This window comes from Pseudorhizobium endolithicum, assembly GCF_902153245.2.
Classification (GTDB): domain Bacteria; phylum Pseudomonadota; class Alphaproteobacteria; order Rhizobiales; family Rhizobiaceae; genus Neorhizobium; species Neorhizobium endolithicum.
On record NZ_CABFWF030000011.1, the window covers coordinates 297,497 to 353,789 of the forward strand.

53 protein-coding genes and 4 pseudogenes are annotated in these 56,293 nt (G+C 58.3%); 20 read left to right on the plus strand and 37 right to left on the minus strand.

Features of this window, described 5'->3' with window-relative positions:
• The 5 genes and pseudogenes from RTCK_RS09530 to RTCK_RS09550 all read right to left on the minus strand — a co-directional run.
• Positions 1–328 (minus strand): annotated as a pseudogene (locus RTCK_RS09530) (sulfite exporter TauE/SafE family protein); the annotation flags it as partial.
• Positions 329–401: 73 nt separating this feature from the next.
• Positions 402–1,904 carry a tripartite tricarboxylate transporter permease gene (locus tag RTCK_RS09535; protein ID WP_142592613.1) on the minus strand — a complete coding sequence of 501 codons (1,503 nt, stop codon included), beginning with the start codon at positions 1,902–1,904 and terminating at the stop codon, positions 402–404.
• Between the two features lies 1 nt (position 1,905).
• Positions 1,906–2,358, minus strand: coding sequence for a tripartite tricarboxylate transporter TctB family protein (locus RTCK_RS09540; protein ID WP_142592614.1), 453 nt, complete (start codon positions 2,356–2,358; stop codon positions 1,906–1,908).
• A 40-nt stretch (positions 2,359–2,398) separates the two neighbouring features.
• Positions 2,399–3,910 carry a sulfatase-like hydrolase/transferase gene (locus RTCK_RS09545; protein ID WP_142592615.1) on the minus strand — a complete coding sequence of 504 codons (1,512 nt, stop codon included), beginning with the start codon at positions 3,908–3,910 and terminating at the stop codon, positions 2,399–2,401.
• A 20-nt stretch (positions 3,911–3,930) separates the two neighbouring features.
• Positions 3,931–4,902 carry a Bug family tripartite tricarboxylate transporter substrate binding protein gene (locus tag RTCK_RS09550; protein WP_142592616.1) on the minus strand — a complete coding sequence of 324 codons (972 nt, stop codon included), beginning with the start codon at positions 4,900–4,902 and terminating at the stop codon, positions 3,931–3,933.
• Between the two features lie 106 nt (positions 4,903–5,008).
• On the opposite strand from RTCK_RS09550, the gene RTCK_RS09555 reads away from it, so the two are divergent.
• Complete coding sequence (locus RTCK_RS09555) at positions 5,009–5,923, plus strand: LysR family transcriptional regulator (RefSeq protein ID WP_142592617.1); 915 nt, start codon at positions 5,009–5,011, stop codon at positions 5,921–5,923.
• Here the strand turns inward: RTCK_RS09555 and RTCK_RS09560 are convergent.
• The gene (locus RTCK_RS09560) at positions 5,920–6,933 is read right to left on the minus strand and encodes a formylglycine-generating enzyme family protein (RefSeq protein WP_328803938.1); all 1,014 of its coding nucleotides are present in this window, start codon (positions 6,931–6,933) and stop codon (positions 5,920–5,922) included. The genes RTCK_RS09555 and RTCK_RS09560 overlap by 4 nt on opposite strands.
• A gap of 324 nt (positions 6,934–7,257) precedes the next feature.
• Positions 7,258–8,142, minus strand: coding sequence for a class A beta-lactamase (bla, locus tag RTCK_RS09565; RefSeq protein WP_142592618.1), 885 nt, complete (start codon positions 8,140–8,142; stop codon positions 7,258–7,260).
• Between the two features lie 379 nt (positions 8,143–8,521).
• Here bla and ampC point away from each other — a divergent pair, with 379 nt between their 5' ends.
• The 3 genes from ampC to RTCK_RS09580 all read left to right on the plus strand — a co-directional run bounded on the left by ampC (position 8,522) and on the right by RTCK_RS09580 (position 12,057).
• Positions 8,522–9,679: a class C beta-lactamase gene (gene ampC, locus RTCK_RS09570; RefSeq protein WP_142592619.1), complete on the plus strand. Its 1,158-nt coding sequence runs from the start codon at positions 8,522–8,524 to the stop codon at positions 9,677–9,679.
• A 320-nt stretch (positions 9,680–9,999) separates the two neighbouring features.
• Positions 10,000–11,193 (plus strand): CmlA/FloR family chloramphenicol efflux MFS transporter, encoded by a 1,194-nt coding sequence (cml, locus tag RTCK_RS09575; protein ID WP_142592620.1) that lies wholly within the window; start codon positions 10,000–10,002, stop codon positions 11,191–11,193.
• 72 nt (positions 11,194–11,265) lie between these two features.
• Positions 11,266–12,057 (plus strand): aminoglycoside adenylyltransferase domain-containing protein, encoded by a 792-nt coding sequence (locus tag RTCK_RS09580; RefSeq protein WP_142592621.1) that lies wholly within the window; start codon positions 11,266–11,268, stop codon positions 12,055–12,057.
• 186 nt (positions 12,058–12,243) lie between these two features.
• Here RTCK_RS09580 and RTCK_RS09585 read toward each other — a convergent pair whose 3' ends face one another.
• Both RTCK_RS09585 and RTCK_RS21110 read right to left on the minus strand, forming a co-directional pair.
• Positions 12,244–12,783 carry a GNAT family N-acetyltransferase gene (locus tag RTCK_RS09585; protein WP_142592622.1) on the minus strand — a complete coding sequence of 180 codons (540 nt, stop codon included), beginning with the start codon at positions 12,781–12,783 and terminating at the stop codon, positions 12,244–12,246.
• Between the two features lie 751 nt (positions 12,784–13,534).
• Entirely contained in the window at positions 13,535–14,170 is a 636-nt protein-coding gene (locus RTCK_RS21110) for a ZinT family metal-binding protein (RefSeq protein WP_408004522.1), read from the minus strand.
• Positions 14,171–15,637: 1,467 nt separating this feature from the next.
• On the opposite strand from RTCK_RS21110, the pseudogene RTCK_RS09595 reads away from it, so the two are divergent.
• Positions 15,638–16,193 (plus strand): annotated as a pseudogene (locus tag RTCK_RS09595) (RraA family protein); the annotation flags it as partial.
• A gap of 92 nt (positions 16,194–16,285) precedes the next feature.
• On the opposite strand, the gene RTCK_RS09600 reads toward RTCK_RS09595, so the two are convergent.
• Positions 16,286–17,206 carry a HEPN domain-containing protein gene (locus RTCK_RS09600; RefSeq protein WP_142592624.1) on the minus strand — a complete coding sequence of 307 codons (921 nt, stop codon included), beginning with the start codon at positions 17,204–17,206 and terminating at the stop codon, positions 16,286–16,288.
• Positions 17,207–17,437: 231 nt separating this feature from the next.
• Here RTCK_RS09600 and RTCK_RS09605 point away from each other — a divergent pair, with 231 nt between their 5' ends.
• The 4 genes and pseudogenes from RTCK_RS09605 to RTCK_RS20870 form a co-directional block, all read left to right on the plus strand.
• Positions 17,438–17,773, plus strand: a complete 336-nt coding sequence (locus tag RTCK_RS09605; RefSeq protein ID WP_235988641.1) for a hypothetical protein — start codon at positions 17,438–17,440, stop codon at positions 17,771–17,773.
• Between the two features lie 56 nt (positions 17,774–17,829).
• Entirely contained in the window at positions 17,830–18,198 is a 369-nt protein-coding gene (locus RTCK_RS20865; protein WP_235988642.1) for a hypothetical protein, read from the plus strand.
• Between the two features lie 17 nt (positions 18,199–18,215).
• Entirely contained in the window at positions 18,216–18,509 is a 294-nt protein-coding gene (locus RTCK_RS09615) for a helix-turn-helix transcriptional regulator (protein WP_142592625.1), read from the plus strand.
• A gap of 95 nt (positions 18,510–18,604) precedes the next feature.
• Positions 18,605–18,828: pseudogene (locus RTCK_RS20870) on the plus strand (hypothetical protein); the annotation flags it as partial.
• 681 nt (positions 18,829–19,509) lie between these two features.
• Here RTCK_RS20870 and RTCK_RS09620 read toward each other — a convergent pair.
• The 16 genes from RTCK_RS09620 to RTCK_RS09695 all read right to left on the minus strand — a co-directional run bounded on the left by RTCK_RS09620 (position 19,510) and on the right by RTCK_RS09695 (position 38,743).
• A complete protein-coding gene (locus RTCK_RS09620; RefSeq protein ID WP_185927974.1) occupies positions 19,510–20,265 on the minus strand; it encodes a GntR family transcriptional regulator in 756 nt (251 codons plus the stop codon).
• 93 nt (positions 20,266–20,358) lie between these two features.
• Entirely contained in the window at positions 20,359–21,462 is a 1,104-nt protein-coding gene (locus RTCK_RS09625) for an ABC transporter ATP-binding protein (protein WP_142592627.1), read from the minus strand.
• A gap of 4 nt (positions 21,463–21,466) precedes the next feature.
• Complete coding sequence (locus tag RTCK_RS09630; protein ID WP_142592628.1) at positions 21,467–22,243, minus strand: SDR family NAD(P)-dependent oxidoreductase; 777 nt, start codon at positions 22,241–22,243, stop codon at positions 21,467–21,469.
• Between the two features lie 11 nt (positions 22,244–22,254).
• Positions 22,255–23,883 (minus strand): class I adenylate-forming enzyme family protein, encoded by a 1,629-nt coding sequence (locus RTCK_RS09635; RefSeq protein ID WP_185927975.1) that lies wholly within the window; start codon positions 23,881–23,883, stop codon positions 22,255–22,257.
• Positions 23,877–24,944, minus strand: coding sequence for a hypothetical protein (locus RTCK_RS09640; protein ID WP_142592630.1), 1,068 nt, complete (start codon positions 24,942–24,944; stop codon positions 23,877–23,879). The genes RTCK_RS09635 and RTCK_RS09640 overlap by 7 nt, the downstream gene beginning before the upstream one ends.
• Positions 24,945–24,976: 32 nt before the next feature.
• Positions 24,977–25,792: an ABC transporter permease gene (locus tag RTCK_RS09645; protein WP_142592631.1), complete on the minus strand. Its 816-nt coding sequence runs from the start codon at positions 25,790–25,792 to the stop codon at positions 24,977–24,979.
• Between the two features lie 7 nt (positions 25,793–25,799).
• On the minus strand, positions 25,800–26,624 hold the full coding sequence (locus RTCK_RS09650) for an ABC transporter permease (protein WP_211181449.1): 825 nt from the start codon (positions 26,622–26,624) through the stop codon (positions 25,800–25,802).
• A gap of 65 nt (positions 26,625–26,689) precedes the next feature.
• Positions 26,690–27,745 (minus strand): ABC transporter substrate-binding protein, encoded by a 1,056-nt coding sequence (locus RTCK_RS09655; RefSeq protein WP_142592632.1) that lies wholly within the window; start codon positions 27,743–27,745, stop codon positions 26,690–26,692.
• A gap of 72 nt (positions 27,746–27,817) precedes the next feature.
• Positions 27,818–29,503: a hydantoinase B/oxoprolinase family protein gene (locus RTCK_RS09660; protein ID WP_142592633.1), complete on the minus strand. Its 1,686-nt coding sequence runs from the start codon at positions 29,501–29,503 to the stop codon at positions 27,818–27,820.
• On the minus strand, positions 29,496–31,547 hold the full coding sequence (locus RTCK_RS09665) for a hydantoinase/oxoprolinase family protein (protein WP_142592634.1): 2,052 nt from the start codon (positions 31,545–31,547) through the stop codon (positions 29,496–29,498). The genes RTCK_RS09660 and RTCK_RS09665 overlap by 8 nt, the downstream gene beginning before the upstream one ends.
• Positions 31,548–31,890: 343 nt before the next feature.
• Complete coding sequence (gene purU / locus RTCK_RS09670; RefSeq protein WP_142592635.1) at positions 31,891–32,775, minus strand: formyltetrahydrofolate deformylase; 885 nt, start codon at positions 32,773–32,775, stop codon at positions 31,891–31,893.
• Between the two features lie 44 nt (positions 32,776–32,819).
• A complete protein-coding gene (gene folD / locus RTCK_RS09675) occupies positions 32,820–33,710 on the minus strand; it encodes a bifunctional methylenetetrahydrofolate dehydrogenase/methenyltetrahydrofolate cyclohydrolase FolD (RefSeq protein WP_142592636.1) in 891 nt (296 codons plus the stop codon).
• The gene (locus tag RTCK_RS09680; protein ID WP_235988643.1) at positions 33,707–34,297 is read right to left on the minus strand and encodes a sarcosine oxidase subunit gamma; all 591 of its coding nucleotides are present in this window, start codon (positions 34,295–34,297) and stop codon (positions 33,707–33,709) included. The genes folD and RTCK_RS09680 overlap by 4 nt, the downstream gene beginning before the upstream one ends.
• Complete coding sequence (locus tag RTCK_RS09685; protein ID WP_142592637.1) at positions 34,266–37,196, minus strand: sarcosine oxidase subunit alpha family protein; 2,931 nt, start codon at positions 37,194–37,196, stop codon at positions 34,266–34,268. Before RTCK_RS09685 ends, RTCK_RS09680 begins: the two co-directional genes overlap by 32 nt.
• Positions 37,193–37,483, minus strand: coding sequence for a sarcosine oxidase subunit delta (locus RTCK_RS09690; protein ID WP_142592638.1), 291 nt, complete (start codon positions 37,481–37,483; stop codon positions 37,193–37,195). Before RTCK_RS09690 ends, RTCK_RS09685 begins: the two co-directional genes overlap by 4 nt.
• 9 nt (positions 37,484–37,492) lie before the next feature.
• Entirely contained in the window at positions 37,493–38,743 is a 1,251-nt protein-coding gene (locus RTCK_RS09695) for a sarcosine oxidase subunit beta family protein (protein WP_142592639.1), read from the minus strand.
• A gap of 86 nt (positions 38,744–38,829) precedes the next feature.
• Between RTCK_RS09695 and RTCK_RS09700 the strand changes: the two genes are divergently transcribed.
• Positions 38,830–39,888 (plus strand): GlxA family transcriptional regulator, encoded by a 1,059-nt coding sequence (locus RTCK_RS09700; protein WP_235988644.1) that lies wholly within the window; start codon positions 38,830–38,832, stop codon positions 39,886–39,888.
• 21 nt (positions 39,889–39,909) lie between these two features.
• On the opposite strand, the gene RTCK_RS09705 is transcribed toward RTCK_RS09700, so the two are convergent.
• The 4 genes from RTCK_RS09705 to RTCK_RS09720 form a co-directional block, all read right to left on the minus strand.
• Positions 39,910–41,424, minus strand: a complete 1,515-nt coding sequence (locus RTCK_RS09705) for an FAD-dependent oxidoreductase (protein WP_142592640.1) — start codon at positions 41,422–41,424, stop codon at positions 39,910–39,912.
• Entirely contained in the window at positions 41,421–42,353 is a 933-nt protein-coding gene (locus tag RTCK_RS09710) for an ornithine cyclodeaminase family protein (protein WP_142592641.1), read from the minus strand. The genes RTCK_RS09705 and RTCK_RS09710 overlap by 4 nt, the downstream gene beginning before the upstream one ends.
• A 567-nt stretch (positions 42,354–42,920) precedes the next feature.
• A complete protein-coding gene (locus RTCK_RS09715; protein WP_142592642.1) occupies positions 42,921–43,343 on the minus strand; it encodes a type II toxin-antitoxin system VapC family toxin in 423 nt (140 codons plus the stop codon).
• Positions 43,340–43,594 carry a type II toxin-antitoxin system Phd/YefM family antitoxin gene (locus RTCK_RS09720; RefSeq protein ID WP_142523101.1) on the minus strand — a complete coding sequence of 85 codons (255 nt, stop codon included), beginning with the start codon at positions 43,592–43,594 and terminating at the stop codon, positions 43,340–43,342. Before RTCK_RS09720 ends, RTCK_RS09715 begins: the two co-directional genes overlap by 4 nt.
• Before the next feature lie 179 nt (positions 43,595–43,773).
• Between RTCK_RS09720 and RTCK_RS09725 the strand changes: the two genes are divergently transcribed.
• Complete coding sequence (locus RTCK_RS09725) at positions 43,774–44,124, plus strand: MbcA/ParS/Xre antitoxin family protein (protein WP_142592643.1); 351 nt, start codon at positions 43,774–43,776, stop codon at positions 44,122–44,124.
• A 7-nt stretch (positions 44,125–44,131) separates the two neighbouring features.
• Complete coding sequence (locus tag RTCK_RS09730) at positions 44,132–44,629, plus strand: RES family NAD+ phosphorylase (protein ID WP_142592680.1); 498 nt, start codon at positions 44,132–44,134, stop codon at positions 44,627–44,629.
• A gap of 514 nt (positions 44,630–45,143) precedes the next feature.
• Here RTCK_RS09730 and RTCK_RS09735 read toward each other — a convergent pair.
• Positions 45,144–45,617, minus strand: a complete 474-nt coding sequence (locus RTCK_RS09735) for an MgtC/SapB family protein (protein ID WP_235988645.1) — start codon at positions 45,615–45,617, stop codon at positions 45,144–45,146.
• 295 nt (positions 45,618–45,912) lie between these two features.
• Here RTCK_RS09735 and RTCK_RS09740 point away from each other — a divergent pair, with 295 nt between their 5' ends.
• Positions 45,913–47,262: a cytochrome P450 gene (locus RTCK_RS09740; protein ID WP_142592681.1), complete on the plus strand. Its 1,350-nt coding sequence runs from the start codon at positions 45,913–45,915 to the stop codon at positions 47,260–47,262.
• Between the two features lie 131 nt (positions 47,263–47,393).
• Here the strand turns inward: RTCK_RS09740 and vapC are convergent.
• From vapC to RTCK_RS09755, 3 genes and pseudogenes are all read right to left on the minus strand, one after another.
• Positions 47,394–47,792, minus strand: a pseudogene (gene vapC / locus RTCK_RS09745) (tRNA(fMet)-specific endonuclease VapC).
• Positions 47,792–48,022 (minus strand): type II toxin-antitoxin system VapB family antitoxin, encoded by a 231-nt coding sequence (gene vapB / locus RTCK_RS09750; protein ID WP_142592682.1) that lies wholly within the window; start codon positions 48,020–48,022, stop codon positions 47,792–47,794. The pseudogene vapC and the gene vapB overlap by 1 nt, the downstream one beginning before the upstream one ends.
• Before the next feature lie 780 nt (positions 48,023–48,802).
• Positions 48,803–49,534 carry an SDR family oxidoreductase gene (locus tag RTCK_RS09755; RefSeq protein ID WP_142592645.1) on the minus strand — a complete coding sequence of 244 codons (732 nt, stop codon included), beginning with the start codon at positions 49,532–49,534 and terminating at the stop codon, positions 48,803–48,805.
• Positions 49,535–49,605: 71 nt separating this feature from the next.
• Between RTCK_RS09755 and RTCK_RS09760 the strand changes: the two genes are divergently transcribed.
• From RTCK_RS09760 to RTCK_RS09775, 4 genes are all read left to right on the plus strand, one after another.
• Complete coding sequence (locus RTCK_RS09760) at positions 49,606–50,262, plus strand: TetR/AcrR family transcriptional regulator (protein WP_142592646.1); 657 nt, start codon at positions 49,606–49,608, stop codon at positions 50,260–50,262.
• Between the two features lie 12 nt (positions 50,263–50,274).
• Complete coding sequence (locus RTCK_RS09765) at positions 50,275–50,697, plus strand: LysR family transcriptional regulator (RefSeq protein WP_235988646.1); 423 nt, start codon at positions 50,275–50,277, stop codon at positions 50,695–50,697.
• A gap of 361 nt (positions 50,698–51,058) precedes the next feature.
• Positions 51,059–51,259, plus strand: coding sequence for a type II toxin-antitoxin system VapB family antitoxin (locus RTCK_RS09770; protein ID WP_142523087.1), 201 nt, complete (start codon positions 51,059–51,061; stop codon positions 51,257–51,259).
• Complete coding sequence (locus tag RTCK_RS09775; protein WP_142592647.1) at positions 51,256–51,639, plus strand: type II toxin-antitoxin system VapC family toxin; 384 nt, start codon at positions 51,256–51,258, stop codon at positions 51,637–51,639. Before RTCK_RS09770 ends, RTCK_RS09775 begins: the two co-directional genes overlap by 4 nt.
• Before the next feature lie 307 nt (positions 51,640–51,946).
• On the opposite strand, the gene RTCK_RS09780 is transcribed toward RTCK_RS09775, so the two are convergent.
• The gene (locus RTCK_RS09780) at positions 51,947–52,306 is read right to left on the minus strand and encodes a hypothetical protein (protein WP_142592648.1); all 360 of its coding nucleotides are present in this window, start codon (positions 52,304–52,306) and stop codon (positions 51,947–51,949) included.
• A gap of 191 nt (positions 52,307–52,497) precedes the next feature.
• On the opposite strand from RTCK_RS09780, the gene RTCK_RS09785 reads away from it, so the two are divergent.
• Together RTCK_RS09785 and RTCK_RS09790 are read left to right on the plus strand one after the other, a co-directional pair.
• Positions 52,498–52,737, plus strand: a complete 240-nt coding sequence (locus RTCK_RS09785) for a hypothetical protein (RefSeq protein ID WP_142592649.1) — start codon at positions 52,498–52,500, stop codon at positions 52,735–52,737.
• Positions 52,738–52,912: 175 nt separating this feature from the next.
• The gene (locus RTCK_RS09790) at positions 52,913–53,308 is read left to right on the plus strand and encodes a 2'-5' RNA ligase family protein (RefSeq protein WP_235988658.1); all 396 of its coding nucleotides are present in this window, start codon (positions 52,913–52,915) and stop codon (positions 53,306–53,308) included.
• A gap of 96 nt (positions 53,309–53,404) precedes the next feature.
• On the opposite strand, the gene RTCK_RS09795 is transcribed toward RTCK_RS09790, so the two are convergent.
• A complete protein-coding gene (locus tag RTCK_RS09795; protein WP_142592650.1) occupies positions 53,405–54,583 on the minus strand; it encodes an ATP-binding protein in 1,179 nt (392 codons plus the stop codon).
• A 465-nt stretch (positions 54,584–55,048) separates the two neighbouring features.
• Between RTCK_RS09795 and RTCK_RS09800 the strand changes: the two genes are divergently transcribed.
• On the plus strand, positions 55,049–55,495 hold the full coding sequence (locus RTCK_RS09800; RefSeq protein ID WP_142592651.1) for a MerR family transcriptional regulator: 447 nt from the start codon (positions 55,049–55,051) through the stop codon (positions 55,493–55,495).
• Between the two features lie 170 nt (positions 55,496–55,665).
• On the opposite strand, the gene RTCK_RS21115 is transcribed toward RTCK_RS09800, so the two are convergent.
• On the minus strand, positions 55,666–55,827 hold the full coding sequence (locus RTCK_RS21115) for a hypothetical protein (protein WP_185927977.1): 162 nt from the start codon (positions 55,825–55,827) through the stop codon (positions 55,666–55,668).
• Between the last annotated feature and the right edge of the window lie 466 nt (positions 55,828–56,293).

Here is a 56,293-nt window from a genome sequence, read left to right on the forward strand (position 1 = left end):
GCTGGCCGAGCCGTCTCAGCCAGGAAAAGATCCAGATGCCGACCGTGGCGCCGACCAGGCCGCCGGCCAGCAGGACCGTACCGAGCTTCATGTCCAGCGTGCCGCGGCGGAAATGCGTGATGGCGCCGGAGATGGAGGAAGCGACCACCTGGTTGGCGCCCGTGGCCACGGCGACCACCGGAGGGATGTTGTAGAAGATCAGGAGCGGCGTGATCAGGAAGCCGCCACCGACGCCGAACATGCCCGAAAGAAAGCCGACGGCCGCACCCATCCCGAGAATGATGAAGATGTTGACCGAAAGCTCTGCGATCGGCAGGTAAATATGCACGCAAGTGACCTGAGCGGAAGCGCCGACACGTATACGTCGGCAGGATGGTAATGTTAAACCCGGCGGTAAGGCCTCAATCTTCGACGAAGATCTCATCTCGCCGGCGGCGAATGACCGACAAAGCCGGAGCAACGATCAATACGCCTGCAACCAACAACATCAGGGCACTGAGGGGGCGCTCGACAAACACGGTAGGATTGCCCCGCGATAGTAGGAGCGCCCTACGCAAATGCTCCTCCATCATCGGTCCGAGGATGAAGCCCAGTAGCAAGGGGGCCGGCTCACATCGCAAACGGATCAGTATGTAGCCAACGACACTGATGAGGATCAGCATCCAGACGTCGAACATTGAGTTGGAGAAGCTGAAGACGCCGATGCAGGTAATCACCACGATCGTGGGAAAAAGCAGATGATAGGGGAAAGTAAGCAGCCGCACCCAAAGCCCGACAAGCGGCAGATTGAGGACCACCAGCATCACGTTGCCTATCCACATGGAGGCAATCAGACCCCAGAAGAGTGCGGGCTGCTCCGTGATCACGTTCGGTCCAGGCTGAATGCCGTGGATCATAAGCGCTCCGATCATCAAAGCCATGACGGGGTTGGACGGGAGGCCAAGCGTCAACATCGGGATGAAGGACGTTTGAGCTCCTGCGTTGTTCGCAGACTCTGGACCTGCAAGACCTTCTACGACACCACTGCCGAACCGAGAGGGTTCTTTTGAAAGTCTCTTCTCTACGGCATACGATGCGAACGAAGATAGTGTGGCGCCACCGCCTGGCAGGATCCCCAGAAGCGATCCAATTGCCGTCCCGCGCAATATGGATCCCATCGCACGATGCAGACTTTTCAGCCCCGCTGCAAGGCCACTGATCTGTGCGACAGTTGCGTGCCCTTCTTCTGAATCATCGAGGTTACGCAGCACCTCCGCCACAGCAAAGAGCCCCATGGCAAGCGCGACAATGGCAATACCGTCGAAGAGGTCCAGAACGCCGAACGTGTACCGCTGAACACCAGAGGTGACATCAGTTCCCACAAGCCCTAGCAGGAGGCCGACAACGGCCATGGCAACCGCTTTGAGAACAGAGCCGCTGGCAAGCGCGATTGCTGCAATTAAGCCTAGCACCATCAACGAAAAGTACTCGGCCGGCCCGAACAGGAGAGCAGCCTTGGCCAAAGGCGGAGCAAGCAAGGCAATGATGAGGGTGGCAATCGTCCCGGCGATGAAAGACCCTACAGCCGCCATGGCGAGTGCCTCGCCGGCACGACCTTGCCGTGCCATCTGATATCCCTCTAAAGCGGTCACGACTGCCGATGATTCACCAGGTGTATTGATCAGGATTGCCGTCGTCGAGCCGCCGTATTGCGCGCCGTAGAAGATGCCTGACAGCATGATAAAGCCGGAAACAGGAGGTAGCCCGAAGGACAGAGGCAGCAACATAGCCACAGTCGGCGCAGGTCCGAGGCCCGGCAAGACTCCAATCAGGGTTCCAATCAACACGCCGGCGAAGCAATAGAAGAGGTTTAGCGGTGTGAGCGCAGTCTCAAACCCAAGCGCCAGATGCTGAAGCAGATCCATCTCAACCTCCAATCCACGGTCCGATGCCATGTAGAGGCAAGCCCAGCGCTATGCGGAAGATCAGATCGCAGGCGATCGTCAAGAAGACCGCCAGAGCTATCGCGGAGCGCCACCTGAATGCAGGGCTGGCAGAAGCAGCCATCACCACGACCACCGGCATTGTGAGATAGCTGCCCAAGGGCTGCATCAAGCCTGCAAATGCAATCATCGCCAAAATCACTCGCGCATGGGGACCGATCTTCGGCCACTGCAGCGTCTCGTGATTGGCTAGTCCCCGCGCCACAACCGCCAGCCCAATGACGATCAGCAACGATGACAAGACAATGGGAAAGAAACCGGGACCCATGCGCAGCAACGAACCAAATCCGAAATCCAGCGCAAGAACTAGAAAGCTGCCTCCCAGGATGATGAAGAGGCCGCCTGCCAAGACGTCAGCCCCCATGATGTTACGCATTATTTCCCTCCCGTGACTGCACGCTGCCTCGGCCGATTACTCAAACGCCGCCCACTACCACCGAGGGATCCTGTAGAGGCGGAGCCGGATAATGCAATCCACGCTGCCCTGACAGACCACGATTGGGTTGCACCACGCTCGAGGGTACATCGACACCGACGAACCCGTCCGGGTTGACTGCCTCCAGATCCTCTCCGTAAAGCTCGTCCCGAAGCAGCTCTTGCAGTCGCTTCAGGACATGCTCGTGATCTGGCGAGGCGGAGAGATCATGCATTTCATGAGGATCATTGAGGATGTCGAAGAGCTGAAATATAGATCCGGCAGGATACCAAATAAGCTTGAATCGCTCGTCTCGGATCATTCGCATCGCCTTGGCTCCAGACAAGGCCTCGGCATAAAAAGTCGCGCGTTGGTCTGCCGACACCATTGATCGACCTTCACAGCTCTCGGGTACAGCGATGCCGCAGAGCTGAAGAAGCGTTGGCATGATGTCACGTAGACCCACTAGGCGATCGTCGATCACCCCACAGCCGACCTGTTGGTCATCTGCTGTGCCGACTAGGATCATGGGAACCTTGGCAGAGCCCTCATACATCAGGCGCTTGGCGTACAAGCCGTGGTTTCCGAGCATGTCGCCATGATCACTGGTGATCAATATGATCGTATTGTCCAGGATCTGCTCCTCGCGTAGCGTTCCTATGAGTACACGCAATTGATGGTCGATATGTGTGCAGAGCGCATAAAAGGCTCTCCGCATGTCCGCAAGCTGAGCCGCTGGCAGCTTTGTCCAGTAATCTCTTGCTAGTCTCAACGGATATGGAAGGCGCTTGTCATCCAGAGCCCAATCCGCAACGTAAGCCTCGTCGATATCTCTCGCACGGTAGCGCTCAAGATAGCTGGCAAGCGGAATCAAGGGGGGGTGCGGCGGCGTATACGAAACATGCCACAGTGCAGGCCGCGTCGGGTCGCGACGTTTCATCGAACGCGCCGCTGCCCAAGTGGTCCAATTGGTAACATGGAGCTCCTCAGGAAGGTGCCATGTCCTCCAGCTATATTCGTTGTTGCTCATGCCGTGCAGGAATTGCTGACCCGCATACCCTTTGTCGGCAAGGAACATCTCATAGTCATCTGTACCGCCAAGAGCCCCGCGCCCCTCTTCTGCCAAGAGAGCATCGTCGAAGCCGATACGGTCACGTTGCGGATAGACATGTAGCTTGCCAATCGCCTGCGTTTGATAACCAGCCTGTCCGAAAGTGTACGCCAATGTCGGCAGGTCCGCCGGCATTCGAAGCGAAGGCTGGAATGTCCGGTCCCCATGCCGTCGCGGACTTGTACCCGTCATGATTGATCGACGGGCTGGAATGCAGACAGGACATTCGGAATAGGCATTAGAGAATCTTGTGCCTATCGAGGCGAGATGATCGATCGTCGGAGTTTCGATAACCGGATGACCTGCACAACCCAGAAGACTCCCTGGCCATTGATCAACCGTTACAAACAGCACATTAGGTTGCAGCTTGGCGCTATTGTCACCGCGGCTTCTATTCAACATCGTCATCTCGCCGTTAAAGCTTAGTCTTTGGTCACGCCCGCAGCGGCGATCAGGCTCTTCATCTTTGTGTTCTCGGCCGCGATGAACTCGCCGAATTTTTCTGAAGAGCCTCCCGCGAGATCGATGTTCAGCTCCGCAAAGCGATCTTTGATCTCCTGCTCCTTGAGAATCTCGTCAACTGCAGAATTGACCTTATCGACGATCTTGGACGGCACTCCCGCAGGATACATGATCCCGTGCCAGGAGGTGAAGGCGAAGTCCTTGACGCCGGCTTCCTGCATCGTTGGAACGTCCGGGAGCGCCTGAGAGCGTTCAGTACCTGTTACGGCCAACGCCCTGAGAGCACCACTTTTCACATGCGGGACCGCCGTACCGTCGATCATCATCGGCACGTGTCCCGCAATAACATCCGTCAACGCTGGGGCGGAGCCGTTATAGGGGATATGAACGGGATCGATACCAGCCAGACTTTTGAAGTATTCGAACGCCAGATGCTGCGGTGACCCATTTCCGGACGATGCGTAAGAAAGACTCTCGGGATCTGCCTTTGCGAGATCGATCAGCTCTTGGACCGTGTTTGCCTGAACAGTCGGATTGACCACCATGAGCAGGGAAACGGACGTCACCTGAATTACCGGATCAAAGTCCTTGATCGGATCATAGGTCAAGCTCTTGTAGACGTGTGGGCTGATTGCGTGAGTGCTTATGTCCCCGATCTGCATCGTGTACCCATCCGCGGCCGCGGTGGATAGTTCCGTTGTCGCGATCGTTCCCCCCGCTCCGGGCCGGTTCTCAACGATGACCGATTGGCCCAGCTTCTCTCCTAATTTAGGTGCGATTGTCCTGGCAATGAGATCGGTGTTGCCGCCGGGCGCGAACGGCACGATCAGGGTGATCGGCTTTGTCGGCCAGCCCTCTTGAGCAGATGCAGTTGAGATCGACAGAACCGCAGCACCCATCACGGCGGCGGTCAACGCAGCTATCTTTTTCACGAGGTTCCTCCCTTTGCACTGCAGGCTTCCTCAAGCCTGCCTTTGATAAAAGACAATTAGAAGGTATACTTATGAATTCTGATATGGAAATTAGAAAGTCTAATAGATGATGGACCAGAAGCTGCTCATCTCGTTCGTTACCCTTGCCGAAGAGCTGAATTTCGTCCGGGCCGCAGAGCGGCTTCGGATCACACAGTCGGGGCTCAGCCAGCAGATCGCGAAGCTTGAGCAAGTGCTCGGCTTCGCTCTTTTCGACAGAACGCGTCGCCGGGTTGCTTTGACCGACCCTGGGCGGAGCCTTTTGGAAGAGGGAAGGATAGCTCTACGGCAACTTGATCTGGCGGTGGAGATGGCAAGACGCGCGTCTGAAGGTCGATCGGGGCGTTTGACGATTGGCTTTGCGGATGCGGCTGCTTTGAACATATTGCCGAAGCTAACCTCGGAATTTTCCCGTCGTTTTTCCGGTGTGAACATCATCCTCCACGAGATGATTTCTAGTGAGCAGGTTGAAGCCTTGCGGGCCGGGCGGATCCAAATTGGGCTCCTCAGGCCGGTCTTCGACAGCGACGAAGAGTTCGAGACGCACCTCCTTCTGCGGGAGCGGTACGTGGTCGCCGTGGCCACAAACCACCGGTTAGCCGATCAACATGTGGTGCGCATTCGCGATTTGGCCACCGAAGGGCTAATCATGACTCGCCGCGTCAAGGCGCTCTATCTTGAACGAAATTTCCAACTGGCATTCAGAAAGGCCGGCATTCAACCAAAGGTCGTCCAGGAAGTAAACGAACTCCACGCGATCTTGGGACTTGTTGCAGGCGGCCTCGGTGTCGCGCTTTTTCCGAAGTCTATCACAAAACTGAACCTCGACGGGGTCGCTTATCGTCCCTTGCACGCGCAGGAGTCGCCAGTTGCGGAGCTTCTCATCGCCAGCAGATCCGACGAGCGCAGCATTGCAGCACGCAACTTCGTGAGGATGGCCATCAACACTTTAAAGCCGCTAACCGGCGGCGAGGACAACTAAGCGTCATAGGCTACGCGGAAGCCGGTATTGCCGGCAGACGTATCGGCTGGACGTCCGGAACGTGCTGCTATCCGATAACGGTAGCAGTAGCTTATGTGGCACAGGTATGAGCCGCCTTTCATTACCTTCTCCGAGAAGCGCAGAGCCTCCAGGTTTCGACGGCGAGAGGACTTGGAAACAGACCGGACTTTGAACGGATCGGAGCACCACTCCCAGACGTTGCCAACCATGTTGAACAGACCATAGCCGTTGGGCGAGAAGCTTTCGACCGGGGCGGTTCCCACATAGCCATCGACCGCGGAGTTGGTATGGGGAAAGTTGCCTTGCCAAATGTTGCAGAATACCCGCTGATCTGTCGGCTCCTCATCTCCCCACGGGTATCTGGGATGATCCAAGCCTCCGCGGGCGGCATGTTCCCATTCCGCCTCCGTTGGGAGCCTTCCACCACACCACCTCGCATATGCGTTAGCATCAGCCCACGAAATATGGACAACCGGGTGGTCCTCCCTGCCCTCTAGGTCAGAGCCCGGTCCTTCAGGATGGCGCCAGCACGCACCATCGACCTTTCGCCACCATGGCGTTTCAGGCGGGACTTCGTGTTGAGACGGATTACGAAGCAGAAGGTGAAAAACAAAGCTCCACCCAAACCGCTCAGCTTCCGTGACGTATCCCGTACCGTTCACAAAAGCTCGAAACTGAGTGCCGCTTACCGCGTGTCTGGCTATTGAGAAGGGAGCAACCTGAACGCGGCGCTTTGGCCCCTCCCCATCCAGCGCAATCACTGGGTCAGAGCTACCGACAAAGGACCTGGCGCCAGGGATTAAGACGACATCACCCCTGCTCCCGTCCTGTTTGATCTTCGGTGATTGCAATCCGCGCTCATCGCTCCGGCAAAGATAACCTCGTTTTAGCGCACTACAGCAGGCAGTGGAGCCATGCTGGTTTTCCGGATCGGTCGCGGCAGCTGTGACCCCGTGCTTGCTTTTAGTGTTCATTTCAAAGTCGCTCATTCTCACCACGACATGGTATCTTTGTCTGCCCCGTAGACTATGGCAGCAGCGAGGATGAGATCAATAACCGTATCATGGCGGTTATGGGACGTCTGACGAGAACGATCTGTTGTACCTCCTGCAAAAGAGGCAAGCCCTTTCGATCGTGGTGGACCGCGACGGTATCGGCAGATCCTTTTGGCTCGCGCGTTGCTGAGCCTCGTTATCTGCCGCAGAGCATCAACGGGAGCTGACGTCGCTTCCTGCTCTGCGGCGTAACCGGCAGTCCTTTAGACGCGCGTCTTCGATGACCGGGCCCCCAGACTACTGCGGGTATGAAGCGTTTTAGTCCGTTCCGTTCTCGACCGCATTTTCAATTGCCCGCACGATTGCTGCGCCCACCATCGCAACGGCTTCGTTTCGCTTATCCATGTCCGCATCGCTTCCGGTCAGGTAGATCCCCGCCAACCAGGGCTTGCCCTGCGGCGGCCTTATGATCGCAATGATCGAACGCGACCCTCGCTCACCAGCGCCGGTTTTGTCCCCGATGGTCCAGCCCTTCGGGAGGCTGGCTCTGATGAGCTTGTCTGCCACCTGGTCAGCGATCATCCACTCCTCCAACTGCCTGCGAGAAGCTGGCAACAATACGTCGCCCAGCAGGAGACGTTCCAGTGTCGTTACAACAGCCCGCGGCGTCGTGGTGTCGCGCGGATCATCCGGTAGCGCCTCGTTCAGCTCCGGTTCCCAACGATCCAGACGCGTTACCTCGTCACCGATTTTTCGCATGAAAGCAGTGAAGCCCGAGGGACCACCGACGCTGTCGAGCACAAGGTTTCCTGCTGTGTTGTCGCTCAAGGTAATCGTCGCATGGCACAGGTCGCCGAGGGTCATCCCCACTCCCACGTGCTTTTCTGTAATTGGGGAGTAGGTGACGATGTCATCGGCACCATACTTGATGATCGCCTCGAGGTCCTGCTCCCCTGCATCGACCCTGGAAAGAGCCGCACCACATGCCAGTGCCTTGAAGGTGCTGGCAAGAGGGAATCGTTCGTCTGCACGATAGGTAGCTGCAGGTGCCTCGCCGTATTGCTGCAACAGGACCCCAACACGACCGCCAAGGTCAGCTTCAACCTCGGCTGCAGTTTCCGCAACAGTATCTGCGGCTGCAGGAGATACCACACCTACCGTTAGTGTTAGCATTGCGATGGGAACAAGCGATAGAAAGCGCATTGATTACCTCGTATTGTAAATGCTCCTGGCCTAGGGTCGCGCTATTAGGCAAGCCTGTGACGGGCCCAGAAGCAGTTCTGAATTGGAGACATCTGCGAGACGCAAAAAGTCTCGTGACGATCTCTAGCTCTGCCTGATCCAACGCAGCAAACCAGTAATTCTCGTCCGAGACATTAGTAAAACTAGGGCGCCCTGGTGCAGCGAGATGAGGCTCTGTCGGAATCCAGGCACAGGGGAAACAGGTCCGACTGGCATGCCTTCACGTCGGCTAAACGCGCAGTCAAAAGGCCCAAATGAATTTTGGGCTCGTGCAAGAAACTCTAGTTTGTCATCCACCCATGACGTGAGGCAGTTCTGGGGAAGAAAGGAGACAAATTCCATGGCTACTTTGAACAAGTCTACCTGCATCGCCACCGCATTCCTTATGCTGGCGCCCCCTGCTCACCCGGCCTCCCCAGAGCGTGGAAGTCTCGAGCACATCGTCAATGGTGCAGTTCAACCTGTCCTGGAAGCTCATGAGGTTCCGGGCATGGTCGTCGGGCTCACCATCGATGGTGAGCGCTACTTCTTCGAATATGGCGTGGCCTCAAAGGAGTCCGGACGACGAGCCACGAAGGATACGTTCTTCGAGATTGGTTCAATAAGCAAAGCGTTTACGGCCACCCTTGCAGCCTATGCTCAAGAGAGCGGCTCGTTGTCATTGACGGACAAAGCCAGCCGTTACCTGCCCGCTCTGGAAGGCAGCAACCTCGACCGGGTATCCCTCCTCCAGCTGGGCACCTATTCAGCAGGCGGCCTACCGCTGCAGTTTCCTGACCATGTGACCGATCAGGAGGAGCTGGTGAAGTTCTACAGAAGCTGGCGGCCGGAGTATGAACCCGGAACCCACCGGCTTTATTCCAATCCCAGCATCGGGCTCTTTGGCTTCCTCGCCGCTAGGTCGCTGGGAAAGTCATTCGACGAAGTGATGGAAAGCTTGCTTCTTCCCAAACTGGGCTTGGAGGATACCTTCATCGATGTTCCTGATCATCGTATAGGCGACTACGCCTTTGGTTACACGAAGAGCGGAAATCCCATTCGTGTCTCTCCGGGAATGTTCGATTCTGAGGCCTATGGAATAAAGACGACAGCGGCCGATATGCTCCAGTTCCTGGAGGCAAACATGGGCCAGCAAGAGCTCGAGGATGACCTGTCACAAGCGCTGGCCACGACCCGGACGGGATACTTCAAGGTTGGCGACATGGTGCAGGGGCTTGGATGGGAAATCTACCAGTGGCCAATTGAGCTGGACCGCTTGCTCGACGGGAATTCTGCCGAGTTGGCTTTCAAGCCGCATAAAGTAACGAAGCTTGATCCGCCCAAGCCGCTGCCGGGCCAGATACTCGTCAACAAGACTGGCTCGACCAATGGCTTCGGCGCCTATGTAGCTTTCCTGCCAGGCAGCAGGATCGGCTTGGTGATGTTGGCAAACAAGAACTACCCGATCCCGGAGCGTGTCCGGATTGCCTATGAAATCATGACAGCACTTGAGGATTGAGGATGCAGCGTCGATGACCTGTGCCAGACCAAACGCGTACGCCGCCCAGCGCCATTTGTCCCGACTGAAGTCAGCGCTCGGCAGCAAAGGAAGTAGCGGTGGTCATAGTAGGATTCGCTCGTGAACGGCATTGTTCGCCTGGCCAATTTTCGGTAGAGGCTGACGGCGATCAGAGATTGGAGCGTGGCATGGGGTCCACAAAGTCGTCAGACATATAAGCCGCAACAACACCTTCTTGTTGTTGCGGCGTCGTATCGTATCAAGTCCACGAACTGACAGATAGACGCCGCCAAGTGTTATCATTTGTGCGGATCTTCATCATGTCGACCAATTCCCATGTCTGGACATATTCTCTGCCGGCAGCGCTACTGCTGATGGCTCCCTTTGACATCCTCGCCTCGCTTGCGATGGACATCTATCTTCCGGTCGTCCCCGCTATGCCTGGGATTCTCAAGACCACTCCTGCTGTCGTTCAGCTCACGCTGAGCCTCTACATGATTGTGCTCGGTTTGGGGCAGCTCATCTTCGGCCCGATTTCCGATCGGGTCGGGCGGCGACCTGTTCTCATCGGAGGTGCAATGCTCTTCGCAGCCGCATCGTTCGGTCTAGCTACAACTTCAACGGCCACCGTATTTGTCGTCCTTCGGCTTTTGCAAGCAGCAGGCGCCTCCGCTGCGCTTGTCGCGCTATTCGCAACCGTTCGAGACGTTTATGCCGACCGCCCCGAAGGTGTGACCATCTACAGCATGTTCAGCTCAATGCTTGCTTTCGTCCCCGCTCTCGGACCGATTGCAGGGGCTATCATCGCTGATCGTTTCGGGTGGCGGATGATCTTCATGACGCTCGGCGTCCTGGGGCTTCTGTCGCTTCTCAACGCTCTCCTGCGGTGGCATGAAACTCGCCCCGCGTCGGCGGCGCCTTTGCAGGCTAGGTTTGGGCCCATCATGCGCAGCCCCGAATTCTGGTGCTACACGCTTGGATTCAGTGCGGCAATGGGCACGTTCTTCGTGTTCTTCTCGACGGCTCCGCGTGTCCTCGTTGCCAAAGCAAGATATTCCGAGCTGGAGTTCAGCTTCGCCTTCGCCACCGCGGCGCTCGTGATGATCGTCACCGCCCGCTTCGCCAAGGTCTTCGTGGCGAACTGGGGTATCGGCGGCAGTCTTCTGAGAGGCATGTTGACGCTGCTGGTGGGAAGCCTTTGCCTGACTTTGGGACAGGTCGCTGGTTCTCCCGGTTTACTGACGTTCGTCGTTCCGATGTGGGTGATGGCGATCGGCATCGTCTTTACGGTATCCGTCACCGCGAACGGCGCCTTGAGGTGCTTCGATGACACTGCCGGTTCAGCCGTCGCCCTCTATTTCTGTGTCCAGAGCTTGATCGTGGGCATTGTTGGAACGCTCGCCATTGTCGCTCTACGAGGCGACACCGCGTGGCCACTCATAGCTTACTCCTCCAGCACGGCGCTTCTAACATTAGTGGCACTAGGTCTCCTTAGCCGACGGGACGCCTCATGAAACTACCATGCCGGACTGCAGGCTGCAGTCCGGCTGAACGCCAGCCGGCCATCATTGATTGGGGGAGAGGTTATGGAAACGGAAGAACAAAACCTGCAAATCCAAGGGGTGTTGGAAGCACTCGCAAGCATCCTCGGCGAAGCCATTCATGCCGTCTATCTGCATGGTTCAGCAGTGTCAGCAGGGCTGCAGCCACAAAGTGACATAGACCTTCTCGCGGTCACAGGCCGACCCATGTCGCCCTGGGAGCGACAAGAGCTGCTTTCGAGACTTCTCATTCTATCGGGGCCGCACCCTCGCAAAGCGAAGCAACCACGGTGCCTCGAACTTCTCGTATTCGCCGGGACCAACGACTTAATGCAAAGCTACCCTGCTCAAGCGGACTTCGTTTATGGGGAGTGGTTGCGTCCTGAACTGGCGGCAGGCGCAGTTCCGGGCGTCGTGAGGGACCCGGAGAACACATTGATCCTGGCGCAGGTCCGGCGGGAGTCGGTATCATTGATGGGGCCACAAGCCTCCTCCCTTCTTCCCGCTATACCTCAGGAGACGATCCGCCTCGCGATAGGCGATGCGCTGCCTATGCTGCTAAGTGGCTTGCCGGGAGATGAGCGAAATGTCCTCTTGACCCTGGCGCGGATGTGGCGCACCGCGCAGATTGGGGATTTTGCGTCAAAGGCTGATGCCGCCGACTGGGCAGTGCCGAAGATGCCGATCATGGAAGCTGACACGCTGGATTACGCCCGACGGGCATATCTCGGCGAAATTGTAGACGCCTGGAACGACAAGCAAGACGCTGCGCATGCTGCGGCGGAATTCCTGCGTGACCGCGTCCTCGAATGCCTGCAGACAACCTTCGATCAATAGGAAGATATCAGCAGCATTACGATCTACAGAACCTTACCGCTTCGCCTTGACCCCGAGCACAAGTGCATGTTGCTTCACGCTGCGACACTTCGCACTGGCACGAACACTCCGGTTGTAGCCTTGATCGAGAGACTCCAGATCACCGGCAGACGCCTGGACAGGGCTTCAAAGGCTGCTCACGAGCCATCACAACCGGCTGCTCCCTTTAATCGGCTCATCGACGTACTTCCTCATCGCGCAGCGCCGCGTCACCGGAAGCCCTGCTTCGCCTTCGGCACACAAGATCGCTGCCAGTCGAGGGTTGAGTTCGGGGTCCGCCAAGGTCTTGAAGCCGAGCCTGCGGTAGTAGGGCTCATTCCACGGTACGTTCCGAAACGTGGTTAGGGTAAGTGCTATGGCCGCGTGGGTGACCGCCAGTTGCTGGGCCGCTTCAATCAGTTTGCCCCCAACGCCACGCCGTTGGTGAGTCTTGTGGACAGCGATCTGCCAGATATGCAGGGCATCCCGCTCCACAGACCCCGTCAGGAAACCGACCACGTTGCCATCCAGCTCAGCGACCAATGCGACGCCGTCTGCAACGAAAGCTTGATGCTGTGCCTCTGATTGCACATCATCATCTGCGATCCATTCCAGCCCCGGACATTGTCGGAAAAGCTCACCGGAACTGCGTTCAATCTCGGGAAGCAAAGCCGTATCCCGGCTAGACGTCTGCCTGATGCGTATCATTGTCAAAATCCTTCGAACATGCTCATCTCAACCAAGGCAAACACATTCATAGCGGAGTTGTTGGCGCGACAGTCCGTAGGAAGGCCGGCCTAAGCTTGTAAGCGGTCACGACTTCTTCGATAAGATTCAGTACCGTGGAACTCGTCGCCTCTCTAGCTGTCTGGTGCGTGCAAGCTATCAGTCAGCAGGCCTACATCAGACGCCTAGGTCGTGAGTGTAGCCGTCGGATTGGGAGCGGATCGGTCGAGGCCGGACCTGTCGATGCCTATTCGGCAATTCCGTGCGCATCCACATCGGTCTCCGCAACAAGGCTGCCACTCATTCCTGTCTCCGTATAGAAGAGCACCGCGATTTCTTGGGAGTGCGCCATCGAGACCATGGCCTTACCATGGCCTTGGAGAGTCTAAACGGAATTGGCTGGGCGTGGTTGCGTTTTCATTGATGGGAGCAGAACCTGAGACCGTCGCATGGGTCGCAAGCCTCACAGGTGAAGGGATCAGGACCGGCAATTGGTTATTCCAATGCTGCACGTCTATAGGAACCGAACCTATCTAGCTGTGCGCACGCGATGGAAGTGACATGACACTGGCGGAAGCCTCCGCTGTGGTTTGGGCAGCTCATTCTTCACAGATTGCGCCTTTAGTCACTCAGGGGGTACTGCTGGGGCTCTTGTGTCCAATAATGGACATATGGAAATACACGAACAGGCGCTGGGCAGCGCCTGTTCGTCATCTGCAAGTCCATGGCGCAATCAATGCGCTTTCATCTCACTGACGATCTGTTGCGGCGTCAGCGACGAAGGATAGTAAGTGGGCCAGTTGGTCACTTCATCCAGGAGGGCAGCCCGATCATCGCCCCAGTAGAGGTGGTAGTGTTCGGCTTTCTCCGGAGCAATCTTGTGGTCGCTGAACTGTATGAACTGCGGCGCATCCGCATCTCCTTCGATCTTCTTGAAGATGAAGCGGACACCTCGGTTGCCCTTCTTGTAGGTCAGAATTTCCTTTCCGTCATAGGCGTAGTTGCCCCTGGTCCGAGTGCCGCCCCTGTAGAAGGTCACCACGTCCCCTTCGATGGTGATGCGATCGACATCGGTCCTGTAACCGACCTCGTATTCAGCGCGAATCTCATCGACACTGGACGTGCCCTTCTCGGCCTTGTGCTCCCATACCGGCTCGAGCGTTCCATCCTTCAAATACGGATAAACCGACTGCCAATCGCCGGCGTAATCCGAGAGCGGGCGGTCCTTGACCTGGCTGTCTTCGAAATAGCCCGCGTAAATCTTAGGATCGCCGTGGCTATGCGCGTGCTCATCACCATCGTGGTTGTGGTCATGGCCGGCGTCGTGACGCTCCTCCCCCTCGTGGATCTTGCCGCTGCCACCGGCCACCGCGATGTTGTACGGCTTGCCTTCGACCTCGATCGTTCCGACTTCCGTGAGTTCATCCTTTGCGATGCGACGGACCAGGCGGGCGTTCGGATCGGTCATGACGATCTCATCGCCTGCCATTGCAATGCGCGGGCGTGGGTCGTTCCAGTGACCATCCATGGAATAGGGTTCAGTCACCTTAGCACTCTTGGACAGCTTGCCATCCAAAACGTCAACCTGGTGCAGTGAGCCGTCTTCGGTCAGGACATAGCCGAAGCGGGCATTGGCAGGATCCAATGCGAAATCGACGCGGCGGAACGGCAGTTCGATGTAACGGAAATGGGGCTCATCGACGGGATCGACAATGACCAGTCCCTTGGCGCCGTAGTTGCCGAGGAAGACCTGCATGCTCTTCGCACCCAGCAATGTCCCAGTTGCCTCACCGCTCGGCAGATCGGCGGGGTAGGTTAGCATTTTCGTGACGGGGCCATCCTTGCCGGCAGTCACCGTCAAGATGCCTTCCTTGCAGCCTGCTGCGAGGTACGCGCCCGAAAAAGCCTCGCCGTGGATGCCGGTGCAGGTGGCGACATCACCAGTCGGTGTACCGTCTTCATTGACGGCGCGCAGTCCAACACGCGTCGGAGCAGCATCGCCTTCAACAGGAGCATCAGAGGCAACAGTGGTGACCCAGCCATTGCCGATGGGTGCTGCGAAGCCATGATGCGGCCGTGCCTGCTTTAGCTGTTTGGACTCGATCGTGTTGTGGGCAAGCTTATGCGCTTCGACGATTTCAGCATAACCACCTTTGTCAAAGTTGATCACGACCTTTCCATCGTGGTCGATGACGTGGAACGGCCGAGGTCCGGTTAAGGTGTCACTAACGGCACTCGGCTCTTCTATGTCGATGTCCGAGTGGTCGCCGTGAGAGTGCAGCGAGATACCGCTGTTGATGAAGTTGACGGCATCGTCGTCGGATTGGACAGACACGATGGCCGATCCGCCATTCACGCTGTAGAGCTTGTTTTGCCCTGTCGTCTCGAAAGTCCAGCGGTTCTCCGGCTTGTTGAGATCGAACGCTGTTACCTTCCCCGCTTCATGATCACCGACGAACACGCGGTATAGCGTGACGCCTTCGGCGTCCTCGTCAGCGAATGCCATGGGGCCGATAAAGGCTGCCGATAGCGCAAGGGCGGAGACGCCCATTACCAGTCGTTTCATATTCATCTCTCCTTTATGTTATTACGTAACACTAACGGCGCAGCGTTCGCCGCCTGATCCTGGAAGCTCAGCCTTGGTTGATGCCTGAGACGAGAGTTCTGGCGTCGTAGCGCACCATGTCGATGTAACGCGGTCAGGGACCGCTTTCCTTTCGGCAAACGTTCACCGCGTTCCGCTCGTTTGGCAGCGACTGCTTAGGTAATGTTATTACGTTCGTCAACGCAAAATGTAACGGTATAACAGATCAGCATAAATCTGGCATCGAGGCCGAGAAATCACGTCGTTCAGGATGTACGCCCCGTGCGGGAGAAGCCACCACATGGTCGGCCCCGCCTATACGCTCGGCTATATCCTTGCCCGGGAAGACCGCAACCAGCTGAGCGAGTTCCGCAAGCCTACCCAGCCGCGGCGCGTCGCAATCGAGGCTTGACTCAAGGGGTATGTGCTGGTGATGGACAGCCGAAAGGATCCGCGCGCTGCCTCGGCGGCCCACTTCCTCGCCACACGCCTGATAATGCGCCGCGTGGCCGGCGTTGTTACCGATGGCGGCTTCCGCGACGCGGCAATGATCGGTGATCTCGACATTCCCGCCGATCACGCTCGACCTTCCACCCCGACCAAATCCTCGTTGGAGATGATGACAGCGTGACCGTCATTCCTCAGGACATTGCGTCTGATGTCGCGGACGAAGCAGTTGAAATGACCGCCTACGAAGATTTCATAGTGGAACAGGTCAAGGGGGCGCCGCTATTATCGGATTTTATCTTGCACGAAGGACGAGCATGCGGAGGATTTTGCCAATTGGCGAGCGTCAAACAGACGATAGGTAGTCTGGACAAGGCGACAAGGCTCGGAGGCACCTGCCGCGGTCTCGTCCGTCATAAGGGCGCTCCATCCCCAAAGATGCTGCAGCCACTCCTATCGCTCGTCGGGAGCTATCCTCTCCCGGCACACTTTCTCGACGAGCACTTGGAGAACGGTAATCCGATCAACAAGCCAGTCGAGCTCCTCTCGCGTCACCTCGTAATGCGACGAGTAGCGCGCATCGACATAGGCGCGATCGAGCCGCTCGAAGCAGCGCCGGGCAAAGCGGGTATCACGCGGCCAGGCCTCGATCAGCTGTGGCTCGATCCGCTCGGCAGTGGAGCGGAGGAATTTGAGCCGATGAGACTTTGGGCTGTAGAGCGTAAAAACGAGTAGCGCACAGTGGTAGGAGGCCTCAGCTGCTTGATGGAGATTGAAAGCAGCCATTTTTGACCAACCACGGTCAAGCTGAAGCTGCGCTGTCTCGAAAAACTGTTGGGCTCGTTGGAGCCAGTCTTCGAGGAACTCCTTTGCCGCTGCTGCTTGCTGTGATGGTTGAAGGACCGTTGGCTCCACCAGTGGATGCCCCGGCTCCTCGTAAAGAGCAATACCATCCTTGGAAATATCGACGAAGAACGGCAGCCCGCGAGCCAGCTTGTCGTTCACCTCCGCCAGATCGTGCGCGATTACCTTTGCCGGTGCACTGATCGTCTGCTTGACCGAATACTCCAGCGCCAGCCGGTCATCGATCTTCAGCCAGATCTCATCCTCCTCGGCTGCCGAGTGGATGTTGACCACAGCGAGAAGGTCATAGTCCGAGCGATAGCCGCTCTCGACATCCTCAACCCAGTCACCGCGGGCATAGGAGCCGAACAGGATCACCTTGAGGATCTTGCCCAGCCGCTTCTTTTCCGACTTGCCTCTCTGCCACTCGTCGAACTCCTCGAAGATCACCCGCAGGATATGGGCGAGCTCCTGGCGCTTTCGTTCAGGAAGATGGGCAAGGCTGTCGGACAAGGGGTTGATCTGATCCATCGTGGTTCTGCAGCTCCTCATAGCCGATCCGACTGCATAATCCATCGAAAAGCAATTGCAGGATTGTGGGGTGCTCAGGCGAGATGAACAGCATTCAGTCTCCTGCTCTTAAGCGATGAAGATGCGACGCCGCTCTGGATGCGCGATCGCGTTGAATACAAGATCCAGATGATGGTCTGTCATTGGCCGCGTCCGCTATTGAGATAGCGCAATCTCCGCCGAGGAGGCAATATGGCGAAATCGAGCTTCGAAGAGCAGATAATGCAGGGCGTATACGTGCTTGGTCGCCAGCGCGATCAACTGGCATTCGAAAAGCGAAGGCTGGCAAGGCAATTGCGCTATGCTCAGCATTCGCCCGGCTTACGAGCCTTTCAAAGCAATAGGACTTGGGATGGTCTTCTTCGCTGCAATGGGAGCCGTTTCGCTCATCTCGTTCGACGCAAACAGTGGCTCCGAAGCTGGATGACACCAGTGCTCAGCCTGCCGCTCATTCTGTTCGCTTGCGGCAATGCGCTGCGTGGCGAAAGATGGTCAGCGGATCAGAAGCTTCAATCACTGTTTCGGTAGCTGGCAGTTCTGACGGTAGTTATGAACCACTTTACTGGGTTGAATAATTTCGGAGAATGTATTATCTGAACCATTTCAAGGGTCAGTTAATGCGCCTAACGCTCCAAACCTATTTTGATGGTGAGCGGCATCACGCTGCGACGCTGGAACTCAAGGACGACGCGGCTGGCTTCCAGGGCGCGTCGATCGTCGATTACGATCTCGGAGGTCGCGATCATCTTCCCGACTGGAAGCACATTTGCGGCGAACTGAAGCCTGATCCTGCTGAGCAGAGTGCGCTCGAAGCTGAGCTTAGCACGTTTGCCGAACACCTGCGCCAGGCCCCGACCATGGCGAAAGACATGAGCACGCCTCCGGACATTCTGGATCGCGCGATGGGGCGCTGTATCGCGATAGCAGACAGCGTTCTGGCGGCGTGTCAATGATGGCGAAGGACCGCTAGATGGCTCGATGGAAAAAGCCGACGAAAGAGGAGATCCTTGAAAACCGCAGAACGCTGGCGGAGCGTGCTCGAACCGGGGATCTGAGGCTGCTCGGTGCGGTAGCGGAGATCCGCAAAGGATTCGGCATGACGCAAGAAGAGTTTGCCAAGACCCTGTCGCTGACTAGGCGCCAAGTTGCGGAGATCGAAGCCGGCACGGCTAATCCAACGCTTGAAACGATAGAAAGGATAGGTCGGTTGTTCGGCTTTGTTGTGGGATTTGTTCCTCGGCTCGGGGACCGGGATCGCATGTAAAAACGTAGTTTTAGTATCAGTGCAGAACCGTCTCGTGTCGGATGCCAAGTAAGGGGCTGCGGGATGATGAAGAAGAGGCATCTACGACAGAGGCGCTCGCGGATCCCGACCCGCTCTCCGGCGTCGTCGATGCACCCCTCACCTTGCCATGGAGATGGCCGACTTCATCCGATTCAAGACTTCGACATTGACCGAGATCGGCTACCGCAGGAATGGCGTCCGGAATGAGGAGACAGCCAGCCAGAAGATTGAACACCTCGGATTGATGTTCAGTGCACTCGCAGCCTCCCCGGACGGGATCGTCAAAGGTCGGGGCGTTGCTACGTAGCGTGCAGCCCATCGAAGGACTGGTCAAGCCTGACCAGTGTCGCCGATCAGCCGCCTGAGCCCCTGATGAAGGTGACGTTGCGGCCTAAGAAGAGCCTGATGATGAAGGTGCGCGCGTTAGCGTCGCTCCACTCGCCTCGATAGTAGTTGCCGCCTTGAAGGGATCTGAGCCTGCGACGGGGCAATCAGACTAGCTAATTTCTTGGTTCCGTTTGCTTAAAAAGCACAGGAAATGCCAGTTGGAAGCTTCCGTTTTGCATTTCAAGTGGTCTTTGGTTGCAGGGGCAGGATTTGAACCTGCGGCCTTCAGGTTATGGTCCGCAGGACGACGAGCTACCTCGCCAGCGAAGATGAAGTCTTCGCGCCAGCGACATGATGCAGGGGAGAGGGATTTGGTTGCGGGGGCTTGATTACATCGAAGACTTGCATGGCGTTGTCCGACACGAGCGCCTCTATGCGGAGCCCATTGTCTCGACCCGTGGGCCATCCGGACGCAGTAGAGCAAAAGCGCCAACGGAACCCGCGGCGGATCAGCATGGGAAGATGGAGATCCTTCTCCGGCACTCAATGCTGAACGTCGAAAGGAGATCCTTTCAACTCAGCAAGATCACGTCGGGCTCGCCCCCCCGGGTGGAGATCAGAATTTGCGAAATGAAGCACCGGACGTTGTTGATCAAGTAAGGGAGAACATCTCCCTCCTTCCCGCAAGATCGGGAAGCGAGGTTATGGCATCGGCTCCGCTAAACAGCGCCTTCTTCAACCGCGAAAACGAAAGTTCCTGATGCTCGACCGCGAGGCGGTCCGCAGCCTCCACGTCCCGGTCCGCTATCGCATCGACTATGGCGCGATGCTGCCGCACAGTCTCCTGCACGTGCAGCACAAGTTCGCTGTCCGAGCGAGAGTCGGCGATGTTCTGACGATCGGTGTTCGAGAAGCAGGCGCGTGCCAGGCGGCTGGACGCAATCATCGCCCGCTCGTAGAATTCAAGGAAATACCGATTGTGAGCCGCGGTTGCTATCTGCATGTGAAAATCGAAATTCACATCCTGCCGCTCCAGCCCGTCACCTTCGTATACCAGCTCCTCGAAGGCAAGCATCGCCCTGCGAATAACCGCCAGCTCCGCGCTGGTTCGATTTTCCGCGGCGAGCCTATTGATCATCCGGCTCGATACAAGAAGTGCCTCGTAGATCTTCGGAACATCGTCGAAATCCAACGGCGCCACGCGAGCACTGCGACCGTCGCGAATGACAAGGCCGTCGGCGATAAGCTGGATCATCGCCTCTCGAACCGGCGTGCGCGAGACGGAGAGCGACGCGGCCAGCCCTGCCTCATCGATGATGGATCCGGGGCGCAACTCGAGACGAATGATCGCGTCGCGCACGAGCTTCTGGACCTTGGCTCCATCCCGCTCACTGACTTGTTCAGACATCAGGACCACGTGCCTCGCCTTTTTTGTCACCCCAGTAACACCCATTCGTCAGAAAATACGCAACAGAAAAATACGAAATCCGGCTCTGTGACGTCAGTCCGTCAACACAACGGAATTCACGGGATCCCATTCCAGAAGAACTTCGGTTCCCGCCTGAACTCCCGCCCTCCCATGTTCGGAGATTGCCTTCGACGTCACGACCATGCCATCCGCCATCTCGACCTGAATTCGCGTCATACCACCGATAAAGGAGGTGTCGATGATCCGGCCGCGGAGTGAATTCCTGCCAGCAGCGGGCTCGTTCTCGGGCGAGCTCATCATCAGACGCTCGGGTCGGATCATCAGCCTGCACTCCTGCCCGACCGCGATCTCGCGGCTGGGTACCGCATACTCACCTCCGATGTTCGCAAGAAATCGGTCACGTCCAGTAATCCGTCCCGAGATCAAGTTTGACTCGCCGATGAATTCCGCGACGAAACGGTTTCTTGGCTCGAAGTAAAGTTCATCCGGCGTTCCAAGCTGGGATATTCCCCCCACATTCATCAGGCAGATGCGGTCCGACATGTTCAGCGCTTCCTCCTGATCATGGGTCACATAGATGAAAGTCGTCCCCAGATCCGTATGAAGACGTTTGATCTCGTCCTGCATCTGCTCTCGCAGATTCTTGTCCAGCGCGCCGAGCGGCTCGTCCATCATGATGATAGAAGGCGAATACACGATGCAGCGCGCGATGCCGACGCGCTGTTGCTGACCGCCGGACATCTGCTTGGGCTTGCGTTCATCGAAGCCTTCCAGCCCGACCCGCGCAAGAGCATCATGGACTTTCTTGCCGATCACGTCCTTCGGTTCGCGCCGTATGCGCAGGGGATAGGCGACGTTCTCAAAAACCGACATATGGGGCATCAGCGCGTAGTTCTGAAACACCATACCGATCCCACGCTCGCGCGGGGGAGCGAAGGTGATATCGCGCCCTCCAAGCAGGATGCGACCGGTCGTGGGTGCAAGCGATCCCGCAATCAGGTTGAGAAGCGTCGACTTTCCCGAACCGGAAGGGCCTAACAGGGTGAGAAACTCTCCCGATTTCACCTTCAGGTCTGTTGGGCGAAGCGCCGTGAACGTGCCGAAATTCATCGATACGTTTTCCAGAGTAATGGCAGCTTCATCGTCCTGAAGCTGGTTGACCCGGTCTCTCGTCATCAGCTTACTCCTTCACCGGCACGGTATAGGCAAGGCGTAGACGGCCACCATCGGCATAGATCGTCTCGCCGGTCATGTAAGAGGAATCCTCCGAGCCCAGGAAGACGCAGATTCGTCCAATCTCGCGGGTGCTTCCAAGCCGACCGAGCGGGGTGCGGGCAAGCATCCCCTTTTGCACGGCAGGGTCATTCTCGAAGATCTTTGCCAGAAGTTCTGTCTCGATCGAGCCCGGACCTATGCCGTTGACACGAATACCATGCGGCGCCAGACCCAGGGCCATGGCGGACGTCAACTGGTTGATCCCGCCCTTTGACACTGCATAGGCGAGGATATGGGGGCTCGCGACAAGCGCATTGATCGAACTCATGTTGATGATCGAACCCTGAACGGCGTGTTCCACCATCCAGCGCGCGCCGGCCTGCCCCACAAGAAACGCACCCTTGAGGTTGACCGACAGCACCTTGTCAAAGTCCTCTTCCCTGAGGTCGAGGATCGTCCCGGTGAGGTTGATGCCGCTATTGCATACGACGACATCAAGCCGGCCGAATGCCGCAACGGTCGCCGCTACCAGCGCTGAGGCATCCGACGAACAGGAGACGTCGCAATGGACGTAACGGCAGACATCGTCTCCGCCGAGGTCGGCTGCGAGCGCCCGACCTTTTTCGTCCTGGATATCAGCCAGGATCACACGGGCACCTTCGGCGACATATTCTCGTGCAATGCCCTCGCCGATCCCCTGCGCCGAGCCGGTGATGATGGCAACCCTGCCTTCAAGCTGCATAGTCTCGATCCTTATCTCTCCGCACGCGCACCGCGGCTCTCGGCGTCATAGTCAAAGTCTTCAATCGAGTTCGAAAGGAACTGCTTTTGAATGCGCTGCGTTGGCGTTTTGCGGAATTCTTCGATGAAGCGCACGAAACGCGGGACTTGGAAGCGCGCCATGCGTTCGGCACTCCATGCCAGCAGATCCGCACCTTGCAGCGTGCTGCCCTCGATGCGGCGCACGAAGATCTTAAGATCCTCGTCACCCATCTCGTTGACTACCCCGACAAGCGCGCACTCGGCGACCTCGGGGTGATCGTTCACGACACGCTCCACCTCCCAGGCCGAGATGTTCTCGCCGCGGCGGCGCAGGCTGTCCTTCTTGCGTCCGAGATACGTGATGAAACCGTCCGCATCGACATGTGCGAGATCGCCCGTGTAGAGCCATCCCTCCCGCAAGGCAGAAGCGGTAGCCTCCGCGTTCTCGTAATACCCGACCGTCAACACGCCTGGCTCGCGCTCGGCCACACGGATTTCTCCCGGAACACCCGGAGCACAGGGATTTCCGAGCTCATCCACGACTTCCACCGCATAGTAGTCGACGCCTGTGCCGATGGATCCCAATTTTCCGGCCTTGCTGCCACCGGGATTGATCGTCGAGAAGCTAGAGGTTTCTGTCATGCCGTAGCCTTCGCGAATCTCGATGCCAAAGCGCTCCTCGAAGGCGCCCCAGACGTCGCGCGGGCAGCCACCGCCCCAAGCAATTCTCGCACCATGGGTAAGGTCGAGCTCGTTCGGTGGCTGCTTGAGCAGCAGCTGGAGCACCCCACCCACGAAGTGGATATGGGTGGCACCGGCATCTTTGACCTCGCTCCAGAACTTCGATGCAGAGAACCGCGGCACCATGTGCAGCGTCACGGGTACCATCAGCGCAAGCACGAGAACCTCCGCGCCGAAGACATGATAGATCGGATCCCAGAAATGCAGGACCGAACCCGGCTGCATATCGGAAAGCCAGATCGACCCGAGCGCGGTGGCTTGCACCATGCGGTCCGACATCTGCACGCCCTTTGGCGCACCGGTCGTGCCGGAGGTATAGAGAATTATCCGCAGATCCTTCCAGTCGTGGGCTATCACCGGCGCGGCAGCCGCATCTGCCACCGACATCTGCGAGAGCGCGTGGCCAGGCGCAGGAAGCACGGTCTCTCCCTCGCGCAAACGCCAAACCACATCCGCACGAGCACCTTTCGCCTGGGCGGCTCTGATCGGCTCAGCGAGCACGTCGGAAAATTCGGCATCCGCCACGATCAGCGAGGGCGCGCTGTGCTCGATCTGATAGACGAGACCCGGCCCCTTGATTGCGACATTGACCGGGACGAGGACGGCTCCCGCGCGCATAATTGCGAAGAAGCATATCACGTGGTCCAGGTGATGACCCATCATCACAGCCACACGGTCGCCCGGCTTCACGCCGAGTGCAGCGAAACCGGCAGCCACGTGCTCCACGCGCGCTGCCAGGCTCGCACAGGTGATCTCCTCACCATTCGCGCGCATGTAAACATGGTCCGGACGCTCCGCCGCCGCCCGGGCCAGGAGCCCGGGTACAGTTTCGTCATCGCGAAAAAAGGGAGCCCCTTCGGCGCGAGCCAACTTTACCACAGCCATTCTCCTGCATCGGTCAGCGTCCAGACCTCTTCACCATCCGCGGTCAGCGGAGCACGATCCAGTTTGAGATGGCCATTCTTCTGGCGCACGACCATCACAAAGAATTCGAAGATGGAGGCGCGAAGTTCGGCGTCGATATCCGTGGTGAAGGGCGTGAAACCGCGAAGCCGCAACACTGCCCGTTCGGCATTGCCTTCGACCGAAACGTCGTTGCGGAAGGACGTGAAGATTGCCGCAAACAGCTTGAGTACGCCGACGGCGTCCTTGCCATGCTCGCCGGTCGCATTGGAAAGCGTCGGCGTGAACTGGCAGGCCAGAAGGCGCATGGCTGCGCGGATTATGTCGTTGGCAGCGTTGACGCCCAGCAATTCGTAGAGGATGTGGATGACGTGGCGGACATAGTCCACGGCGTAATTGTATCCACCCTTCAGGACGCGAGCTTCCGGCCAGGTCACCGGGTTCAGCTTGGGAGCCAGCTCCGGAATGAACTCGGGGCTCTTCTCCACATGCTCGACGCGGAAGCGTTCCTCCGGGCGCAGGTCGTGGTCGTACTCGTAGAAATAACCTTCGTCGTAGGGATGGCCTTCCGAGACGAATTTTGTTGCCACCCAGCCCAGGCGCGGACAATCAAGAAGCTCGCCATTGCGCGGATGCCAGGTCGAAAGAATGGTGCGACGCACCGAGGTTGGCACGCAGAGCGCCGCCATGCCGGGGTAGGAGCCCCAAGGCGCCATATAGCGGATCCAGGCCTTGCGCGGGCTTTCGATCACGATCTGCATGTTCAGCCCGCCGATCGAGTTCGAGAAGTAGTGGTAGAGCGCTGCGGTCACGGCCGGCGGATTGTCGCGAATTTCCAGCTTGTCGAGAGCCTGGAGGAACCGGTCACGCTGCTCCGAGGCCAGGAGCCGGCGCCAGATCTCGACCAGAACGGCCTCACCCTTTTCGCGATAGCACATCGAGGTGATGCCTGAGACCATCTGCCAGGCAAACATGCTGGCAAGATCGGTACGGGCGCGAAGCTCCTCGATCGTTTCGACAGGTTTTTGCTGCAACATTTCCATGGACCTTATACTTGCGGGTGAGAATTTCAGCCATTCGACGGGGTCGTCTTCTGCAAGGCGACCATGATCAGACAAACGACGAGGGAGATGGCCGTCAGCATAGTGGAGACCGCGGCAATGACGGGGGAGATCTCCCACTTGATCGCGCTGTACATCTTCACGGGGAGCGTGGCGGTGGTTGGGCCAGCGAGGAACCAGGAGATCACGACTTCATCAAAGGAGATCAGGAAGGCGAAAAGCGTCGCCCCGATGAGTGACGGGACGAGTTGCGGGAGGACGACCGTCCTGAACATCCGTAAGCGGGTTGCTCCCATCAGCTGCGCGCCGAATTCGAGATTCTGGTCGAGCTTTTGGACGCCGGCGATCATCATGACCAGCACATAGGGCATGGTGAAAATGACGTGACCAAGTACGATGGCGAACGTTGTCCCGGTAATGCGCAGGTAGGAGAAGTAGAGATACAGCCCGAGCGCCGTGACGATGGTGGGAATGACTAGCGACGACATCATCGCCCCCGCAATCACCACCTTGCCCGGAAACTGGAAGCGGGCGATGCCGTAGGCAGCAGGCACGCCGACCAGAAGCACGACTACCGTCGAGATCACCGCGACCTTCAGGCTCTGCAGAAGGGGACCGATCCAATCCGAAGACGAGAGGAAGAGCCGGAACAGGTCGAGCGAATAGCTCTCAGGCGGAAAGGCGATCCCGTTGGTCGGTCCGAAAGCGATCGGCACGACGATGACGATCGGCAGCAGCAGGAAGAGATACACCAGGCTTGCAAGCGTAGTTCCGAGAAGGCGATAGCGGCGGCTGGCGGAGTCCGAGATCTGGCGGATCAACATAATCGTCTCAAGCCTTTCTCTTGCGGAGGATCGTGAGCGGCACCGTCACGAGGACGACCAGTCCAAGAAGGAGCACGCCGGCGGCAGAGGCCATGTTCCAATCGAGCGTTTCCCGGGTGTAGAAATCGACGAGGTTCGAGAGCATGGCGTCGCGGGGACCACCCAGAAGTGCGGGAATGACGAAGAAGCCGAGGCCCATAACCATCACGCTCGAAAGCGCGGCGATGATGCCCGGAAGGCTAAGGGGCAGGGTCACGGTGAAAAAGATACGCACGGGCCCCGCCCCCATAACGGTTGCCGCCCGATATACGGCAGGATCTATCGCCAAGAGGCTCGCCAAGATCGGGAAGACCACGAATGGCGTGAGGTAGTTTGTCATGCCGATCAGAACACCGATCCGGTTGAGGACAAGCTCGAGCTGGACCGGGCTCCCGGCTACCCAGCTCAGAAACTCGTTCACCAGACCCGCCCGGCCAAGCAGAACCGTAAACGCGTAGCACTTGACCAGAACGCTGGTCCAGAACGGCAGGAGGACGAGCATCATGTAGATGCTGCGCCGCTTCGGCGGCTGGCGCGTGAGATGCAGCGCGATGATGTAGCCGAGGACAAGACTGAGAACTGCGGACGAGACCGCGATGATCACGGTGGTGGCGAGCGTGCGCAGGAACAGACCGCTGCTCAACAGGTCACGAAAGGCAGCAAGACTTAGACCCGCGCCACCGACACTGTTGTAGAAGATGTAGAACAGCGGCACCGCCAGAATCGTCAGGGTCAGCAGCGTTGCCGGGGTCACGAAGAAAAACGCCCCACGCATTTCAGCAGTTCGGATCATAGGTCGCTGCTCCAGTTCAAGGCGAAGTTGCCAAGGCGGTCAGCAGAGCCGACCGCCTATCGTGCTCACATGAGAATCCATTCCTTGAAACGACGCGTCACGCTTTCGAAGTTTTCGGCCCACCAGGCGTCATCAAGGATGACATTGTTCGGATTGTTCATGTCCGGAAGCCATTTGCGGGCGTCCTCCGACATGAGCGGCAGGGCGGTCTTCGAGTTGGGCGTATAGGCGAGGATCTCCATCGTCGCGGCCTGCACTTCCGGTTTGAGCATGTGAGACACGAACTTCATTGCGTTTTCGCGGTTGGGCGCACCCTTCAGCACGGCCAGATATTCCGAAGCGTTGATCGTCTGCGCGAAGGAGAAGGCGAGCCCGCCGTTGTCGGTCTGGGCCGCCCGTACGCGCGCCGCATAGGAGTAGGAGAAGTCTACTTCCCCCGTCTGCAACAGCGTTACGGTTTGCGGGGTAGCGCCGACCCATGAGGCGACCGAAGGCTTGACGCGGTCGAGCGCTGCGAAGGCCCGGTCGACGTCGAGCGGATAGAGGTCCTTTGGTGCGACCCCATCGGCAAGAAGTGCTGCCTCCAGCGTTTCGCTCGGGCGGTCACGGAAGGTGCGGCGGCCCGGGAACTTCTCGACATCGAAATACTCGGCAAAGGTCGTCGGGTGACTTCCCTCCGGGTGACGTTTGGGATCATAGGCGATACCACCGGCGTAGGTATAGAAGGGGACGAGGTTGTTGGAGGGCGCCAATGTAAGATCGTTCAGATCGAAGAGCCCGTCGTCGAAGTCGTCCCAATATCCTTCGGCCGCACCACCGGTCCCGATCGCGCTGGGTGCATCAAACACATCCCACTGTACGTTTCCGGTGCTGACCTGCGCCTTGACCTTGGCGAGGTCGGGGGTGTCGATGATGGTAACTTGAACGCCGGTCTGCTCGGTGAAGGATTTGATGGCGCCTTCAACCAGGGCGTCCTTGTATGTGCCGCCCCAGGTTACGAACGTCAGCTGGTTCGAGGCTGCCGTCGCACTCGTCGCGCGCAACACCGCCGGGGCAGCCAGAAGTCCTGAACCTGCAATGATGAAGTTCCGGCGTGAAATTCCATTTCCCTTGTTGGTCATGCTGATGCTCCCCTTCTTTTGGTTGGTAATTACTTGGATCGCGGATCCGAGGACCCCGCAACCCGAACCAGCTCAGCTGGCGGTGAATTGCGGATAGTCCCTTTCCGCGGCTTCCTGCGAAATCTTGCCCGCACGGATGTCTCGATGGATCTCCTCGAGCGACCGTTCCGATGCCTCGCCGTAGCCGCCCGCCCCGGGTGTTTCGATAACCGCAAGCGCGTTGGCTTTCAGGATGATCTTGCTAGCCTTCGACGTGAGCTTTTCGGCCTTTCCGTCCTGGCCGACAAGGTAGAAGGCGCCGGTCTTGCCCGCAGCCCCGCCGAAGACGCCCCAGGGCTGATGGCGGAAGCGCTCACCCACGCCGTTGAATTCACATTCGTGATCGACGGGTCGGATCACGCGGCGGATGCCCATGCCGCCGCGCTGGCGGCCGGCACCGCCGGTATCCTGGATCAGCGAATACGCCTCTACGCGCAGCGGGTATTCCAGCTCTATCGCCTCCACGGGAAGGTTTGACGTATTGGTGATATGAACCTGAACGCCGTCCTTGCCGTCATGCGTGGCCCGCGCGCCCATGCCGCCACCGAGCGTTTCAAGATAGACATACATATTGCCTGTCCGCGGGTCCGTACCGGCAAAGACAGCAGAGGTGTTCGCCCCATTTGCAGCACCGATTACCTTCTCCGGTACCACGGGGGCAAGCGCGCCAAGCACGCAGTCGACCACGCGCTGGCAGGAATTCGCACGCATTGCGACGGCTGCAGGCGACACGCAGTTTACGAAGCTTCCCGCCGGCGCAATGATGTCGATGGCATCGAAGATGCCTTGGTTCGTGGGCACTTCCGCATCGAGAAGAGCCTTCAACGAATAGCAGATCGCCGACTGGGTGGCATTGAAGGTCAGATTGAAATTGCCCTTCACCTGTGGATCCGTGCCGGTGAAGTCAAACCGGATTCGATCGTCTTTCTTCACCACCTCAAGTGCAATCTTGATGTTCTCCGTCCCTACCCCATCGTCATCCATGAAGTCGGTAAAGCTGTATGAACCGTCAGGAAGGGCCGCGATGGCACGCCGCATACGAAGCTCCGTCCGGGAGATGATCGCGTCGAAGATCGCGCGCAACCCGTCACCACCGTGTTCACTCAAGAGATCCTTCAGCCTCGATTCGCCAAGACGGCAAGCGGCAATCTGAGCATTGAGATCACCCCGCCGTTCGTCGGGGAGGCGCATGTTGAGAAGGAGAAGCCGCATGACGTCATCAACGCGCTCGCCTCGACGGTAGAGGCGTACGACCGGGATCCGCACGCCTTCCTTGTAGATCTCGTCCAACCCGCCCGACATCGATCCGACTGCGGCGCCACCGACGTCAGCGTGATGAATGATATTGGCCACGAACCCCAGGAGCTTGTCACCGTCGAAGACCGGCGCTGCCATATTGATATCGGGAAGATGCGTTCCACCAGCGACATGCGGGTCGTTTGCGACGAAGAGATCGCCGGGCCCGATGTCGTCGCCGTAGAGTTCGATGGCGGCCTTGAGCATGCCTCCCATGGAGGCGAGGTGGACCGGGAGCGACATCTCGGCCTGAACCACGAGTCGCCCCGTCGCATCCGAAATTGCGGTGGAATGGTCGTGCCTTTCCTTTACGTTGGAGGAAAATGCGCTTCGCATGATCGTGATGAAGCACTCATCGGCTATCGATTTCAGACCATTCCAGGTGATCTCAAGCGTTATCGGGTCGATCTCAGCTTTAGACATTTTCAAGCTCCATGATCATGTTCAAGACAGCGTCAACACGGATGACGGCATCCGGTGGGACCACTGTGGTGCTGTCAAGCTGAGTGATGATGGCGGGGCCTTTGATTTCGCTGCCGATCGGCAAGGTCTCGCGGCGATACATCCGGGTGGCGACCGGCCCTTCTCCGGCAAACCAGACATCGACAGTATCGAAAGGTTTCAACTCCCCTTCCCTGAAGATCGCCGCAGTTTTCGCGCGGGCCAAACCGCCCGACGCGCGCAGGCGCAGGTTCACAATCTCGACCGGCGCATCAGGATCGCAATGACCGTAACTACGGCGATACTCCGCAAGGAAAGCCTCTCGCAGGACGGAGGCCGCGGGGCAGATCGGCTGATCCGACCCCTTCCAAACCTCGACGGAAAGTTCGTAGTTTTGGCCGAGGTAGCGCATGTCGAAATGCAGAGTCATCATCCGACTTTCGACATCCGCCGCTTCATGGGTAAACCAGCTCAGGGCATGCTCGCCGAGAGCCGACACGCCGGCCTCTACAACCGAGAGATCCCCGTCGAGTTCGGCCCTGGCATTGATGACGAAATCTTCCTGAAGATCCGCGACAATCAGACCCTCGGCGCACAGGATACCCGGCGCACGCGGCAGTAGAATACTTTTCATGCCGAGTGCACGGGCGACGTCTGCCGCATGAAGTCCACCCGCACCCCCGAAAGGCATGAGGGCGAAGCGCCGGGGATCGTAGCCTTTTTCGATGGAGACGACGCGTATCGCGCGGGTCATGTTGGCGGTCACAATGCCGATGATGCCAAGGGCGGCATCCTGCAAGGATACGCCAAGCTCGTCGGCAAGCGGTTGAATCGCGCTTGCGGCGCGATCGGGATCGATTGTGAGACCTCCCCCCGCGAGCGTTTTCGGCAGGCGACCAAGGAGAACATTCGCATCGGAGACCGTTGGAAGCGTGCCTCCCCGGCAGTAGCAGGCAGGCCCTGGAACCGCCCCCGCACTTTCGGGACCGACCTTCATCAGTCCGTCAGTGCCGATCCGCGCGATCGAGCCGCCTCCTGCCCCCACCGTGTGGATGTCAACCATGGGCAACCGGATCCTGAAGCCGGAAATGTCGCGCGTATTGGCAAGGGCAGTCTTACCACCACGGATCAAGCAGACGTCCGTGGATGTCCCTCCGATATCGAGAGTGATGACGTCGTCGATCTTCGAAGCGGCCCCTGACCCGGACGCGCCGACGGCTCCCGCCGCCGGACCGGAAAGTGCAGTACGTACGGGAAGCTGCGCCGCCCGCTCTACCGACATCAGACCACCGCTTGACTGGAAAATGCCGAACTCCGCATTAGGCGCCACTGCACGAATTTCCTTCTGAAGACGATCCATGTAGCGGGTGACTTCAGGTTGAAGAAAGGCGTTGATCAGGGTAGTCGAAAAGCGCTCATACTCACGGAATTCAGGCTGCACCTCGGAAGAAACCGAGACAAAGGTTTCCGGAAAGGCCTTTCGTAGTTCACGGGCAATGCGCTGTTCGTGGTCTGGGTTGATGTAAGAAAAAATCAGGCATATGGCGATTGCCTCGATGCCATCTTCTCCATCGATAGCCTCGACGAGAGCCGCAAGAGCTTCGTCTGTGAGCGGACGGATCACCTGGCCCTCCGGACCGATGCGCTCATCGATTTCGAACCGTAGATGGCGCTCCGCAAGGGCCGGCGGCGCGTCGACCTGAAGATCATAGATCAAGGGACGAGCTTGACGGCCGATCTCCAGCAGATCGCGAAATCCCTTTGTGGTTACCACAGCTACCTTGGCACCCTTGCGCTGGAGAAGCGCGTTCGTTGCAACGGTCGTGCCGTGGGCAAAGCGCTTGATGGATGCGGGTTCGATCGAGTGCATCTCGGTGAGTTCGCGAAGGCCCGTCAGGATCGCCCGGGAGGGATCGTCTGGAGTAGACGGGCGCTTGTGGATGACAGCTCGACCGCTCGCCACCTCGGTGGCGCTGAAATCGGTAAAGGTGCCTCCGACGTCACAGCCCACAATCCAGTTACTCATATTGCTCTCATCTCGCCCAGGTTCTTAACTGAAGCCCATCAAAGCATACGTTTTGGATACTGAGCAAGCGTTCTTTGAGCCGATGGCCACAACTTTCTTATAACCCTTTGAAATATCGGCAAACAATCGGTATACTATCCGTATACCAAAAGCAGGATTTGGCGGGATGGCGTTTTTTTTGGAAGCCCGCGATTGCGGTCGGGCGAAGGAGTTTACAGCCCGGGTCGGGCAGGTCCAGCTGGACGAAAAGACGGAAGTGCAAAGACGTTACCCCTGAGGATCACGCAAAAAGAGGGGAATGCCATTGTCCCGGCATCCCTTCCTCTCCCGAACCGGCTATTTGTCAGCCCATGCGCTCGGATGCGAAAGAACCGGGCGAGGCCGGAAACACCACGGTCTTGTTTCCATTGAGAAAGACCCTACGGTGAATATGGGCATGGACCGCCCGCGCCAGCACCTGACTCTCAACATCCCTGCCAAGACTGACATAGTCGTCAGCAGACTGGGCATGCGTGATGCGCACCGTATCCTGCTCAATGATCGGCCCCTCGTCCAGGTCTGCCGTGACATAGTGGGACGTGGCGCCTATCAGCTTCACGCCGCGCTCAAACGCCTGCTTGTAAGGATTGGCGCCCTTGAACGACGGTAGGAAGGAGTGGTGGATGTTGATGATACGCCCCGACATCTTCTGGCACATATCGTCGGAGAGAACCTGCATGTATCGCGCAAGCACCACGAGTTCGGCGCCGCTTTCCTCGATGACGCGCATCTGCGCCGCCTCGGCATCGGCCTTGTTGTCCTTCCTGACCTTTATGCAGTGAAACGGAATATCGTGATTCACTACGACTTTCTGATAGTCCATGTGATTCGAGATCACTGCCACGATGTCGATAGGCAGCGCCCCGATGCGCCAGCGATAAAGCAAGTCGTTCAGGCAGTGTCCAAAGCGGGAGACCATGATCACGACCTTCATCTTTTCGTCTTCATTATTGAAGGCATGGTTCATGGCGAAGTCGTCGGCGATGGGAGCGAAGGCAGTCTTCAGCAGATCGAGGTCAGCACCGGTTTCACTGATGAAGCTGACCCGCATGAAGAAGCGGCCTGTTTCCCGGTCGTCGAACTGCGCGCTGTCGGTGATGTTGCAGCCGTTCTCGGCAAGGAAGCCCGCAATCGCCGCCACGATGCCGCGTTTTGTATCGCAGGTTACGGTCAAGTTGAACTTTTTCATGCTTTCTCCAGCGAGGTGTTCGGGGATCCGGGCCTATTCCGACATTAGACGGCCAGGCCGTCCGGCTCAGGCAGATCATGGGCGCGGCAATAGGCTGTAAGGGTGTTTGCCAGGAGGCACGCAATGGTCATCGGCCCGACGCCCCCCGGAACCGGGGTTATCGCGCCGGCAATATTGGCAACATCCGCAAAGTTTACATCCCCCACCAGCTTCGATCTTCCGTCACGCTCGATCCGGTTGATGCCCACGTCGATCACGACAGCGCCCGGTTTCACATAGGAGGCATCAAACATTTCTGGTTGGCCGACAGCCGTGACAAGTATGTCGGCTCTCCGGCAAATCTCAGCCATCCCGAGGCTGTGACGGTGGACGATCGTTACCGAGCAATCATCGCGAAGCAGCAACTGCGCCATCGGCTTGCCGACGATGTTGGAGCGCCCCACCACCACGGCTGTGCGGCCTCGCAAGCTGCCGAAATGATCACGCAACATCATGAGGCATCCAAGAGGCGTGCAGGGCACCATCGACCTCTGCCCGGTTGCGAGGAGCCCCACATTGGTAACGTGGAAACCATCGACATCCTTGCGGGGATCGATGGCATTGATCACCGCGCCCGCATCGATATGGGCCGGCAGCGGCAACTGAACCAGAATGCCGTGGACCGACCGATCCGCATTTAGATCGGCAATCAGCGCGAGCAGTTGAGACTCGGATGCCTCCGCAGGCAGCTTGTGCTCGTAACTCGCCATACCGACGGCGACGGTCTGAATACCCTTGTTGCGGACGTAAACCTGACTTGCCGCATCCTCGCCAACAAGCACGACGGCAAGACCGGGGACCACGCCGGTTTCATCGCGCAATCGTGCAACATGAGAAGCGATCTTGGCACGGAGCTTTCCCGCGAATGCCTTGCCGTCGATTACCTTGGCACTCATGCCGGCACCTCGCTTACGCCCTTCAGCGCGCGTTCAAGTTCATGCCACAGGCAAGCGGCCAGGGAGCGCATTCCGAGAACAGCAAGATGGTCATCCGCTCGCCGGATCGCGAAGACGTTCATGTGGGCAAGACCGGTGCGGGTCGCCGAACCTGGCGTGAAGCCACGTGGGTCGATATTCACGAGCTTGGTCATGACCGCGATGATCGGAGCCGCACCGGCCGGGGAGGATATCTCGAAGGCCGCGAAAGAGTCCGTCTGCTCTGTCACCGAGTGTCCCGGGCATTGCTGTTTCAATTCAGCGGAAAAATCTTCCTCGGCCTTTCCTCGAGCCTCAAGCATCCACTGACCGGGGCCCATCCAGAATGATGCAACTCCATCCTTTTCAACCCAGCGGCCGGGCTCCGGTAGAACCAGGCCAAAGGGGCACACAGCCTCCGCGTCGCGGCGCAAGGCGAGCGAGGCAAGAGCAAGCCCGGTGTTCTCGGTCATGCTAAGCGAGCCCACAGTCAGACTTTTCGGCTGCGCCAGCCCAAGGGCGGTGATTGGTATCAGATCAGCCACGAAGGCGCTCTCCTTCAGGATCAACGAAAACTGTCGGGACGACACGCATAGCCACTTGCTGGCCTTGGAGAGGATTGGCAGCGATGATCACCTCTCCCATCCGGTCGCCGCCATTGGTCAGGAAGGCGAGACCAATTGCCGAGGCCATGTGCGGAGAAAAGGCGGCTGAGGAGATCCAACCCTGGTCATTCTCCGTCTTCTGCACCGCCCCCTCGGCAAAAAGGTGCGATCCCGCAACCACCGGCTCGGCCGGATCGAGCGGCCGTAGACCGACGAGCACGCGCGTTTCCAGCTGAAGGCCTGGGCGCCGGCTCATCACAGCGCCTATCGCATCCTTCTTTGAGGAGACCATCCGCCCCATGCCGAGCATTTGCGCAGTGGTCTGGCCATTGAGTTCATTGCCCGCCGCATGCCCCTTCTCGATACGCATGACACCGAGTGCCTCCGTACCGTAGACGACCGCGCCCAGATCCACACCCAGTTCCATCAACCGGGCCATAAGCGCGTTGCCGTACCGCGCGGGAACGGCAACTTCATAGCCGAGCTCCCCACAAAAGGAGATGCGGAAGAGCCTCGCACGCAGGCCACCGCAGACCGTCAGATTGGCGCAGGCCATGAAAGGAAAGGCTTCATTGGAAAGATCAGCGTCATCAACCACGCGCTGAAGAAGTCTCCGTGCATTCGGACCCGCAACGGAAAACTGCGCCCAGGCATCGGTCGTGGATATCAATTGAACATCGAGTTCAGGCCAAAGGCATTGGCGAGCGAACTCCATGTGCCGATATACCGGGCCGGCCTGGGCAGTGGTGGAGGTTACGACGTAATGGTTCTCTGCAAGCCGAGCGCAGGTACCATCATCAAAGGCATGCCCGTCCTCCCGCAACATGAGGCCATAGCGCACCATGCCCACCTTCAGGCTCTTCATCGGGTTGCAGTAGAGGCGATCCAGGAACTCGGCGGCATCCGCACCCTGGACATCAACCTTCCCCAGCGTGGTTACATCGCATATTCCGACACCTCTGCGGGTGGCGAGAACTTCGCGATCGACCGTTTGGCGCCAATGTGCTTCTCCCGGCTGCGGGAAATACTGGGCACGGAGCCATTGCCCCACCTCGACAAAAACAGCGCCCTTGGTTTTAGCCCATTGGTGACTTGGTGTCAGGCGACGCGGACGGAAATTCGTGCCGGTATCACCTCCGCCCAGGACGGCAAGCGAAATTGGCGTGTAAGGGGGACGGAAGATGGTCGTCCCCGTCTGAGGGATCGATTTTCCTGTCAGCTCTGCCATAACCGCAAGTGCGGTGACGTTTGAAGTCTTGCCCTGATCGGTCGCCATCCCAAGCGTGGTCCAGCGCTTCAGATGCTCAACCGGCCGCATGTTTTCCTGGTAGGCGAGCTTGATGTCCTTGACGGTCACGTCGTTTTGGAAATCCACCCATGCCCGTCCCTTGCCAGGCACGTGCCAAAGCGGTTGGAGATTTTCCTCGCGGACCTCGACCTCGGGAAGACGCAGAGCTTCCGGACGTAGGCCAAGTTGTTGGAGCGACGCCATTGCCGCCTCCGCACCCGAGCGCAGTGCAGCATGCAAGCTACCTTCTCCCTTGGCCGCCCCCGCGACCGTCATGCCCTTCGGCAGGTCCGGCCCGGGTACAAAGGCATGAAGTTCAGCATCCCAGACCGGACGCCCGCGGTGATGCGAGATCAGGTGAACATTGGGATTCCAGCCGCCAGAAACACCAAGCGCTCCACAGCTGATCCACTCCGATCCACCCGGCCTGGACACCTCGATCGACGCCAAACCATGACGACCTTTGGATCCAGTCACCATGGCGCCTCTGATCACACGAAAATCCCCTTGCTGGGGCGCATCCCCGCGCGAGTCGACAACCGCCGCGATCTCCACGCCCTTGGCAAGCAGGTCGCGGGCAGCACAGTGGCCGCTGTCGTTGTTGGTGAAGATCGCCACGCGGCTCGCGGGGCTTACCGCCCAGCGGTTGGCAAAGGCCCGCAGGGCGGATGACTGCATAATCCCCGGGCGGTCATTGTCTCGGAAGGGAATGTGCCGCTCGATTGCTCCGCCGGCAAGAATTGAACGACGCGCCGTGACGCGCCAAAGCGTCTGCCTCGGACGGTTGCCCGGAACGGGCAGGTGATCCGAAACACGTTCAACTGCGCCATAGATGCCGTGATCGAACGCGCCAAATACCGTGGTGCGACGCATCACCTTCAGGTTTGGTAGCTGCGCCAGCTCTCCTTCGAGCGACCGGAGCCAATCGGCGGCGGATTTCCCGTCGAGGGTATCCGTTTCGGCGAGAAGACGCCCGCCAAGCTCGCTGCCCTCGTCGGCGAGTATGACGTCTGCACCGGCTCGTGCCGCCCCAAGCGCTGCCATCAATCCGGCAGCCCCGCCGCCGATCACTAAAAGATCGGCGTGGAGGAAGCCTTTGTCGTAGACATCGGGGTCGGCTTGCATCGACAAGCTGCCGAGTCCTGCCGCCCTGCGGATTATCGGCTCGTAGAGCTTCTCCCAGAACGCTTTCGGCCACATAAAGGTCTTGTAGTAGAAGCCCGCCGTCAGGAAGTCTGAAAACAGATCATTGATCGCCAAGGCATCGAACTTGAGTGAGGGCCAGCGGTTCTGGCTCGTGGCTTCCAAGCCCTCAAAGAGCTCAACCATTGTCGCGCGTGTGTTGGGCTCCTTGCGAGCACCCGAGCGCAGTTCAACCAGCGCGTTCGGCTCTTCGGAACCTGCCGAAAAGACCCCGCGCGGCCGGTGGTACTTGAACGAGCGACCAACGAGGCGGACGTCGTTGGCGAGCAAGGCCGAAGCGAGCGTATCGCCGGCGTAGCCTGAATAGCTTCGACCATCGAATGAGAATTGCAGCGGCTTACTGCGATCAATGACACCGCCAGACAGTCTCATACTGCACCTGCCTTGGCCTTGAGCGCCACATCCCGCGCCAGTTCGGCGTGTAAAATCTCATGCGTGAGCGTATTGCGAGTCACGATCAGCCAACTGCGGTCCCCCTGCTCATGGAACCAGAGCTCGCGATGGACCCCCGCAGGATTGCCGCGGAGATAGATATATTCGTTGAAGGCCTCTGGGGCGCCCTCGGCAAGCCCGTCGGGGCGGTTCAGTAGTACAGCATCGCCAAGATAGGTAAACTCCTGCGCATCGCGCAGCCCCAGAAGGGGATGGGGGATCAACATGGCATCACCTCAATGCAGATTCGGTTGGGCGCCTGCACCCTTTTCGTCGATGACATAGCCACGCTCGAACCGGTCGAGGCGGTAGGCCTTGGCCGTCTCGTGCGGACGATCCGTCGCGAGGAGATGCGCAAAGGCATAGCCGGAAGCCGGCGTCGCTTTGAAGCCGCCATAACACCACCCTGCATTGAGGTAGAGGCCATCGATCGGGGTGCGGTCTATGATCGGCGAGCCGTCCATCGACATGTCCATGATGCCGCCCCAGGTGCGCAGAAGTCGGGCACGCCCGATCATCGGCATGAGCGCCATGCCTCCCTCCACTACATCCTCGATGACGGGCAGGTTGCCGCGTTGCGCGTAGGAATTGTAGCCGTCAATATCCCCACCGAAAACCAAGCCCCCCTTGTCGGATTGACTGACGTAGAAGTGGCCCGCGCCAAAGGTAATGACGCCCGGAATCGTCGGCTTCAGTCCTTCCGAAACGAAGGCCTGCAGAACATGACTTTCGATCGGCATCCGCAGGCCGGCCAACTGCATCAACAGGCTGGTTGAGCCGGCGACCGCTACGCCGACCTTCTTGGCAGCGATATATCCGCGGCTCGTCTCCACGCCGAGGATACGACCGTTCTCCATATGCAAGCCGGTCACCTCGCAGTTCTGGATCAGGTCTACACCTCGGGCATCGGCGCCGCGTGCATAGCCCCAGGCAACCCCGTCATGGCGCGCCGTGCCTGCGCGACGTTGCAGAAGCCCACCCTTGATCGGGAAACGGGCATTGTCGAAGTTGAGGAACGGCATCATCTCTCGCAGTTGCCCGGCTTCGACAAGCTCTGCGTCTGCTCCCGCAAGCAACATCGCATTGCCCCGCCGACGATAGGCGTCCCGTTGGGCGTCGGTGTGGAAAAGGTTGACGATACCGCGCTGGCTGACCATCGCGTTGAAATTGAATTCCTGCTCCAGGTTTTCCCAGAGCTTCATCGAGAACTCGTAGAAAGGCTCGTTGCCGGGGAGGAGATAGTTGGACCGGATGATTGTGGTGTTTCGACCGATATTGCCCGAACCAAGCCAGCCCTTTTCAACCACTGCGATGCGCGCCTGGCGGAACGTTTTGGCAAGATAGTAGGCCGTCGCAAGTCCATGCCCGCCGCCGCCGACGATGATATAGTCATAGGATGGTCGCGGATCTGGATCGCGCCAAAGCGGACGCCACCCCTGATGGCCTGTGAGGGCTTCTTTCAGCACCCGTAAAGCTGAATAGCGCACGTCCGTTCTTTCCTTGGCTCTTGCGTTTGAGGTACCAAACCTTACAACGGGGACCCAAGCCATTATTGGACTTGGCGGACAGATTGTTGTCCATTTCGGACATTCACCTGTCGACGGAAAAGGGTTCCCACCTCACCCGAGCAAGGGCAAACGATTGCATGCGGTCCAGCATCCACTCAGTCGGCTTCATATTGACCCCCGGCTATGCGCTCATGTCGCTTGCCTCGGCGGTCGAGCCTTTGCGGGCCGCACGTCATCTGGCGGGAAAGGATCTCTACAGATGCCACTACTACTCGGTGGAAGGCGGCTTCATTGCCTCCACATCAGGCGGCGGCTTTCAGACGGACCCGCTCTCCCGCGCGACGAATGATCGCCTTGATCTTGCTTTCGTCGTGGCCGGAGGGAACCCGCTACTCTACCATGATGCGGCACTCATCCGCGGCTTGCGCGCACTCGATCATCTGCGCATTCCACTTGGAGGCATATCCGGTGGTGCTGCAATCCTAGCGAAGGCAGGGCTGATGGCAGGGCGCCGCTTTTGTGTTCACTGGGCTCATATTGATCCGCTGCGGGAAATCGATCCTGATCTATTGATCGAACCGGATCTCTATGTGGTTGACCGTGATCGCTACACTTGCGCAGGTGGCGTCGCGGCAATGGACATGATGGGGGCATTGATCGCTCGCGATCACGGTGCGGCATTTGCGCGTGAGGTCAGCAACTGGTTTATCCACCACCGGCTGCGTACTGCCAATGAGCCGCAGCAGGAGGGCGTGCGCCAGCGCTTCAACCTGAACCATCCGATGTTGGAGGCGGCGGTGGAACTGATGGCTAGCCATCTCGCCGATCCACTTTCACCCGAGCATATCGCTGGCCTGACAGGTGTCAGCTCCCGTCAGCTCCAGCGGTTGTTCCAGGCACAGTTCAACATGCCGATGATGGGTTTCTACCGGGATCTGCGCCTTGCAAAAGCAGATGAGCTGCTTCAGCAAACGGACTTGGCCATCCTGGATATCGCATCGATCACGGGCTTCACCTCGGCGGCGCATTTCTCGAGATGTTTTGTCCAACGGTACAAGATACCGCCGAGACGAAAACGTCACGCCGCAAGAGGCATACCTTCATCTTCGGGCGAGGCCGGTTGAACGAATTCCTGCGGACGGTTCTTACGAAGTTGCGCCGAACTCCTTGCGCAGCAGCGCCTCGTAATCGAGGACGAGCTTGTCGGCGGACGTCCCATTGGCCTCGGCCATAACATCGGCTACCCGTCGCATCTCCGAACGACCAAGGTCGGCACTCCATCCCAATCCGAGACGACCGAACATAACATCGGCAAGGGTAGCCGGACCTAGAGGACCTGCGATGAAGTCTCGTTCATCCGCCCTTCGCGGCGCAAGCGGCGGCAGCCTCTCCGTGCTTCGCGGATAGGCGTTCCGACCGCTCCGGGCGGCAATAAGCTTTGCCACCTCTTCCGCCGTGATCCGATGATCCGCAAGTCGTCCCCAGGCCATGGAGAGCCAGGCCCCGCCATCCTGTACGGTGTCATCGGGGGCATAGATCGTACGTAACCACTGGCCGCGCAAGTTGTCCGCGCTATAGCCCGCGGGACGATAGCCACCCCAATGATAGAGCACATCGTCATGGTCGATGTGAGCGCCGGGAATATTCTCAGCCGCAGCCGCAACCAGTGCTGCGACGTCACTTTCTTCTGCCCGAGGTGGTGGCGGGTCACCGACAACTGCCGTCTCGGTCGGACCGACGATATGATAATCCCGCCATGGGACGGCCAGGAAGAGATGACCAAGCTCGTTTCTGCGGAGGATGCCCATTCCGCGAAACGGCTCCGGCAATCGCATGGCGGCATGGCAGCCCTTATTGGGAGTGACGGTTCGCGATGGAAATCCCGTCAGCCCTGCGCTTGCCGCTCTCGCATTGATCCTGTCCGAGGCAATGCCGGTCATGTTGACGACATGCCGCGCGCTGACGCTCGACGTCACCCCAGGCGTGAGCATGTCGACAAGTGAAAGCCGCCAGCCCCCCGTCTCTCGCGTGACGTCCGCAAGCGCCACGTAGTTGAGCACCTTCGCCCCCAAGGCGGCCGCATCCCGCGCATAATCATGGCAGACCGCTTCGGGCCACTCGAAGACAAGCTCGGAGAAGCTGACAAGCCCGACAAGGTCATCACTGAAGAACGGACGCAAGGGATGGTCTTGAAGAGACTGGCCAGCAAATCGACGATAGTCGATTGGAACTCCATACCCCCCAAGCGCTCTCAACGCACGAAACGCGAGATCATAGGCCCAAGGGCGAACGGCATCTTCTGCCCGGATGGGTATGACAAAGGGACGCGCTATCAATCGGCCCGGCAGATCGCGCCAGAGCCTTGCTCGCTCGATCATCATCCGCCGGGCGAGGCGCAGATTGCGCAGCTTCGCACCGGGGCCCTTGGCATGAAGAACCTCGGCAAGGTAATTGAGGCCGCAATGCATTATCCTGCTGGATCGGGATGAACTGCCAGCTCCGAAGTCCTCCTTCTCCACCAACAACACACTGCGCCCTTCATGGGCCAGTTGCCGGGCCACGGCGGTTCCGTTTATTCCGCCGCCAACCACGGCGACTTCGAACGCCTGCCCGGCGACAGAGCCAATGCGAGTTCGCAAATCGGTCGCTGTCATGTTCATCTCAAGTCGTGTCCCCTACCCTTGATGACCGCTTCCCTCCAAAGGTAATGCGCCAGCGCAACATCGACCGCCCCCAATCCGGTAGGGAGGAAGATGCGCGGGCGGGTTTGTGGATAGGAAGGAGCAGTCTCCGTTATGGACAGCATACGCGCCATGCCCATCGTGGCGATATCGCCCCGCGTCATCAAGGCTCGTGCCTGCGGCACGTCATCGACATGGACCACGTCCCTGATGGTCAGCGCCTCGTGAGTGAAGCTTCTCCCAAGATCCACCAGGCTGACGAAGGCGCCGGGTGCTAGATCACCGGGCGTGAAGCAGGTGTTGATAGCAGCAGGGCTACTTGCAATTATGATGTCCGCACCCTCGACACAGGTGCGGGCCGAAGAGACTGCCTCGGCAGCAAGGCCTGACTCGACAGCCAGCTTCACGAATTGCTTCGCCGTATCGCCGCTTCGACTCCAGGCTCTCACCTCAGCCAAAGGAAACGACGTCTGGAAAGCATCGAGATGGAGCCTCGCCTGTTCGCCACAGGCAATGAACGCGATCCGTCGAGCCTGCGGCTGCGCAAGTAGCTTGGCGGCATAAAGGCTCATCATTGCGGTACGCCACGCGGTGATCCATCCCGCTTCGACGACGGCGAGTGGCGTTGCTCGCTTCTCCGAAGACAGAAGGATATGAGCTGCAGCAGTCTTTGTTGAGGACTCGGGCTGATGATCTATGCCGAACCACTTCACGCCGGCCACGCCAAGGTGTGACATCCGTACGGGAAAGGCGATAAAACGTGCCGCATTTTCCGAAGCTAATGTTGTTCTCGGCGGCATTTGTACCCTTCCGTCCGCCAGTGCTGTCAGGGTGTCGCCGATGATCGCGAGCAGACCGCTGGGGTCAGGTAGAAGATCCCGGACATTCTGGTCGGACAGATATAGCAAGCTCCGTCATCCTCGGTATAAGATTTGGATACCGAGGAAGCTTATGCTGACCTGTCAGGCTTATCAACTGCTTTTACGGATGGGCTCGATAGAGATCTTTGCTGATCCTTCGACGTCATGAAATTTCCGACTGCTGAAGGCGGGCTCCACATGCGCCGCCGGGCGCCGGTACATCCGCGACCGGTCAGGAAAATCGAGATGTGCCCTGACAATCGGCCGATCATGAAGGAAGGCACGACCACCTGTCAGCCTTAGATGGGGACACCGAGCGGGGGAAACGAACACAGGAGCTTGGTCTGCCCCCTGAAAAGTGGCCCTCCCTTGGCCTGACCCCATAAGGTGGTCCGATGTCACCTTTTGGCGGGCACCGTTGATAGTCACTCTGAGATCGCTCGGCAGCATCTGGTTTTCGGTGGACGTGCCGAGGTGCAGGTGGCTCAGGAAAATGCCATGCAGGCGTCTTCCCCTGAACGGATCTGAGCCGTCGACCTCTACATTGCGAGAAGAACTGGACTACGTGTTCTTGCAGAGTCGCAAAAACAATTGCGGGGCGCTACGCGACCTCACTCAGGCAAGCCATGGGTCCACGAGGATAACGCCGGTGCCCCGGAAATCTCGAATGTTGCGGGTAACGACCGCAAGCCCGTGCACGACCGCCGTAGCAGCGATGAGTGCATCAGCTTCGTTGCGGCGATCCGGAATATGCAGGTGGGCACATCGCGTTGCAATCGCGTCATCGATAGCAATGATGCGCTGAGCGAACTCTGGGCGTACTCGGCTATCCATCCAGGCTCGTAAGCGAGCGCCCTGCTCGATGTCACGCCGCTGGATGCTGAGTATCCCGCGCTCAAGTTCTAGAATTGTTATGGCAGAAATATACAGATCACGAGAATCCTGCGCGCCTAGCCAAGCCGTTACGTTCGGATCAGCTTTACCGTCACCAACCTTACGGAGCTCGGAGACAACGTTTGTGTCGAGCAGATATCTCAAGACAGGTCAACTTCGCGAGTCGCGATGACCGATCGAGACGGATCGAAATCGATATTCGACAATCCAGGCATGGAAAGGGCATCGACAAGATTGTGACGCTTACCTGTCAGACGCTCAAACTCCCCATAGGTCATCAACACGTGCGAAGGTCTGCCTCGATCTGTGATAACGACCGGTCCCGCTTCAGCAGCTTTTTTTGCTCTGCCAACATCATGATTCAATTCGCGGCTCGTCAAGCTGAGAGTGGCCATATGCGTCTCCATGTAGGAACATACGTACATATAGCGCCTTCATGCTCCCTGCGCAACGCCCTCCTGGCACTACGTAGCTGCCCAGGCTTTTCGCTTTCCCAAATTCCTTCTCTTGAATGCCGCCAACTCTGACGGTATATAGCGTCATAATAATTGGCACCAAAAGCCGGAGGTAAACCATGGGTATCGCGCAATATGCTGACGAAGGGCTTTTTTCGCCGCGGAAGATTGCCGACGTCCTGCGCACCACGAGCGAGGAAATTGCCCGAACGGCCGGACTCGGCAAGGATGCAATCCAACGGAAGGACCGGATTCGGTCCGACAAGACGCAGCGCCGTCTGCGCGAGATGACCGAGGTCGTCAACAAGATGGAGCCGCGCTTCGGGTCGGCCCTTATGGCCTATGCTTGGTATCGCTCAGAGCCTTTGCCGGGCTTCTCTGGAATGACAGCGATGCAGTTGGTCCGGGAGGGGCGTGCGGACGAGGTTCTCGATTATATCGATGCGGTCGATGCCGGCATTCACGCATGAAAAGAGGATGCGATATGAAGGCGCACTCTTTCGAGCCCTGAACCCGATCAATGCGCGCGAGCCAATGTCCGGGCGCGGGGCTGTGCTGTATGGAGGTCGCTTCAACAAGAAGGGCACACCAGCGCTCTACACCTGCCTCACGGTGATGACTGCCCTTCGCGAGGCCAATCAGGCCGGTAGCCTGCAGCCGACGACGTTGATCTCTTACGACGCCGACATAGGTCGGGTATTCGACACCAGAGACGAGGTCGCGTTGCTGGCCGAAGGGACGACCCCGTCATCTCTCGCAGACCCGACATGGCGAGACCAGATGAAGGCGAGCGGCGAGGCCCACACCCAGGCTTTCGCCCGACACCTCGCCGCCGCAGGTTATCACGGCTTGCTTGTCAGAAGCTTCGCGCCCGGCGCGAACGCTGACGATCTCAACCTGGTCCTTTGGCAATGGGGTGCGACCGCCCCCGCGCGCTTGACGCTGATTGATGACGAGAAGCGACTTTCGCGATAGCGACAATCGGCCTCCGCCTCGTCGCCACATGGTGAGAACCAACTGCACCGTCAGAATGCTGGTTCAAAGCAAACTAGGCGGCTCCCTCCAATCTTTTTTACGTTTCGACCTTCCTCGGACACTATCGGACAGACGAGACGTTTGACCCAAAGACCGCTGAACCTTCCAACTTGCCGCTGTCGCTACCGCGAGTAAATGGCCATGCATAATGACGCGATAAACCTGCCGCGGCAAGAAGCTGTCAATCGCGTCAATCTTGGCCCCTCCTATAGACGATCAGCGCTTCGCCTAACCAGCGGCCGGGTTGCAGAGGGTAGGCCAAGTGCCGGTGGCGGGCATCTTCGGCTTTGACTTTGGGGAGTTTTTGAAGCTCCAGGATGCGATTCCGCTCTCGATAATATCGTAGTGATGGGTCAATCGGTCGAGGAGAGTAGGGCCCAGCTGTGAAGATTTGCAGCTTGCTGATCAGGGGAGAAGGCATGTTGCGTCCGACAGGTGAACATCGAGGACCTGTCTAGCTTGATCCTGAATCTATCTCGGAGTCCTTCGGCAGGATCAGCGGGATCGCTGCTAGGATGATCAAGACGACGACGGTCGACAACACGGCAGTTGCTTCTAGCCCCAGGCCCGCGATCACGCCGATCCCGGCAGTGGCCCAGATGTTTGCAGCAGTGGTAAGGCCTTCGACCCGACGCTGTGCCGATCGAACCATGATAGCGCCTGCTCCCAGAAAGCCTATCCCCTGGACGACGCCCTGCAGTACGCGCGACAGATCCGCGATCTGCATCCCGCTCTGTAGTGGACCTATGACGAAGAGTGCCGCACCCACGGCAACCAGCATGTGAGTTCGCACCCCCGCGCTTCTCCCCTTGCGCTCACGTTCGTATCCGAGAATTCCACCCAGCGCCGCCGCGATCACCAGACGCACCGTGATCAGGGTGATGGTGCCCACGTCTGGAATGTCCGAGAACTCCTTGGCAAGGCTCAACCAAATTTCCTCTCCCACGGCAGCGTCCTCATATGCGGGTTGCAAACTGGCTTTGATGGGAATGCCATACAAAAACGTCAACGACAATCGCGTGGCAGGGATACAGCTCGCCTCCTCTCGGACTGCGACGCCGATAGTCTCGCCATCACCGAGAACGCTTAGCGGCGTGGCCGCAGGGTTTCACGGTGCGATGCAGGCAGCTCCTAAAACTACGGAACATCGAGGCTCTTTCGCTGTTCACACGGCAGTGCCCGAGGGTGGCCTTAGGAATCGGGGAAGAGTTGCTTTGAACAACATGAGTAGCAAGCCGAAGCCGATGGGGCCGATCATTCCGATCTCGACGGCTCAAGCCCTCGTCTCCCTCGTCAGGAATCCGCTCGACGCAGTTCCGCCGTCCATCTTCACCGAGCCAATGGTGTTCGCGAGAACCGCCGGCGACGTCAAGGTCTGGATTGCCGATCCGGTTCTGGTGCACGAGGCACTGGTCAAGAACGCGGATGCTCTGGGCAAAGGCGATCAGGTGCGTCGTGCTCTCGGGCCTGCCCTTGGAGAGGGCCTCCTGACGGCTGACGGCAGCCATTGGAAGTGGCAGCGCCAGTCGGTTGCCAGCGCATTCCGCCCCGCCTCTCTACAGGAACTCCAGCCCATGATGATCGCGGCGGCCGAACATGCCCGCGACCGACTGCTCCAACAGTCTCCTGGCGTTGTTGACATCGGGCACGAAATGATGCGGACCACCTTTGACATCATCGTGCAGACGATGATGTCCGGCGGCCACGGGATTGATGTCGGTCGCGTCGAACGCAGTATCACTGACTACCTGGATCCAAGCGGCTGGACCTTCGCCCTGGGCGTCATCGGCGCGCCGGACTGGATGCCCTACCCCGGCCGACGGAGAGCATTGGCCGCCGTCAAATTCCTCCGCTCCAGTCTCGCCCGCGTTATCGCAGAGAGACGTCGCGGCGGTGAAGAGCGCAACGACCTAATCTCGATGCTTCTCGCGGCAAAGGATCCGGAAACCGAACGAACCATGACCGACGATGAAATGGTCGATAACCTGATGACCTTCATCACCGCAGGTCACGAGACCACGGCACTCGGGCTTGCATGGACTTTCGATCTCCTTTCACGGCATCCCGAAATCGAGCAGAAGGTTCTGAAAGAGATCGCTTCGGTGTCGAGTGGCCGTCAAATCGCCTCGGATCACATCCCAATGCTGACATACACGAGGCAGGTCTTCTCCGAAGCCATGCGCCTCTACCCGCCGGCGTCAATCATCACCCGCACCGCGTTGAGAGACTTCAGGCTTGGTGAGTTCCTGATCCCAACCGGGGCTGTGATGTTCGTCCCGATATACGCCCTCCACAGGCATTCTTTGATCTGGCAGGACCCCGAGGTCTTCGACCCGCAACGCTTTTCAACCGAGGCCACCAAGGAGAGGCACCGCTTCGCGTACATCCCTTTCGGCGCTGGCCCTCGGGTCTGTATCGGAAGCGGCTTCGCCTTGATGGAGGCGGTCGCCGTACTCGCAGTGATCCTCCAGACGGTCAGCCTGACCAGTGTCGCCGAACAGCCGCCCAAGCCCCTGATGAAGGTGACGCTGCGGCCCAAGAAGAGCCTGATGATGAAGGTGCGCGCGCGTTAGCGCCCCTCCACTCGGCTCGATAGTAGTTGCGGCCTTGAAGGGATACGGACGTAAGAGCGAGTAGTTGAAATGCGTACGGAAGCTCGTCATCCTCGGCTTCCGGTGGTGGTGCTGCAATTGAACGTGTGAGGCTACCTAGTCCAGTCTTCCACCAATAAGCCGGATACGCGATCAAACTCTCGGCGATTATTGGTGACTATGATCAGTCTGCGCGAGCGAGCTTGTCCGGCAATGAGTTGATCATATGGGCCTATCGGAGCCCTGTTGCCCGCCAGTTCGGCACGCAATTGCCCCGCATGCCTGGCAGTCGGTTCATCGTAAGGCAACACCTCGAGGCGCGCCGCGAAGCCCTTTATAACGGGAAGATTCTTTTAGGGCTGGCTGACTTTTCCGCTCGGTAAACTAGCTTCATAAAGCTGACCGAACTGATGCAGTTGATCATGGAACCGATTGAACGCCTCGCGCACCTACCGCGGTCGATTCTTGATCGTAAAGATGCAGATGCTGGTGTCCAGCATGTACTTGAGCATTAGGACGCCTCGCGTTCCTGCGAAGCAGGCTGATCACGTTCACTCATGAAGTCAGCTGTTGCCGCCGCTCCTTCAAACCAGCTGTCCCAAACCTCGCCAGCAGGTGCGATAATGCGCGTGCGTCCCACCGCAACGATATCGACTCGCTTCACATCATCAGGCAAAGCGACCGCCTTTGGCAGACAGATCACCTGGCTCCGGTTGCTCTGGAATACTGCCCCCTGCTCCATCTGCATAAATCGATATTCTCGAACAACGACATCGCTTACCTAGTCTTCTTGTTGGGATATATCAATAGGATATACTTCAGGACCCGCCCACTAACATTGATTAGCGCTACCGCCTGTTGCCCGCGCAGTTGAACGATACGGACTGAGGACCAAGACGATTCTGGTCCCACAAACTTGGTTACGATCTAACGCTTTCGGACCAGCCTTTGGCGCTGAACCTGCTTCGCATGTGACCAGCGACAGCGGCCAGACTGCTATCAACACAATCCTCCAAAGGCGTAAGCTTACCAAGAGGTGTGTAGCCAGGAGCTTGAGCTGTGTGATGCCGCTGAAGGCGTCTTGAGCTTTCATCAGGGCTTGAAGTTATCGCAGCCGGTCACCGGCGCAATGTCCGCCTTCATCTCCAGGGGATAAATGGCGGTGTGCGCGTCAGATCGGTCTCGCGGAACCGAGGCTGGCATGGCCGGATCGATGAGATCAGGAAGGCCCGCCGTTTCGTGATTTGGAGAGGGGAGAGCGGATACGGCACGAAGGGCGCCATGACGTCATTGTCCTCGACAATACCGGTGGTCGATCTCTTTGCATATCGATTCTGCAATCAATCGCGAGGACCGCCTCCTCGCCCGCCGGCATCTTCAACCGGAATGGGAAAGGGCTGCCATTCTCCCTCGACAGGTCTTACATCCGCAGGGAACGTGACCCTGTTGCAGCTCAACGGCCCGCGGTTGCTCCATAGATGCGGGGAGAGGGTTGGCATATGCCGGCCCAGACGACGTGCCGCTACCAAGCGACGGAGCCTTCGGGCGCGACGAATTGGCCAGAGACCGCATTGTCCTTGAGCAAGGCATATTGGACCGGCAGACGTGCTCCCTCTTCGGGCGTCATGTAACCATTGCCTCCCGTCAGGTCCGTCTTGACATAACCCGGCGCCACCGAGTTAACGACGATCGAGCTATCCTTAAGTTCAGCAGCGAGCTGCACCGTCAGCATGTTCAACGCTGCCTTTGAAGCGTTGTAGCCAATCAGGCGTGCCTCATAGTAGGGCGAGGTCGGATCACCATTCACCGTGAGTGAGCCCAGCGTTGTCGCCAGATTGACGATGCGGCCAGCGCTCGACCTGTGCAAGAGCGGTAACATAGCCTGGGTGACGGCCAGGGCGCCGAGAAAGTTCGTCTCCATCAACCGCCTTGCCGCACCAACCGTTGCCACGGACGGCGGACCATCCTCAGCATCGACAATGCCGGCATTGTTGACAAGGATGTCGAGCTTGCCGTGTCGCGCCAAGATCGCTTTGGCAGCAACAGGGATCGTCTCTTCTCTGTTGAGGTCTATTTCAATGGCCTCCACGTCCAATCCGGCCTTAGACAATTCAAGCGCAGCCGCTTCACCGCGGGCGACGTCCCGCGCGCCCATGAATACTGTGACGCCGGCCTCCGCCAGTTGTTTCGCAATCTCCAAGCCAATGCCTTTGTTTGCCCCTGTTACGAGCGCGATTTTCTTGTTGTCAGCCATCAATTGACCTTTGCATCTTGGAAACACGCAGCCGTAATATATGAAGGATAGTTCGACTTTTGGATTCGCATATGGACGTCTTACCTCCTCGCCACCTGAAAGCCCGCAAACAACCACGTCAGGCCCGGGCAGCAACCACAATTGACGCGATTTTCGAGGCGACTATTCAGGTTTTGATTGCCGAAGGGACCCACCGGCTGACGACTACGCGCGTGGCTGAGCGCGCCGGGGTCTCAGTCGGCACGATGTACCAGTATTTTCCGCATAAGCAGTCCCTGCTCTATGCGCTCAATGAACGTTATCTAGACCGACTGGCGCATAGGGTGGAAGTGACCTGCCTTGCCCACCATGGCAGGACGACAGGCGAGATGGTCGAAGCACTGATCGCCACCTATTGGGAAGCAAAGACGGAGCGCAGCGATGTCACGCGCGCGCTCTATAGCTCTGCAGTCGAGCTGGATAATGAGGCGTTGATTGATGCTTTCGCCAAGCGCATGGATGCCGCGACCAGGGTGATGCTGGTGAGCGCTCCCAATAATCGCTACACCGACATCGGTCTCATCAACGTCACGCTGCTTTCGGTTATCTTTGGAACGGTCAGAAATGTTTTCGAACGCAATCTGCCTCCATCGGACCAGAATGCCATTCGTGATGAGTTGAAGCGCATGTGCCTTGCCTATCTCACCATGGCAGGCGGTGAGACGTGTGCGACGATCCAAGTTGCCTGAGGAACCCTGTTGATGCTTCGGGACATGAGCGGCACGTTGGCCTTCGTTGAGGTTGTCGAGCGGGGAAGCTTCACCGCAGCGGCCGAGAGCCTGAGAACATCGAAGGCGCGGATCAGCAAGAAAGTGCAGGATCTGGAACAGAGGCTGGGTGTAAAGCTGCTTCACCGAACCACCCGCAACATACGTTTGACAGAGGCGGGATCGATCTATTTCGCGCGCCTTACTGGAGACGCAGAGAGTGCAGTCGAGCAGGTGCATGGGAGACCCTCTGGATGGCTGAGGGTGGCGGCGCCCCGTTGGTTGGTCACCAAGGCCCTCGCCCCGCTTATGGTCGGGTTTCGGGAAGCTTATCCGAAGGTCAAGCTGCAACTTCTTCTCGACCACGACGTCAAGAACATCGTGCATGAGGATATTGACGTCGCCTGCCGCTTGTAGGACGGCCCAATGCCCAGTTCCAACCTTGCCGCCCGTGGTCCGGGACGGCAAGCCCGGCTTTGAGAACGCGACCCTGCATGTTCCCGCGCGTGAGCTCGAATTCTGGTTGAAGACCCCTGCAGAGGCGCGGCCGAAAGGCCTCAACCAGCAGCGGTTCCAGGAAGCAGAGGAGTGCCTTCGGCCATATCTGCAGCGCGGTCGGGTGGAAGTGTTCCAAGATGATGAGGAAGTGATTTCGGGTTTCCAATCAATCCTACGCCTGGACATACTCCGGGCCACAGCGTCGCGATGGCCCGCCTGAGCGGGCGTAGATGATCGCACCGATTGGTGCTATAATCGCATCAACATCTGGGAGCTACCTATGCGATCTACTATTAGTCTTGACGACAACCTCCTGGAACGGGCCAAGTCCCTTACAGGCACAAAGGAAACGGCGGCTCTTGTGCGTCAAGCACTCGAGACTTTGGTACGAGTCGAATCCGGCAAACGATTGATCGCCCTTGGCGGCACTATGCCCGAGGCCGAGGTAGCGCCTCGCCGCCGGAGCGAAGTGAGCAAGTGATCCTTGTCGATAGCTCAATCTGGATTGATCATTTTCGACACGCCGACTCGGAGTTGACCACAATCATCGGAAATGATCAGTTGCTTTGCCACCCTTTCGTTGTTGGCGAACTGGCCCTGGGCAGTCTGCGAGATCGTGATGCGGTATTAGCGTTTCTTGCAGCTCAGCGTGAGGCAGTGGTCGCGACCCATGCAGAGGTAATGACCGTCATTGACCGCTATTCGGTCTTCAGCATGGGGATCGGCTACACTGATGCACACCTGTTGACTTCAACCCTCCTCGATCGACGATCAAGCTTGTGGACGAGGGATAAACGCCTGGCGGCTGCGGCTCAGAAGGTTGGCGCTGCGCTTTATCCTTCCGCGAATATTCCTCACTAGACATCCGCCGAGGAGCTTTCGAAGCGCTGGTAGCTGAGGTCTTGATGAGATGAGAACCGCCGACTCAGTAGTTGCGTACGCGAGCGCAAGGAACGCGTTGGGAACCATATCCGACAAAAAAACGACGCCATGAAGGGCAAACAGCAGCAATTTGAGTTTCGCACCCCATGGGCCTTCCGCCGCTGGCGCAATATCTACGCTAAGTTAGGCGCCGCGACAGCTCCTATGGCTGAGCTAGAGGAATAAAGCTGCCGCCGTCTTCGCCTTGAAGAGAATCGAACCTACGGCCCTACGCATGGCCTTCTGCTCAGATCATGAGCCATTGAGCAACCATTCCGACCAAGGCACCTGTAATGAAGACGGCGAAGGCAGCGACAGGTGGCTGCGCAGTGGAGCCGGTCGGAGGCCGCGGCTCGGATGGCGGCGCTTGCTGCACAACGCCAACAGCGGCGGACGAAGCCTCGTCCTCTTTAACATTAGGTTCAGGCCGCACTCTTTCCGGCGATCCAGTCCTCCGAACCGTTACCTGCTGAACGGTGTTCTCGTCGTACCTGACTGTGAAGGTGACCTCAGGTGCCTCCTGCAACTGGGCCAAGACCTGCTCGGCAGCAGCAACCTCGTCCTTTGCCTCAACAAGCGAAGTCTGCGTCACAAGATAATACGGCATTCGCTCCCCCCGCTCCGAAACGAGCCATGTACTGATACGGCCGGCTTGTCCATGGCTGGGCTGGCACGCTTGATCCTTCTCAAGGTTACGGTCAGGGACCGTACGTTGGTGGACGGACGGTGTACCAGATTAAGCTCCCGCTTGGCGAATTACCCGCACCTGCTACAAAGCGTATCGAGATGAGAAACTCCATGCAGCCGATCAACCCGTTTTATCTTGAGCCAGACGAACACTACTGGGCCAAAAGAAAAGGTGCGCCAGACGCTGACCTGCAGGTCGTATACATCTCCACGGTGTTCGGTTCTGATCCTGACTTCCTTACCACGGCCGTCTTAAGTTCCAATCAGCATCATTCTCTGCAAGACTTCGTCTACGTTGCAAAGATTGAACGCTCGGTGCTCCAGGAGGACCTAGCTAGTGCAGTAACGTAGGACGGCGTCATCTCCATCGGCCATCTTGCGAAGCCAATCTCCAGAGGACAGTCCACCTCATGAAGACGCTTCAGCCACTTATCCTCACGGCTCATATCGCAGATGCTGACCTCAAGCCGTTCAACGATCGCGTAAGGCGCACTTCCCGCCTGAGCGGAACTTCCTGCAGGCGCATCTGACGATGGTTCATCGGCTGCCGGGCGAGTACCTAGAACGGGTTGCTGCAACGCTTGAGGAGGTGGCAGAGAAAACAGGACCCATCTCCGCTGACGTAATTGGCATGCGACATCTCGGCGCCGGCGTCGCATTCACCATCGCCAGCTTAGAGCTTCAACATGTTCATGCCCAGCTGAGGTCAGCGTTCGCGTCTTGGTTGGGCGGACAGGACATGCAGAAGTGGCAGCCGCATATCACCATCCAGAACAAGGTCTCGCGCTCAGAGGCAGACGCACTTCACCGTGCCTTGACGATGGAGTTCAAGCCCTGCGCCATCTCCATCACAGGGTTGGATCTATGGCGCTACATGCAGGGGCCATGGCAGCATGAAGCAACGATGTCCTTCCAAAGGTGAGACTTGCTCTTGAAGGGAATCGAACCTGAGGCCCATTTTTCATCGACGCCATCGGATCAATGCTCGGGTCTGGAGACTGAAGCGAATTTCCAGGGGCTAATGCCACAACGCCGAGATTGGCACGGCCGATAGGCGTTCCCCAAATGGAATCACCTTGTCATGGTCGTACAAGACAATGCCTGAAACAAACCGTTCTCCACATGCTTGGGCCAATATTCGCAATCCGGAAAAATCGGAATTCGAGACGGACGCTGCCGCTTTTATCTTGATACCGACAATCCTCCCCTTTCTGTCTTCGATGACGACATCCACTTCGTTCTGCTGCTTGTCGCGAAAGTGCGAAAACTCAAATCGGGTGTGTCCGCTGCTGGCAAGTTTAAGAATCTCGCTAAAAACGAAAGTCTCCAGCAACGCCCCGAACTGACCCCTGTCGTCGCGGAGACGGTCGAGAGAAAGGTCGCGAAGGGATGCGAGAAGGCCGGAATCGAGGAAATGTACTTTCGGTGTCTTGGTTAGGCGTTTCAGTTTGTTCGAAAACCAGGGTTGCACGGTTCGAACGAGGAACAGGCTCTCGAATATGCCGACATATTTCTGTGTTGTGATATGGTTCATCCCGATGGCGGCGCCAATTCCGGAATAGTTCACGAGCTGTCCTGAATGCTCTGCCAGAATGCGCAGCAGGCGCGGCATTTGCGCGATCTGCTCGATTTGCGCGACATCGCGAACGTCGCGCTGAACGATCGCCTGGACATAATCCGCATACCAGTCCTGCCTGCGGCTCAAGGTTTTGCGGCCCAATGCCTCGGGATATCCACCGGCCAGAACTGCAGCCATCAGGTCGTCGCCGACGATTGGTTTTCCGGCCTTTGCTTCGTTTTGAAAGGCGTCGCGCAGGAAGCTGCTGCGAGCGGTTCTGATCTCACTTTGCGCCAGGGGTAGCAATCGAACGACTTCCATGCGCCCTGCGAGCGAGTCCGCCACGCGTGGCAGCGTCATGAGATTGGCTGAACCGGTCAGGAGGAAACGTCCTGGGCGCTGGTCGGTATCCACGCTTTCCTTGATTGCTAGCAACAGCTCGGGGACGCGCTGAATTTCGTCGATAATGGCGCGATCCATTCCTCTTACAAAGCCAACTGGATCCTGTCGAGCTGCGTCCAGGGTCGTCGCATTGTCCAGCGTGTAATACTCCATCGCCTCGTTGGCCATCTTCTTGGCTAAGGTCGTTTTTCCTGATTGTCGGGGACCTACGATCAGTACGACTCGCGTGTCTGACATGGCGTCGGCAACGCGTTGCTCAACGAGCTTGGATATAGCGCCACAGCTTCATTCCTTCGATGACTTTTTGAAACTATGGTGATGACCGATTGAAAGTCAATAAATGACCATTTGAAATCTACATGGCGACTGATTGTAACGAGAAGCCAGAAGTAGGTGGCAACCAGATTGCGGCATGAGATAGGTGAGAGACGCCGCAGGCGCTGCTGAAACTTTCGCTGATTGGTTACCGGAATTGACCTGGATAATACTCAACGGAGGGTACCTGATCGGAGCCAAGCGAACGCAAAGGTGTGCATATTTCCATCGCACCGCCAAGCCGACCAGCTTTTTTTCGCAGCAGTTGATGTGAATCGAACCATTCCCAAGAACTGCCCCCATCACCACCATTGCAACGAAGCCGAACTTTCACTTATTGCAGTTATACGCCTTGTTCGCTATATTGTCGGCTAAGGAGATATCGTCATGGCCAGCCAGATTGTTCATTTCGCCGGACTGTCAGATCACGACCGAAAAATTGCAACGCCCTTGCCAAAGTTGGTTGCCGGCGACAGGCTGGAACTCCACGTGCGTAATGCAGGTGGCAAAGAGCGGACTCTCCCGATCCCGCCCTCGGCCGCCGCAGCTGTTGAAGCGCTTCTGGCGCACATGCTGCGCGGAGAGCGCGTTGCCGTGCTGGCCGAGGACCAGGAACTGAGCCCGAGCGAAGCTTCAGCCATTCTCGGCATCTCCCGCCCGCTCGTCGTCTTACGTATGGACCGGGGCGATCTGCCATTCCGCTACGTCGGCAAACACCGCCGCGCCCTCCTTAAGGATGTGCTCGCGTTGAAGTCGAAGCTCGACAAACGACAGACGGCAATGGAAGCGCTAGCCGAGGACACAGAGGACCTGAACCAGACCTATGGCCTCTAATCCGCCCGTCGCGGTCTACGATGCCTGCGTCCTCGACCCTTCCACCTGCGCAACATTCTGATCCAGTGCGCCTTCGATATGCGCCGCCCTGTGTCTCGATGATGTGGTGGGACCGTGAGCAGGACTCACGCCACCTGACTTAGCTTGTCGCTGTCCTTTTTCTGCTTCGATCACCTTGGGGAGTGCGTTATCTCGGTGGCGGAATCCACCAGCTTGATCGACAGCGGCTCGCGCGAGATCAGCCAGAGCGCGAGGACCTGTAGAAGCGCACCGAGCAGCAGGCCGCCTCGCTGGAAGAGACCGCCGCAACCCTCAACCAAGATCACCCCCAATGTCGCCAACTCCTCCAAGCGCGCGGAGAAGGGGCTCCGCAGCTGTTGCGTCAGCAACGACAGCTGGGAAGAGCTCTAAGGCTTCCACGGCAAGCAGCATCAGACGGATCGGAGGTGGGCATAACAGTCCGCCTCTTCCTTAGTTGGAAGGGTAAGGGATCTTTCTCGCTGATCCGACTCACGCGCGGGCGGAAGGACGACATGGAAGCCCATGACGGGATTCCCTCCGCTATGGAGCCGCAAGGGAGTGGGACTGCCACGACGTTGCGGGGTTCAGAGGCGGGCAGGTAGTCGTGGCTAGATAGCCGCTAGTACGTGTAGGTGAACGAGATGGCGTTCGGCGCAATCAACAGATCTGAGCGTAGAGTGCAATCCAGGGGCATCAAGATCGTGTCCCATGGAGTGGTGTAGCTGGATTTCATAGCCATCGGTGATTTCCGGTAGGGTCGGGTTGCTTATGACCAAC

Coding starts and splice junctions, on each gene's coding strand:
- RTCK_RS09795 (WP_142592650.1), bottom strand. CDS start 54,583: ATGTCAGACACGCGAGTCGTACTGATCGTAGGTCCCCGACAATCAGGA.
- RTCK_RS09620 (WP_185927974.1), bottom strand. CDS start 20,265: ATGTCTGAACAAGTCAGTGAGCGGGATGGAGCCAAGGTCCAGAAGCTC.
- bla (WP_142592618.1), bottom strand. CDS start 8,142: ATGCGCTTTCTATCGCTTGTTCCCATCGCAATGCTAACACTAACGGTA.
- RTCK_RS09630 (WP_142592628.1), bottom strand. CDS start 22,243: ATGCAGCTTGAAGGCAGGGTTGCCATCATCACCGGCTCGGCGCAGGGG.
- RTCK_RS09615 (WP_142592625.1), top strand. CDS start 18,216: ATGGCTCGATGGAAAAAGCCGACGAAAGAGGAGATCCTTGAAAACCGC.
- RTCK_RS09640 (WP_142592630.1), bottom strand. CDS start 24,944: ATGTTGCAGCAAAAACCTGTCGAAACGATCGAGGAGCTTCGCGCCCGT.
- RTCK_RS09760 (WP_142592646.1), top strand. CDS start 49,606: ATGGACGTCTTACCTCCTCGCCACCTGAAAGCCCGCAAACAACCACGT.
- RTCK_RS09800 (WP_142592651.1), top strand. CDS start 55,049: ATGGCCAGCCAGATTGTTCATTTCGCCGGACTGTCAGATCACGACCGA.
- RTCK_RS09655 (WP_142592632.1), bottom strand. CDS start 27,745: ATGACCAACAAGGGAAATGGAATTTCACGCCGGAACTTCATCATTGCA.
- vapB (WP_142592682.1), bottom strand. CDS start 48,022: ATGGAGCAGGGGGCAGTATTCCAGAGCAACCGGAGCCAGGTGATCTGT.
- RTCK_RS09705 (WP_142592640.1), bottom strand. CDS start 41,424: ATGAACATGACAGCGACCGATTTGCGAACTCGCATTGGCTCTGTCGCC.
- RTCK_RS09645 (WP_142592631.1), bottom strand. CDS start 25,792: ATGTTGATCCGCCAGATCTCGGACTCCGCCAGCCGCCGCTATCGCCTT.
- RTCK_RS09625 (WP_142592627.1), bottom strand. CDS start 21,462: ATGACGAGAGACCGGGTCAACCAGCTTCAGGACGATGAAGCTGCCATT.
- RTCK_RS09730 (WP_142592680.1), top strand. CDS start 44,132: ATGCGATATGAAGGCGCACTCTTTCGAGCCCTGAACCCGATCAATGCG.
- RTCK_RS09770 (WP_142523087.1), top strand. CDS start 51,059: ATGCGATCTACTATTAGTCTTGACGACAACCTCCTGGAACGGGCCAAG.
- RTCK_RS09720 (WP_142523101.1), bottom strand. CDS start 43,594: ATGGCCACTCTCAGCTTGACGAGCCGCGAATTGAATCATGATGTTGGC.
- RTCK_RS09755 (WP_142592645.1), bottom strand. CDS start 49,534: ATGGCTGACAACAAGAAAATCGCGCTCGTAACAGGGGCAAACAAAGGC.
- RTCK_RS09780 (WP_142592648.1), bottom strand. CDS start 52,306: ATGCCGTATTATCTTGTGACGCAGACTTCGCTTGTTGAGGCAAAGGAC.
- RTCK_RS20865 (WP_235988642.1), top strand. CDS start 17,830: ATGTATTATCTGAACCATTTCAAGGGTCAGTTAATGCGCCTAACGCTC.
- folD (WP_142592636.1), bottom strand. CDS start 33,710: ATGAGTGCCAAGGTAATCGACGGCAAGGCATTCGCGGGAAAGCTCCGT.
- RTCK_RS09605 (WP_235988641.1), top strand. CDS start 17,438: ATGGCGAAATCGAGCTTCGAAGAGCAGATAATGCAGGGCGTATACGTG.
- RTCK_RS09535 (WP_142592613.1), bottom strand. CDS start 1,904: ATGGATCTGCTTCAGCATCTGGCGCTTGGGTTTGAGACTGCGCTCACA.
- RTCK_RS09665 (WP_142592634.1), bottom strand. CDS start 31,547: ATGAGTAACTGGATTGTGGGCTGTGACGTCGGAGGCACCTTTACCGAT.
- RTCK_RS09585 (WP_142592622.1), bottom strand. CDS start 12,783: ATGATACGCATCAGGCAGACGTCTAGCCGGGATACGGCTTTGCTTCCC.
- RTCK_RS09540 (WP_142592614.1), bottom strand. CDS start 2,358: ATGCGTAACATCATGGGGGCTGACGTCTTGGCAGGCGGCCTCTTCATC.
- RTCK_RS09725 (WP_142592643.1), top strand. CDS start 43,774: ATGGGTATCGCGCAATATGCTGACGAAGGGCTTTTTTCGCCGCGGAAG.
- RTCK_RS09555 (WP_142592617.1), top strand. CDS start 5,009: ATGATGGACCAGAAGCTGCTCATCTCGTTCGTTACCCTTGCCGAAGAG.
- RTCK_RS09765 (WP_235988646.1), top strand. CDS start 50,275: ATGCTTCGGGACATGAGCGGCACGTTGGCCTTCGTTGAGGTTGTCGAG.
- RTCK_RS09600 (WP_142592624.1), bottom strand. CDS start 17,206: ATGGATCAGATCAACCCCTTGTCCGACAGCCTTGCCCATCTTCCTGAA.
- RTCK_RS09560 (WP_328803938.1), bottom strand. CDS start 6,933: ATGAGCGACTTTGAAATGAACACTAAAAGCAAGCACGGGGTCACAGCT.
- purU (WP_142592635.1), bottom strand. CDS start 32,775: ATGAAAAAGTTCAACTTGACCGTAACCTGCGATACAAAACGCGGCATC.
- RTCK_RS09580 (WP_142592621.1), top strand. CDS start 11,266: ATGGAAACGGAAGAACAAAACCTGCAAATCCAAGGGGTGTTGGAAGCA.
- RTCK_RS09785 (WP_142592649.1), top strand. CDS start 52,498: ATGCAGCCGATCAACCCGTTTTATCTTGAGCCAGACGAACACTACTGG.
- RTCK_RS09685 (WP_142592637.1), bottom strand. CDS start 37,196: ATGAGACTGTCTGGCGGTGTCATTGATCGCAGTAAGCCGCTGCAATTC.
- ampC (WP_142592619.1), top strand. CDS start 8,522: ATGGCTACTTTGAACAAGTCTACCTGCATCGCCACCGCATTCCTTATG.
- RTCK_RS09660 (WP_142592633.1), bottom strand. CDS start 29,503: ATGTCTAAAGCTGAGATCGACCCGATAACGCTTGAGATCACCTGGAAT.
- RTCK_RS09690 (WP_142592638.1), bottom strand. CDS start 37,483: ATGTTGATCCCCCATCCCCTTCTGGGGCTGCGCGATGCGCAGGAGTTT.
- cml (WP_142592620.1), top strand. CDS start 10,000: ATGTCGACCAATTCCCATGTCTGGACATATTCTCTGCCGGCAGCGCTA.
- RTCK_RS09545 (WP_142592615.1), bottom strand. CDS start 3,910: ATGTTGAATAGAAGCCGCGGTGACAATAGCGCCAAGCTGCAACCTAAT.
- RTCK_RS09650 (WP_211181449.1), bottom strand. CDS start 26,624: ATGATCCGAACTGCTGAAATGCGTGGGGCGTTTTTCTTCGTGACCCCG.
- RTCK_RS09740 (WP_142592681.1), top strand. CDS start 45,913: ATGAGTAGCAAGCCGAAGCCGATGGGGCCGATCATTCCGATCTCGACG.